52 protein-coding genes and 2 pseudogenes are annotated in these 52717 nt (G+C 34.0%); 39 read left to right on the forward strand and 15 right to left on the reverse strand.

Translation table 11 applies throughout. From position 1 onward, the window contains the following. Window positions 1–114 precede the first annotated feature (114 nt). From CW357_RS12305 to CW357_RS12330, 6 genes are all read left to right on the forward strand, one after another. Window positions 115–495, forward strand: coding sequence for a GntR family transcriptional regulator (locus CW357_RS12305; RefSeq protein WP_124218210.1), 381 nt, complete (start codon window positions 115–117; stop codon window positions 493–495). A 10-nt stretch (window positions 496–505) separates the two neighbouring features. Then, window positions 506–1600: a DUF1648 domain-containing protein gene (locus CW357_RS12310; protein ID WP_124218211.1), complete on the forward strand. Its 1095-nt coding sequence runs from the start codon at window positions 506–508 to the stop codon at window positions 1598–1600. Window positions 1601–1674: 74 nt separating this feature from the next. Beyond that, on the forward strand, window positions 1675–2352 hold the full coding sequence (locus CW357_RS12315; protein ID WP_299515131.1) for a response regulator transcription factor: 678 nt from the start codon (window positions 1675–1677) through the stop codon (window positions 2350–2352). Beyond that, window positions 2349–3722 carry a HAMP domain-containing sensor histidine kinase gene (locus CW357_RS12320; protein ID WP_124218212.1) on the forward strand — a complete coding sequence of 458 codons (1374 nt, stop codon included), beginning with the start codon at window positions 2349–2351 and terminating at the stop codon, window positions 3720–3722. The genes CW357_RS12315 and CW357_RS12320 overlap by 4 nt, the downstream gene beginning before the upstream one ends. Before the next feature lie 83 nt (window positions 3723–3805). Then, window positions 3806–4201 (forward strand): hypothetical protein, encoded by a 396-nt coding sequence (locus CW357_RS12325; RefSeq protein ID WP_119417212.1) that lies wholly within the window; start codon window positions 3806–3808, stop codon window positions 4199–4201. Between the two features lie 7 nt (window positions 4202–4208). Next, complete coding sequence (locus CW357_RS12330; RefSeq protein WP_164489599.1) at window positions 4209–6335, forward strand: MMPL family transporter; 2127 nt, start codon at window positions 4209–4211, stop codon at window positions 6333–6335. A 75-nt stretch (window positions 6336–6410) separates the two neighbouring features. Here CW357_RS12330 and CW357_RS12335 read toward each other — a convergent pair whose 3' ends face one another. Continuing rightward, on the reverse strand, window positions 6411–7184 hold the full coding sequence (locus CW357_RS12335; protein ID WP_124218214.1) for a FixH family protein: 774 nt from the start codon (window positions 7182–7184) through the stop codon (window positions 6411–6413). Between the two features lie 81 nt (window positions 7185–7265). Beyond that, window positions 7266–8156 (reverse strand): EamA family transporter, encoded by an 891-nt coding sequence (locus CW357_RS12340; protein ID WP_124218215.1) that lies wholly within the window; start codon window positions 8154–8156, stop codon window positions 7266–7268. A 151-nt stretch (window positions 8157–8307) separates the two neighbouring features. On the opposite strand from CW357_RS12340, the gene CW357_RS12345 reads away from it, so the two are divergent. Together CW357_RS12345 and CW357_RS12350 are read left to right on the forward strand one after the other, a co-directional pair. Beyond that, the gene (locus tag CW357_RS12345) at window positions 8308–9000 is read left to right on the forward strand and encodes a Crp/Fnr family transcriptional regulator (protein ID WP_119417207.1); all 693 of its coding nucleotides are present in this window, start codon (window positions 8308–8310) and stop codon (window positions 8998–9000) included. A gap of 63 nt (window positions 9001–9063) precedes the next feature. After that, window positions 9064–9885 carry a hypothetical protein gene (locus tag CW357_RS12350; protein ID WP_119417208.1) on the forward strand — a complete coding sequence of 274 codons (822 nt, stop codon included), beginning with the start codon at window positions 9064–9066 and terminating at the stop codon, window positions 9883–9885. A 166-nt stretch (window positions 9886–10051) separates the two neighbouring features. Here CW357_RS12350 and CW357_RS12355 read toward each other — a convergent pair whose 3' ends face one another. Next, the gene (locus CW357_RS12355) at window positions 10052–10615 is read right to left on the reverse strand and encodes a GNAT family N-acetyltransferase (protein ID WP_119417209.1); all 564 of its coding nucleotides are present in this window, start codon (window positions 10613–10615) and stop codon (window positions 10052–10054) included. A gap of 169 nt (window positions 10616–10784) precedes the next feature. Between CW357_RS12355 and CW357_RS12360 the strand changes: the two genes are divergently transcribed. Next, window positions 10785–11741 (forward strand): carbohydrate kinase family protein, encoded by a 957-nt coding sequence (locus CW357_RS12360; RefSeq protein ID WP_119417210.1) that lies wholly within the window; start codon window positions 10785–10787, stop codon window positions 11739–11741. Next, window positions 11738–12160, forward strand: a complete 423-nt coding sequence (locus CW357_RS12365; RefSeq protein WP_119417211.1) for a protein-tyrosine phosphatase family protein — start codon at window positions 11738–11740, stop codon at window positions 12158–12160. Before CW357_RS12360 ends, CW357_RS12365 begins: the two co-directional genes overlap by 4 nt. Before the next feature lie 138 nt (window positions 12161–12298). Here the strand turns inward: CW357_RS12365 and CW357_RS12370 are convergent, their stop codons facing one another. Then, a complete protein-coding gene (locus CW357_RS12370; protein WP_233548096.1) occupies window positions 12299–13036 on the reverse strand; it encodes a DUF421 domain-containing protein in 738 nt (245 codons plus the stop codon). Window positions 13037–13178: 142 nt separating this feature from the next. Between CW357_RS12370 and CW357_RS12375 the strand changes: the two genes are divergently transcribed. From CW357_RS12375 to CW357_RS12385, 3 genes are all read left to right on the forward strand, one after another. Further along, entirely contained in the window at window positions 13179–14390 is a 1212-nt protein-coding gene (locus tag CW357_RS12375; protein ID WP_124218216.1) for an MFS transporter, read from the forward strand. A 243-nt stretch (window positions 14391–14633) separates the two neighbouring features. After that, window positions 14634–15281: an SIMPL domain-containing protein gene (locus tag CW357_RS12380; protein ID WP_119416293.1), complete on the forward strand. Its 648-nt coding sequence runs from the start codon at window positions 14634–14636 to the stop codon at window positions 15279–15281. Between the two features lie 80 nt (window positions 15282–15361). Continuing rightward, the gene (locus CW357_RS12385) at window positions 15362–16660 is read left to right on the forward strand and encodes a M48 family metallopeptidase (RefSeq protein WP_124218217.1); all 1299 of its coding nucleotides are present in this window, start codon (window positions 15362–15364) and stop codon (window positions 16658–16660) included. Window positions 16661–16711: 51 nt separating this feature from the next. On the opposite strand, the gene CW357_RS12390 is transcribed toward CW357_RS12385, so the two are convergent. Beyond that, complete coding sequence (locus tag CW357_RS12390) at window positions 16712–17386, reverse strand: adenine nucleotide alpha hydrolase family protein (RefSeq protein WP_119416291.1); 675 nt, start codon at window positions 17384–17386, stop codon at window positions 16712–16714. Between the two features lie 283 nt (window positions 17387–17669). On the opposite strand from CW357_RS12390, the gene CW357_RS12395 reads away from it, so the two are divergent. From CW357_RS12395 to CW357_RS12440, 10 genes are all read left to right on the forward strand, one after another. After that, window positions 17670–20075: a Na+/H+ antiporter subunit A gene (locus CW357_RS12395; protein WP_119416290.1), complete on the forward strand. Its 2406-nt coding sequence runs from the start codon at window positions 17670–17672 to the stop codon at window positions 20073–20075. Next, window positions 20065–20490 carry a Na(+)/H(+) antiporter subunit B gene (locus CW357_RS12400; RefSeq protein WP_119416289.1) on the forward strand — a complete coding sequence of 142 codons (426 nt, stop codon included), beginning with the start codon at window positions 20065–20067 and terminating at the stop codon, window positions 20488–20490. The genes CW357_RS12395 and CW357_RS12400 overlap by 11 nt, the downstream gene beginning before the upstream one ends. 2 nt (window positions 20491–20492) lie before the next feature. After that, entirely contained in the window at window positions 20493–20831 is a 339-nt protein-coding gene (locus CW357_RS12405; RefSeq protein WP_119416288.1) for a Na(+)/H(+) antiporter subunit C, read from the forward strand. Then, window positions 20824–22302: a Na+/H+ antiporter subunit D gene (locus CW357_RS12410; protein ID WP_119416287.1), complete on the forward strand. Its 1479-nt coding sequence runs from the start codon at window positions 20824–20826 to the stop codon at window positions 22300–22302. The genes CW357_RS12405 and CW357_RS12410 overlap by 8 nt, the downstream gene beginning before the upstream one ends. 15 nt (window positions 22303–22317) lie before the next feature. Beyond that, a complete protein-coding gene (locus CW357_RS12415; protein ID WP_119416286.1) occupies window positions 22318–22803 on the forward strand; it encodes a Na+/H+ antiporter subunit E in 486 nt (161 codons plus the stop codon). Continuing rightward, on the forward strand, window positions 22800–23084 hold the full coding sequence (locus tag CW357_RS12420; RefSeq protein ID WP_119416285.1) for a Na(+)/H(+) antiporter subunit F1: 285 nt from the start codon (window positions 22800–22802) through the stop codon (window positions 23082–23084). The genes CW357_RS12415 and CW357_RS12420 overlap by 4 nt, the downstream gene beginning before the upstream one ends. Next, window positions 23062–23475 (forward strand): Na+/H+ antiporter subunit G, encoded by a 414-nt coding sequence (locus CW357_RS12425; RefSeq protein WP_119416284.1) that lies wholly within the window; start codon window positions 23062–23064, stop codon window positions 23473–23475. The genes CW357_RS12420 and CW357_RS12425 overlap by 23 nt, the downstream gene beginning before the upstream one ends. Window positions 23476–23734: 259 nt before the next feature. Next, window positions 23735–24361: an NAD(P)-dependent oxidoreductase gene (locus CW357_RS12430; protein WP_119416283.1), complete on the forward strand. Its 627-nt coding sequence runs from the start codon at window positions 23735–23737 to the stop codon at window positions 24359–24361. A gap of 32 nt (window positions 24362–24393) precedes the next feature. Further along, window positions 24394–25074, forward strand: coding sequence for an ankyrin repeat domain-containing protein (locus tag CW357_RS12435; RefSeq protein ID WP_119416282.1), 681 nt, complete (start codon window positions 24394–24396; stop codon window positions 25072–25074). Between the two features lie 236 nt (window positions 25075–25310). After that, window positions 25311–26633, forward strand: a complete 1323-nt coding sequence (locus tag CW357_RS12440) for a hypothetical protein (protein ID WP_119416281.1) — start codon at window positions 25311–25313, stop codon at window positions 26631–26633. Window positions 26634–26762: 129 nt separating this feature from the next. Here the strand turns inward: CW357_RS12440 and CW357_RS12445 are convergent, their stop codons facing one another. Further along, window positions 26763–28073, reverse strand: a complete 1311-nt coding sequence (locus CW357_RS12445; protein WP_124218218.1) for an alanyl-tRNA editing protein — start codon at window positions 28071–28073, stop codon at window positions 26763–26765. Here CW357_RS12445 and CW357_RS12450 point away from each other — a divergent pair. From CW357_RS12450 to CW357_RS12460, 3 genes are all read left to right on the forward strand, one after another. Continuing rightward, the gene (locus CW357_RS12450) at window positions 28058–28348 is read left to right on the forward strand and encodes a DUF6509 family protein (protein ID WP_119416278.1); all 291 of its coding nucleotides are present in this window, start codon (window positions 28058–28060) and stop codon (window positions 28346–28348) included. The genes CW357_RS12445 and CW357_RS12450 overlap by 16 nt on opposite strands. Before the next feature lie 107 nt (window positions 28349–28455). Further along, window positions 28456–29604, forward strand: a complete 1149-nt coding sequence (locus CW357_RS12455; protein WP_119416277.1) for a VanZ family protein — start codon at window positions 28456–28458, stop codon at window positions 29602–29604. A 231-nt stretch (window positions 29605–29835) separates the two neighbouring features. After that, a complete protein-coding gene (locus CW357_RS12460; protein WP_119416276.1) occupies window positions 29836–30486 on the forward strand; it encodes a FusB/FusC family EF-G-binding protein in 651 nt (216 codons plus the stop codon). Between the two features lie 183 nt (window positions 30487–30669). On the opposite strand, the gene CW357_RS12465 is transcribed toward CW357_RS12460, so the two are convergent. From CW357_RS12465 to CW357_RS12480, 4 genes are all read right to left on the reverse strand, one after another. Continuing rightward, entirely contained in the window at window positions 30670–31320 is a 651-nt protein-coding gene (locus CW357_RS12465) for an amino acid ABC transporter permease (protein ID WP_119416275.1), read from the reverse strand. Window positions 31321–31334: 14 nt separating this feature from the next. Beyond that, window positions 31335–31988 (reverse strand): amino acid ABC transporter permease, encoded by a 654-nt coding sequence (locus CW357_RS12470; RefSeq protein ID WP_119416274.1) that lies wholly within the window; start codon window positions 31986–31988, stop codon window positions 31335–31337. Between the two features lie 203 nt (window positions 31989–32191). Beyond that, window positions 32192–32983 (reverse strand): transporter substrate-binding domain-containing protein, encoded by a 792-nt coding sequence (locus CW357_RS12475; protein ID WP_369973802.1) that lies wholly within the window; start codon window positions 32981–32983, stop codon window positions 32192–32194. A 68-nt stretch (window positions 32984–33051) separates the two neighbouring features. After that, the gene (locus CW357_RS12480; RefSeq protein WP_119416272.1) at window positions 33052–33780 is read right to left on the reverse strand and encodes an amino acid ABC transporter ATP-binding protein; all 729 of its coding nucleotides are present in this window, start codon (window positions 33778–33780) and stop codon (window positions 33052–33054) included. A 770-nt stretch (window positions 33781–34550) separates the two neighbouring features. On the opposite strand from CW357_RS12480, the gene CW357_RS12485 reads away from it, so the two are divergent. Next, window positions 34551–35165 (forward strand): PH domain-containing protein, encoded by a 615-nt coding sequence (locus CW357_RS12485; protein ID WP_119416271.1) that lies wholly within the window; start codon window positions 34551–34553, stop codon window positions 35163–35165. 339 nt (window positions 35166–35504) lie between these two features. Here the strand turns inward: CW357_RS12485 and CW357_RS12490 are convergent, their stop codons facing one another. Beyond that, complete coding sequence (locus CW357_RS12490) at window positions 35505–35984, reverse strand: hypothetical protein (protein ID WP_119416270.1); 480 nt, start codon at window positions 35982–35984, stop codon at window positions 35505–35507. 305 nt (window positions 35985–36289) lie between these two features. Between CW357_RS12490 and CW357_RS12495 the strand changes: the two genes are divergently transcribed. From CW357_RS12495 to bioB, 3 genes are all read left to right on the forward strand, one after another. After that, entirely contained in the window at window positions 36290–38176 is a 1887-nt protein-coding gene (locus tag CW357_RS12495; protein WP_158582374.1) for a S8 family peptidase, read from the forward strand. A 222-nt stretch (window positions 38177–38398) separates the two neighbouring features. After that, window positions 38399–38989, forward strand: a complete 591-nt coding sequence (locus tag CW357_RS12500; RefSeq protein ID WP_124218219.1) for a biotin transporter BioY — start codon at window positions 38399–38401, stop codon at window positions 38987–38989. Between the two features lies 1 nt (window position 38990). Next, the gene (gene bioB, locus CW357_RS12505) at window positions 38991–39977 is read left to right on the forward strand and encodes a biotin synthase BioB (RefSeq protein WP_124218220.1); all 987 of its coding nucleotides are present in this window, start codon (window positions 38991–38993) and stop codon (window positions 39975–39977) included. A gap of 234 nt (window positions 39978–40211) precedes the next feature. On the opposite strand, the gene CW357_RS18785 is transcribed toward bioB, so the two are convergent. Both CW357_RS18785 and CW357_RS12515 read right to left on the reverse strand, forming a co-directional pair. Then, entirely contained in the window at window positions 40212–40952 is a 741-nt protein-coding gene (locus tag CW357_RS18785) for a collagen-like protein (RefSeq protein ID WP_305794141.1), read from the reverse strand. A gap of 159 nt (window positions 40953–41111) precedes the next feature. After that, a complete protein-coding gene (locus CW357_RS12515) occupies window positions 41112–42308 on the reverse strand; it encodes a class I SAM-dependent rRNA methyltransferase (RefSeq protein ID WP_124218222.1) in 1197 nt (398 codons plus the stop codon). 383 nt (window positions 42309–42691) lie between these two features. On the opposite strand from CW357_RS12515, the gene solA reads away from it, so the two are divergent. From solA to CW357_RS12530, 3 genes are all read left to right on the forward strand, one after another. Then, window positions 42692–43828: an N-methyl-L-tryptophan oxidase gene (solA, locus tag CW357_RS12520; RefSeq protein WP_124218223.1), complete on the forward strand. Its 1137-nt coding sequence runs from the start codon at window positions 42692–42694 to the stop codon at window positions 43826–43828. Window positions 43829–44146: 318 nt separating this feature from the next. Further along, window positions 44147–44917 carry a C40 family peptidase gene (locus tag CW357_RS12525; RefSeq protein ID WP_241155090.1) on the forward strand — a complete coding sequence of 257 codons (771 nt, stop codon included), beginning with the start codon at window positions 44147–44149 and terminating at the stop codon, window positions 44915–44917. A gap of 134 nt (window positions 44918–45051) precedes the next feature. After that, window positions 45052–45918 carry an SDR family oxidoreductase gene (locus CW357_RS12530; RefSeq protein WP_119416263.1) on the forward strand — a complete coding sequence of 289 codons (867 nt, stop codon included), beginning with the start codon at window positions 45052–45054 and terminating at the stop codon, window positions 45916–45918. A gap of 212 nt (window positions 45919–46130) precedes the next feature. On the opposite strand, the gene CW357_RS12535 is transcribed toward CW357_RS12530, so the two are convergent. Next, a complete protein-coding gene (locus CW357_RS12535; RefSeq protein ID WP_124218224.1) occupies window positions 46131–46322 on the reverse strand; it encodes a hypothetical protein in 192 nt (63 codons plus the stop codon). On the opposite strand from CW357_RS12535, the pseudogene CW357_RS12540 reads away from it, so the two are divergent. The 4 genes and pseudogenes from CW357_RS12540 to CW357_RS12550 all read left to right on the forward strand — a co-directional run. After that, window positions 46321–46647: pseudogene (locus tag CW357_RS12540) on the forward strand (xylose isomerase); the annotation flags it as partial. The gene CW357_RS12535 and the pseudogene CW357_RS12540 overlap by 2 nt on opposite strands. Window positions 46648–46736: 89 nt before the next feature. Further along, window positions 46737–46847 (forward strand): annotated as a pseudogene (locus tag CW357_RS18750) (hypothetical protein); the annotation flags it as partial. 36 nt (window positions 46848–46883) lie between these two features. Further along, entirely contained in the window at window positions 46884–47033 is a 150-nt protein-coding gene (locus tag CW357_RS18300; protein ID WP_164489601.1) for a hypothetical protein, read from the forward strand. Window positions 47034–47067: 34 nt separating this feature from the next. Continuing rightward, window positions 47068–48042, forward strand: a complete 975-nt coding sequence (locus CW357_RS12550; protein ID WP_124218225.1) for a Gfo/Idh/MocA family protein — start codon at window positions 47068–47070, stop codon at window positions 48040–48042. Window positions 48043–48090: 48 nt separating this feature from the next. On the opposite strand, the gene CW357_RS12555 is transcribed toward CW357_RS12550, so the two are convergent. Next, on the reverse strand, window positions 48091–49080 hold the full coding sequence (locus CW357_RS12555) for a C40 family peptidase (RefSeq protein WP_124218226.1): 990 nt from the start codon (window positions 49078–49080) through the stop codon (window positions 48091–48093). Between the two features lie 811 nt (window positions 49081–49891). Here CW357_RS12555 and CW357_RS12560 point away from each other — a divergent pair. Continuing rightward, window positions 49892–51469: a sensor domain-containing diguanylate cyclase gene (locus tag CW357_RS12560; RefSeq protein ID WP_124218227.1), complete on the forward strand. Its 1578-nt coding sequence runs from the start codon at window positions 49892–49894 to the stop codon at window positions 51467–51469. 142 nt (window positions 51470–51611) lie between these two features. Further along, complete coding sequence (locus CW357_RS12565; RefSeq protein ID WP_119416257.1) at window positions 51612–52541, forward strand: AEC family transporter; 930 nt, start codon at window positions 51612–51614, stop codon at window positions 52539–52541. Window positions 52542–52717 lie beyond the last annotated feature (176 nt).

Raw genomic sequence — 52717 nt, forward strand, 5'->3', positions numbered from 1 at the left:
GTCCCCACCCCAACTATTTACAAAGAGCCTAAAAATCCTACTTCATTTATTTTGTTCTACCTTTTATAGAACAATTTTGTTATACTAACTATATAACAGAAATGGAGGCATTTTATGTTTCTTCAAATTGAACCGTATTCTGATATTCCTATTTATACGCAAATATCACAACAAATTATAGAGGGAATCGCTAATAAAGATATTATCCCTGGGGATTCCTTACCTTCAGTACGTTCCTTAGCAGCAGATCTAGGTGTTAATATGCATACTGTTAATAAAAGCTATCATGAATTAGAGAAAAAGGGCTTAATCACCATCATTCCAAAAATAGGTGCTGTAGTAAATGTAACAAGAGAAGAGGGAGGGGTTAAAGGAGAGCAATTAGATTATATGGAGAAAATGCTACGACCTGTTGTTGCAGAGGGTATTGTTTATGGATTAGGTTTAAGTGAATTTGAACTATTAATTAAAAGGCTAATGAAGACATTACAATAGGGGGATTGTTATGGTTGGATATTGGGTTTCGATTGCAATGCTTAGTTTGTTAGGGGCAATTCAAATTTTTATACCATATATGTTAAAGAGTACGATAGTATTTGGTGTTACAATACCAACATCGCAAATAAAACATGCGACAGTAAATCAAACAAAGAAGACATATAGTGTTGCAATGGCTATTATTTGGTTATTAATGATTGTTAGTTATTCCATTTGGGGATTAAGTATAAACCAAAATGGAGAGCTTCAAATTGTTGTTGGAGTATTCACCATGCTTCTTTTTATATTAATTAGTTTGTTATTCTATACGTATTTTCATCGTAAACTGCAGGTAGAAAAGCAGCAAAAGCAATGGGGAGCAGACTTAACTGAAGTTAAAATAGCAAGTACAAATAAGCAAGATGATATGTTGCCACTTTCTTATTTTTGGAGTTTAGCTTTAGTATCAGTGATACTTATTATTTACACATATTATCAATACCCTTTACTACCTCAGCAAGTCCCCACGCATTGGGGTCCAAGTGGAGAGGCTGATGCTTTTACTGAGAAAAATTATTTTTCTGTAATATCTCTGCCTTTAATTATGCTAGTTACACAAATTTTGTTTGCTACAATATCAGAGGGGACAAAACGTTCAGGAGTTAAGATTAGTGCACTTAATATGCAAAAGTCTGCTTATAATCAGGGTAAAAAAAGACAGTATACTAGTAAGTTTTTGTTTTTAACGGCTTTTTTGATAACCTTATTATTCAGCTTTTTACAGTTGACGACGATACATCATGCCGCCATTGGAAAGAATTTTATGTTGGCTATATTTATAGGCTTTATCGTGCTGACTTTTATGGGGAGTACTATTTTCTCGATTAAATTTAGTAAGTTAAATAAAGAAATTGCCCCCTCCAATATGTCTAATGGTTTGACAGATTTAGATGATGATCGTTATTGGAAGGGTGGATTAGTTTATTTCAATAAAGAGGACCCATCTTTATTTGTAGAAAAAAGATTTGGAATTGGTTGGACGATTAACTTTGCAAGGCCAATGGGCTATATTATACTATTTGGACCAATTCTTATTATTTTTTTCATAGCGTATTTTTTATAAAACTGAGCGAGTGGCTATAGTCCATCTCGCTCTTTCGTTATAATGGAGAAAAAACTAGAAATGAGGCAATGAGAGTGTCAAAAATTTTAATTGTGGATGATGATAAGAATATTTTAGATTTAGTACGTATCCATTTGACACAAGCGGGCTATCAGGTACTAAAAGCAGAAAATGCAGTTCAAGCACTCGGAGTATTAGAAATGGAGATTCCTGATTTAGCAGTAGTAGATGTAATGATGCCAGGAATGAATGGTTATGAGTTAACAAAACGTATAAGAGATCAATTAGATATTCCCGTTTTGCTATTAACTGCAAAAGGAGAACTGGAAGATAAAGAAAAGGGCTTTTTGTCTGGTTCAGATGATTATATGGTAAAACCATTTGAGCCTAAAGAGTTATTATTCCGTATTGCAGCCATTTTACGACGCTACGATAAACCAAGTGAGACAATTCTTCGAGTTGGTTCGATGACGATAAATAGAAAAAGTTATGAAGTATCTGTAGGACAAAGTATATTATTGATGCCGCTCAAAGAATTTGAAGTTTTAGCATTGCTTGCTACTCGTCCGAATCAGGTGTTTGAAAGAGCAGATATTATGGAGAAGATATGGGGCTATGATTACGATGGGGATGAACAAACATTAAATACACATATCAAGCGAATTCGTGAAAGGTTGGCTAAGTTTGCTACAGGTGTAGAAATTGTAACAGTTCGTGGAGTCGGTTATAAGTTAGAGGTGCAGGGCCAATGAAGTCTTTGTATAGTAAGTTTTTACTTGCAACTATTCTCATTATGATTTTCAGCTCATTAGCAGGATTTTTACTTACGAACACGTATTATCATCAAGTTACGAAGTCAAAGAATGATGCTAAAAATGTAACAATTGCACAATCTGTTATCCAACATATTAATGAGGTGCAGGACCTTAATTTAGACCATTATCTACAAACACTTGGGGATGTAGGATATCAAATTTATCTAGTTAATGAAAATGGTGATTCAAAATTTTATGGAGGAGATTATCGAGTAAAGGATTTAACGGACTCTACTGTTCAACAAGTGTTGAATGGGGAGATTTATCATGGTATGCGAGATTTCCCGAAAGAAACATTTGTAACAGGATTCTTTGCTAATCATTTGTCCAATACAGTAGGGGTTTCATTTCAATATCATCATAAACGCTATGCAATGTTTTTAAGACCAGATATAAAGTTACTTTTCAATGAAGTACATACAATTATGGGTGGATGGACAATATTTATGGGGTTAATTAGTCTAGCAGCCATGTTGTTATTTGCAAAGCTTTTGATCAAACCAATTACAGAGTTGACGGAAGCAACAAAGCGCATTGCTAATGAACGATTTGATACGCCCTTAAAAATTGAGAGTAAAGATGAAATTGGTCAGCTCGCAACAAGTTTTAATACAATGATGGGGCAATTACAAGAAAATGATCAAATACGAAAGGAATTTATTAGTAATGTTTCTCATGACTTTCAGTCGCCGTTATTAAATATTCAAGGATATGCAGGATTATTGGTATCAGAAAATATTACTGATGAGGAACGCAGGGATTATGTTTCTATCATTCAATCTGAAACACATCGATTATCGACATTAACGAAACAGTTATTATTATTAACTTCTCTTGACCAATCTTCACGTAAAATGGAGAGAAAAATATATGCACTTGATGAGCAGATGAAAAGGACGATTCAAAAATATCGATGGTGGTTGGAAGAAGAAGGCATTAATCTATCTATGACACTTGAACCTACACTGATTAATGCTGATGCAGGCTTATTAGAAAATGTCTGGGAAAATTTATTGACCAATGCGATTAAATATAACAAGGAAAATGGAGATATTCAAGTAGTATTAACATCAACCGATCAAGAAGTTACTGTTCAAATTCAAGATACAGGTATTGGCATGAGCGATACAACAAAAGAACAATCATTTCAACGTTTTTTCCGTGCAGATGATTCTCGTACAAAGGATGGGACAGGTCTTGGCTTAGCAATTGTTGAGCAAATTGTTAAAATTCATGGAGGCAACATCCAGGTGGAAACTCAATTAGGGATAGGAACAGTTTTCACCATAATCCTTCCAAAATTGTAATGTGAAGTTCATATAGAGTTCATATAGACAGTTTATATTTACACCATAGAAAGAAATTCTGAAATCTATGGAGGTAGAACATGCTGGAAAGAAAATGGGGTATACGATTAATCCGTTTGGCTGCCATTTTTGGCTTAGTCGGCGCATATTTAGGGTCACATATGGCTGGATCAGGGAGCTATCAATTTCGTCCAATTCATGCACATATTTTAGTAGTTGGTTGGCTTTCTGTATTTGCATGGGGGATTTTCTACAGTCTCTTTAAGATTAAATCAGCTAAATTAGTCGTTGTACATGGTTGGACAGCAATAATTGGTTCAATTGGCTTGACTATGGGCATGTGGTTTAACACATTAAAGCCATTTGGTATTAATGATACATTTGCGTTAGTTTTTTATATAGTAGGCGGTACTGTTTTGTTAATAAGCTTTGGGCTATTTATCCTTACAACATTTATGATTGATTCTAATAGAAAGTAGGATAATGATGAAAATTTTTAAAGAGAAAAAAAGATGGTTTGCTATTCTATTGATTTGGATTATCGCTGCTGCAGCGTTGTCCGGGATGGCACCTCATGCAAAAGAAGTAACATCACCAAATAAAAACTCAGGTCTTCCTGAAACAGATGCATCAATCCAAGCTGAAAAAGCTTTAAAAGAATATTTTCCTTCATCTGAGGGTGTTCCCTTGTTTGTCGTTGTTCATGACAAGGATGGATTGAAGGAACAAGATGTAAATAAGGCAATGATGAATATTGAAAAGGTTATGACAAATGCAAATAAAGATTTTACCGTTGTGCCTCTTTCAAAAATGCCGGAACAAGCACGTGCTTCCTTCTTCTCAAAGGATAATACCACATTCTTTTTACCAGTATTATTCCCTAAAGGTATGGAAAACAAGGTTGTAAAAGCAACAATGGATGACTTAAAAAAACAAGTTGCTAAAGAACAACCATCTAATTTAAAAACCTATTTTACGGGTCCTGCTGGTATCGTAGCAGATACGTATGAGATGTTCTCTAAGGCAGATGTGGTATTAATATTAGGTACAGTTGCTTTAATATTTGTTATTTTAATTGTTATTTACCGTTCACCGTTGCTTTCATTTATTCCTTTAATCGGTGCGGGTATAGCCTATTCTGTTGTAGATCGCTTATTAGGATTGATGGGGAAAGCAGATTGGTTTGCAATTGATAGTCAATCGTTATCTATTATGATGATTCTATTATTTGCAGTTATCACTGATTACTCATTATTATTATTTTCACGTTTCCGTGAAGAGCTTGAAAAAGGCTTACATGTCAATGAAGCAATGAAAAACGCATTGAACTTTGTAAAAGAGCCAATCGTATTTAGTGGCGGTACAGTATTTCTAAGTATGCTAACATTATTCTTTGCTGTATACGAATCATACCGTGGTTTTGCACCAGTATTTGCAGTAGCAGTTGCTTTAATGCTTGTTGCGGGTTTAACTTTAATGCCAGCTTTGTTTGCGATTGCAGGTGAGAAATCATTCTGGCCATCTAATCCACGTAAGCGCGCTATAAAACGTGCAGGTAAAGAAAACTTTTGGCACAAGCTTGGTCACTTTGTTACTGAAAAACCATGGCTTGCGATGATGCCGATTATTGTTATCTTAGTGATTTTTGCCTCTATGATTAGACATGTAAATTATTCATTTAACTTATTGGACTCTTTCCCAAAAGAAATGTCCTCTATTCAAGGGTATAACGTATTAAATGATGCATTTTCTGCAGGGGAAATTGCTCCAAGTACAGTCATTATAAAAGCAAAAGATGATTTAACTAATAAACAATTAACGTCATTAGTAGATAAATTGAATGATCAAAAGAGCGTGAATAAGGCTGAAATTCAAGGAAATCCATATGCTGATAATCATCAAAATGTAGCAAAGATTAATCTTGTTTTAAACAATAACCCTTATACAGAAAAAGCCTTTGATGATCTTGAAAAGTTAAGAAAAGATTCAAATCAGATTTTACATGATAGTCATATTAATGACGCAAATATGCTAATAGCTGGTGAAACGGCTCAAAATGCAGATATTCGTGCAGCAAGTCATGGTGATGAAATACGCATCATTATTTTAATGACAGTATTAATCATGGTAATGCTTGGCATACAAACTCGTTTGCTTTTAGCGCCAGTATATATGATGGCAACTATTCTATTATCATATGGAGCGGCACTTGGATTTACTGTATTCTTCTTCCAAGACTTACTTGGCCATTCCGGAATCAGTTATCGTATTCCACTTTACACATTTGTATTTTTAGTAGCGCTTGGTGTGGATTATTCTATTATGTTAATCTCGCGAATTCGTGAAGAGAAAGTACATTTACCGATTAAAGATGCTGTACGTGAGGGAGTAGGTAAAACAGGGGGCGTTATTTCTTCTGCAGGTTTGATCTTAGCAGCGACATTTGCCGTGTTAATCACACAACCGGTTATGGAGCTTCGGGCATTCGGTTTTGCAGTAGCAGTTGGGGTGCTTGTCGATACATTCCTTGTGCGTCCAATCGTCATTCCGGCTTTAATCGTTATTCTGGGCAAGTTTAGTTTTTGGCCAAAAAAATTAAAACATGATGCATAGTTTAAAAAGTATAGAAAGGCCTGTATGGATAAATTTCTCCATACAGGCTTTATTTGATTGATTTAGTAAAAAATTTTACTTTACGAGAAAGTTTTTCACTTCATGACTATGAAGGCCATCATCATTTTCAACATGCAATTTTAATTGATATTTTCCAGCTTGGCTGAAGGTATATTTTGCTTCATATGTACCTTTGGATGTTTCATTTAAAGTAATCCAAGTTGGTTTACCATCGTCAAATTGAGGAAGGATTTGGTAGTGTACGCTTGCACCTGATAATACTTTATCATCATGTTTTAAAGATACATTAAGCTTTACTTCCGAATCTTTTTTTACCGAATGCTTGTGGTTGTAAGTAATCGCTACATCATGATGGTGTTCATGTTCCTCTGTAGTAGATTTAACAGAAGTATTTTGAGTCGCATGTTCTGATTTTGTAGGGGCATTGTCTACTTCTATTTCAGTGTTTGGCATTACATGGTTGCCGTCCTTTGCAGAGACGTGAGCAGTAATATTATACTTTCCAGCATCTTGTACTTTATAAGTGGCAACATATGAATTATCCATAAGTTTAGCTGCTATCATTTTGTCGAAATTAGTTTTGCTATTTTCAATTTCAAATGCCACATCTTTTGCATCTGTAAATGCTTTACTTTCTTTAGTCACAGTTACTTTCAGTACAACTTTGTCTCCAACTTTAGCCGTATCTGGAACCGTTAATGTGGCTTTTAAAGGTGCTTCTTCTTTTTTACTATCATTTGTTGCATGGTTATTGTGATCATTATTATTACAAGCTACAAGAGCTATTGAAGTAGTCAATGCTATAAATAACATAATCATTTTTTTCATATTAAAAAAACTCCCTTCTTATGACAATAATCATTGTAACAAAAGGATAAAGGGAGTTTGCGAAATAAGTGTGAAATTCTGCTATTTAGTTGAATTTTTTTGTAAAATTGTCGGTAATACCATACCAAATAACACCAATATAATACCACCTACTTGAAGCATTGTTAGTTTTTCGTGAAGAACTATGACAGAGGCAATAATGGCTACTGGTAGTTCAGTTGCACTTAAAATAGACGCTACTCCTCCACCGACTTTAGGAACAGAAATGGTGAAGAGTAGGATTGGTAATATAATACCAAAGAAGCCTAGGGCGAGACCGAAGTATAATAGCTCAGAGGCAAATAGTTTCCCATTAATTATTATTTCTGGTGTTTGGAAAATGCATACTATTAGCATGGCGAAGAATGCCATAATCGTCATACGACCAATCTTCGATACTCCCTCAACTGGTTTGGAATTGAATTGCATGAAGCAAGCAAAACTAAGAGCTGATGCAAAACCAAATAACCACCCACGTATATCGAGTCCACTTAAATCTGCATCTAAGATACCTGCTGCAAGAATTGTTCCAGCTACTAAGAAGACAAGAGATAATAACTCAATACGTGTAGGACGTCTACGATGGATGATGCAATCTAAAAAGAGGCCAATCCATGTAAATTGAAATAGCATAACAACTGCTAGTGAAGCAGGCAAATAGTGAACAGCCTGTCCATATACAATTCCTGTATTTCCAGTAAGTAAACCGGAAATCATAATTATTAAAAAGCCTTTACCAGTAAGCTTTGGTAAAGTGCGTTGTGTAATAATAAATAGCAAGAATGCTAGTAAAAAACCAATCACATATTGACTTGTAACGGCTTCGTTCGTTTCAAAGCTTCGACCCATCGCAACTTTTATAATTGTTGATAAAATCCCATATGAGCTTGATCCAATCACGATAAGCAATGGGTATATGAAATTTTTGTTCATAAGTTGACACTCCAGTTGTAAAAAATCTCAAAGAAGAATTATATCACAAAAAATTCATTTGTTCGCTAAAACATAATTGTCCTTTGCTTTTATCATCATAACAAGGACATTTATAATGAAAAAGGACATATGTCCGAAAGGAAGATTATAGATGAAAATTATCGAAGACACGTCACTACTTCATAGAAAATTAATTGAATATAAGTTTCAGCAGATTTTTGGAGATGTTGATGCACGACCATTTTCACTTCTAAGCTACAAAGAAGGGGAAATCATATTGCACGAGGGAGTTGAGTTGCAATCTTTACTTTACTTAGTTGAGGGGAAGATAAAAGCAACATCAAGTGTAGAAACTGGAAAGTCCCTATTATTACGTTTTAGTAGACCTCTAGCTATAATAGGAGATTTGGAATTGGTTCGGCATGTGCCGGTCCAATCGCAAATTACAGCTGTCACAGATTGTTTTTGCATCTCGTTACCATTCGATTATATATATAACTTTGAAATGAATAACCCACTATTTTTACAGGATCTTTTAAAACATTTAAGTTATAAATTACAAACGAGTACTACAGCTTCTCGGGTTAATTTATTAGCCTCAGTAGAAAACCGTTTTGCGAGCTATTTATTGTCTATAACTGCACCTAATAATGAGTTTGGTTTAGAATTAAAAACAACAAATATAAGTGAAATTGCAGATTTACTCGGAACAACACATCGTCATCTAAATCGTGTTATTCGAGATTTATGTGAACGTAAAATTATTAAAAAGGATCGTAAAGTTATACGGATATTAAATGAGATGCAATTAAAAGAACTTTCACAAGGTATTCGATATGAATAACGATAGTATTATTCTATCTTTTATATTAAAATTAAGCATAATAATATTAAAGGTAGGTAAAAAATGAGAAAAAATATCATATCGTTATTAACTCTAGTTTTTTCTATTGCATTTGTTTTTGGAAACGAACTTGATGCATCAGCAGCTACGTCACTATCTAAACCTGTCATTACGGTAAAGGCAACAGGTACAACAAAGATCAAAATTTCTTATAAGAAGGTAAAAGGTGCAACTTCATATCGCATTTACCGTGCAACTTCAAAAAACGGTAAGTATAAACGCATCATTTCAACGAAAAGTACATCCTATACAAATAGTAAGTTAAAATCTTCTTTTAGATATTACTATAAAGTTCGTGCTTTAAAAAAATCAGGAAAGAAAACTTATTATAGTAAATATTCAACTGTGAAATCTACAAAAACACTTATTCCATATGCAAAATACGCAGGTTCATATAAAGTAGGGAAAGATATCTCTGCTGGAGAGTACATGATTTTTGGTAAAGATGTATACTATGAAATTTCAAAACAACCATCCAATTTCGATGCGATTTTGACAAATGATTTTGTGTACAATCAAGCGTATGTCCGTTTATCAGTTGGACAATACTTTAAGCTATCTGATTACGGTACAGGAGCGTACTTTATCCCTTCTTCAAAAGTAAAGCATACACTTGCTACATCTGTTAAAAAGCCAGGTATGTATAAAATAGGCGCAGATCTAAAAGCTGGTACTCACAAAATCTCATTTGGTAGCTATTATGAAGTCATCAATAATTCTTCAATTTTAGATATGGAAGCTCTTGAGTATAATGGAGAAATTAATGGAACAGAGTATGTAAAAGTGAAAAACGGACAGTTTTTAAAGATTAATCCATCTTATTAAATAAGTATTTGTGGATATATGTTAAATATCTTTACAAATTGCTAGAATTATAAAAAAGATCACTATAAAAATGTAATAAAGATGACTTCAATATATTCGTGAAGTCATCTTTTTTGAGTGGAAAAATGGAGAGGCTATTCGTCTCCGTCTTTATTGAACTAAATAACTAAATACCTTTTACCATATGATCAAATTCTTCTCCAATAATCATCCAGGGTTCTGAGAATACAAATCCCATTTTCTCATATAAATGTCGAGCACGTACTTTTTGCTTTTCAACACTCAAGGATACTTTTTGGTAACCTTTTTCTTTAGCAATATGATCAGCGTATTGTAATAGTGTAGTGCCAACTCCATGTCCACGGTATTGCTTTGCGGTGCAAATTGTATCAATGTAGAATTCATCTTCACGGGCTTCAACTTCAATAGTTTGAACTCGAGCACCTTTAGCAGCTAACCATGTTTCTAAGTTTTTATCTAAAAGGGGTGCTTCATCACCGCCATAAACCACCATAATTCCAGCAACTCCACCATTTATTTCAGCAATATATGTGTTTTTATAAGAGTGTCTGTTATCTGTACGTGTAAATAGCTCTTCTAGTGAATTGAGAATAGCTTTTGGTTCATCTTCACCTGTAAGACGATTCGCAATTTCATCAATAGCTTCTACGATTAAAGGTGCAACAAATGGTGCGTCAGCTAACTTAGCTTCTCTTACATTAATATCCATATTTATCAATCTCCTTCAGGATAAGTATAGCAGAGGGCATAAAGTTCTGCTGGAAATAGGATTTTTTTCATTTCTTATGATGTAATACCTAAATTATTTCATAAGTTACTTTTGCGTTGTCAGACTTCATGGTACGATAGAAGGAAGATATGTGTGAAGGAGTTTGTAAATGTTAGAGTCCAAAAAAGAATTCGTTCTCGTCTACGGGGATGCATTTGTTGATTTTATAGCTAATGATACTACGAATACAACGTTTACCAAGTTTTTAGGTGGGGCAACAGTGAATGTTGCTGCAGGTATTAGTCGAATAGGTGCACCTGCTGCACTGATTACTTTAACCGGAGATGACGAAACATCTGAATTTGTCCGTCATGAACTAGACAATGAAGGCGTTATTATGGATTATGCCAAAATTATTCCAGAAAAACGTGTTAGTGGAGTTCATGTTCATTTAACTGAGAGACATGAGCGTATTTTTACAAATTATATTGATGATACACCGGATCTTCAAGTAGAAAGTGGGCATTTGCAAGAAGAAGCTTTCCAACGTGCTTCTATTTTTAATTTTTGCTCTAATACAATGTTCCATCCAACTGCTTTAGAAACTACCAAAAAAGCGGTTGCTCTTGCCAAAAAACATCAAGTATTAGTTGCGATGGATGCTAATATTCGCCCCTTACGATGGGAAAGCCCACAAATTTGTCATGATACAATTGCTACTTTCTTAAAAGATGCTGATTTATTAAAATTAGCAGATGAAGAATTATTCTTTTTAACACAATCCAATACATTAGAAGAGGGCATTCATGCTTTAAAGAGATTTGATATTCCATTAATCATGGTGACAGTTGGCGATAAAGGTGCATATGTAATCTTTAATGATGAGATGAAACATGTACCTTCTATTAAAATAGAATGTGTTGATACAACTGGTGCGGGGGATGCTTTTATGGCAGGTATACTTCGCCAAGTTCACTTATATGGCATGCCAAAAACAATGGACGAAGCTTTTAACTATGTACGTTTTGCTAACCAATTGGGTGCATGTGCTGCAACAAAAGCAGGTGCGATAACAGCAATGCCTCATTATGAAGAAATTAAAGAATTACTTCACGAAGGAGAATGAAATCGGTGAAAAACTATCAGGAATTAGTTAATAACCAGATTTTCTTTGGAGGAGCTGCTGACGTAGAAGAAGCAATTGCCAATGAACAGATTGATATTGTAATAGATCTACGAGTTGCAGAGCCAGAAAAAGTGGGATATACAAGAGTCCACGCTCCAATTGCTGATAAAGAGGTAGATATAGTTCCATCAATTCAAAATGCAGTTAATGAAGTGATGAAAGCATATCATGATGGGAAGAAGGTCTTTTTCCATTGTGGGAGTGGAAGCGGCAGAGCAGGTACGATAGCTACGGCAACATTATTAGAATTAGGACAAGCAAAAACGGTGGAAGCGGCAGAGCAAAAAGCAAAGGCTATCCGTTCAAAAGTTAATGTCCGTGAACCCCTGAAAAAAGCATTAAAAGAAATTTACGAATAAATCAATGAAAGAGTAGCTCCTAATTAGGAGCTACTCTTTAGTTTTGTATTAATAATATATTTCCTGGGGAATTTTAGTGCTTTTTGGCGAATGGTGTTTAATGTTCATGAGAGAATAACTTTGAGAAGATGCAAAAGATTAATTTTGTTTTGTTTTATCGTTGTTAGAGGCTTTATTTTCATCTCTTGTACAAATATATAGGGATCCATCTGGTTGTAGCTGTGCATAAAAGACATCTTCAACCTTTTGAATATTCTTCTTCTTGAGTTTCTTCATTAATGCCTCTTCAGTTAAATTCATTTCCTCCATTGATTTCCATATAATTTTCCCATCTCCTATTAGTTCTATTGGAATGTGAGGTGGAATGGATACGTCTGCTTTTACGTCTTGTTTGGTAGCTGATTGTTCTGCTGGTTTCTTTAATATACTTAATTGTCCATTTGTCTCTAATATCGCATAATGTATATCCTGAATGGAATAGACAGATTGTTCCCGAAGCATCATGACTAAATCATCCATGTGGAGTTTAGAAGTTTTTAAAGCTTGTACTGAAAGTTCACCATTTTTAATGATAACCGTTGGGCTTCCGTCTACGATATTCCTCATGAAAGACCATTTTAGGGTAATCACACTGGCGAAATATGTTAAAGCTGACCACCAAATGAGAGAAATGATTCCATCAAGAAATGGCGTTTCTTTTACGGAAGCAATTTGAGCAGCAGTGGACCCAATTGTAATACCGGTAATATAGTGGAAATAGGTTAGCTGACTTAATTGTTTTTTTCCGAGTAGACGGGCAAGAATGAGCAATACTATAAAAGAAAGTGTTGTTCGTAGCATCATTTCCCAAAAATTTATTTCTAAAAAGTCACCCATTATTTTCACCTCTCTTTTTATCGCACTTAGTATGAACATGAAAGAAAGGAATATTCTTTTAAAAAGATATTTGAATTTTGGAAAAATTGTTATAATAAATGAATATATTTCACCAAGATATAAAGGAAGTGTAAAGCTTATTATGGCAACGACATTAGTAAGAACGAAAAATCTCACAACGCCTATTTATCCTGTGATGGTTGCAATTGGTATTTGCCATTTATTTAATGATACATTGCAAGCTGTTATACCAGCGATGTTCCCGGTATTGGAAAAGGAGATTGGTTTAACGTTTACGCAACTCGGTCTTATAACATTTGTATTGAATATGGTATCTTCAGTTTTGCAGCCGGTAGTAGGGTTTTTTAGTGACCGTAATCCTAAGCCATATGCTTTACCATTGGGAATGAGTTGTACATTCATCGGACTAGCAGGAATAGCTATTGCACCGAATTACTGGATTATTCTTTTATCGGTTATCTTTTTAGGGCTGGGCTCCGCTATTTTTCATCCGGAAGGTTCAAAAGTAAGTTTTATGGCTGCTGGTTCAAAGCGTGGATTGTCTCAATCTATCTACCAAGTTGGCGGAAATTCAGGACAGGCATTAGCACCATTAATCAGTGCTTTTGTGCTTGTACCATTTGGTCAAATAGGGGCGGCGTGGTTTTTGATTGTAGCAGCTATCGGGATTGTTCTGCTATCTCGAATATCTAGTTGGTATAAAAACCAATTAGAAGAGGAGCGTTTGACGAATAAGAAAAAGACATTGATTTCAAACTTGCCCAATTTAACAAAAAGGCAAGTCGGAATAGCACTAGGCTTATTAATGGCTGTTATTTTTGTTCGCTCGTTTTATGTAACGAACATGACTAACTTTTATATTTTCTATTTAATGGATAAATATCAGTTAACGATTCAAAATGGTCAAATGCTTATTTTTATATTTCTCGGAATTGGTGCTGTTGGAACATTTTTTGGAGGTCCAATGGCAGATCGTATAGGTAGAAAAAGTGTAATATTGCTATCATTTTTGGTTCCTATGCCATTAGCGTTGCTTTTACCATACCTTCCTTTGTGGATAGTTGTTGTATTTTTAGTGGTTATTGGATTTTTCATCATGTTGAGTTTTTCTGTAACAGTTATTTATGCGCAAGAACTTGTGCCCAGTAAAGTAGGGACAATGGCGGGCCTAACGGTGGGACTTGCGTTTGGCATGGGAGCAATTGGTTCAGTAGTAATTGGTATGATGATGGATTCGATGGGGATTTTTAATACAATGATATTCATATCTGTGTTACCTTTATTAGCAATTGTCGCATTTTGGCTTCCAACAGATCATAAAATAACAACATAGTTAGATAAAAAATACGGTGAAATCCTGTTTTCATCAAATTTTGTAGGTTCCAATAAAAGGGATACATTTTTTATCAATTTTGCAATACGCTAATCGAGTAAAGTACGAACGTTGCGTCTTGTCAATTCACTGTGTAAAGTCTGCTAGCAGGAAAGTCAATTTACTCGATAGGTTCCACGTGACAAGTTTTCAAAAGAAATAGCATAGGATAAGCATTATGAACAATATGGAAGGCGGAATGCTGTGTATTATCATAACATGCATCAAAAATCACCCGGAGTATCACGTATTATTTCAGTAACGGGGCATGGAAATGTATCTGCAACACCTGATTTTGTTCAACTACAAGTAGAGATAGTAACAAAAGGAAAAGAGGTAAGTAAGGCAACAGAAGATAATGCTGAAATAACGAGCCGCGTGATTGAATCTATATTGGCATTAGGAGTAGCGCGAGAGGATATTCAAACAGCTTCGTATATGATTTCACCCAAGTATGATTACATCGAAGGGAAACAACTTTTTAGGGGATATGAAGTAACAAATGCGATTAGCGTAAAAGTTCGAAATATAAGTCAAGTAGGTATGCTGATTGATACGGCGGTAAAAAATGGGGCCAATAGTATGTCTGGGTTACAATTTAAACTAGAAAATCCGGACTTTTATTATCAACGAGCTTTAATAATAGCCTATGATAATGCACAGATGAAAGCAAATACAATAGCAGAAACTATGCACTTACATATGCCTCCACAACCTGTAGAAATCGTAGAAGAAAGTATGGCAGAGCCAGTTTTATTCAAAACAGCTATGGCCAATCAAAACGTAACAACTCCGATTGAAACGGGGCTTATTACGATTAGCGCTGTATTAAGAGTAAAATTCCGATATTAAACATTGTTATAAGTTAGTTCTATATTTTTTTCTTAAGATTACACTATTCTATAGGATAGACTAATAAGGGTGGAGATGAAATGGCAAAAAAAATTGGCATAATAACGCTCATATTATCTGGAGTTTATGCCGTAGGAATGTACTTTTATATATTTCATAGTGGAAATGGTGAGATTCCAAATTCTTTAAAAGGAACGGTTGCCGATCCAGCGGTTTTTATGTCCAGTCATGAGCTATTGTTAAGTGAAGACTATTCAAAAATAAGGAACTTTCTTTTCTTCGTTGTAACACCACTTGAATGGTTGATTTATTTATTTATTTTACTTTTAGGATTGTCCCGCTTGTTTGAAAAAAAGGCAACTTCAAAAGCAAAATCAACACTTTTCCAGACAATAATTTATGTATTTTGGTTATCTTTGCTACTGTATATTGTAATGTGGCCAATGGATTATTATCGGTATCAATTGAGTAAAGAATATGGAATTAGCACACAAACTGTCTCTTCTTGGGTAAAAGATGGTTTAATCGATTTTGGAGTCAATTATATGATGTCTGTTATCATGATGTCGGTTATTTATTGGCTTATACGAAAGAGTACGAAAAGATGGTGGCTGTATACATGGCTGCTATCCATACCATTCTCTATTTTTTTAATGTTTGTACAGCCTGTCATTATTGATCCGCTTTATAATGACTTTTATCCTTTACAAAATAAAGAATTAGAAGCTAAAATTCTGGCGTTAGCTGATCAGGCGAATATTCCATCAGACCATGTATATGAAGTCAATATGGCTGAAAAAACAAATGCTTTAAATGCATATGTTACTGGTGTTGGAAGTAATTCACGAATTGTACTATGGGATACAACATTGAATCGGTTGACAGATAAAGAAATCTTATTTATCATGGCGCATGAAATGGGGCACTATGTTGAAAAGCATATCTACTTTGGGATAGCTGGCTATATATTATTAACATTTGTCGGTCTTTGGCTCACTTCTAAAATTATGGACTGGATTATTCTGCGATATGGTCAAGCGTTAAAGATAAAGAAGATAGGTGATGTAAGTTCAATACCACTATTTTTACTCGTTACTTCGTTTTTAATGTTTGCATCGAGCCCTCTGTCGAATTATGTTTCTAGATATCAGGAATCACGAGCTGATGAATATGCCATTAAACTAACAGAAGATCATGCAGCGGCTGTCTCATCATTCCAAAAATTAACAAAAGCAGGATTGAGTGAGGTTAATCCACCATTACTTGTGAAATGGTTCCGCTATACACATCCTCCAATGCTTGAAAGAATCAATACGGTTTATGAAAAAAATCCAAATATAGAACAAGAGAAAAAAGAAGAGCGGAAAAAGGGGAAATAGATAGTGAAAACTGTTCATGGGAATTATGATACTCATGAACAGTTTTTTTAGTTATTTTGCTGTACATTTGGGAATCACATTTTTGTCTATCGCAAAGCTCTCAATTATTTGTATTTCATGCATTTTTCCTTCATGCATAAATTTGAAAATACCATTGTCAAAGTCGGTACCAATCTCTTTGAAGAATATACCCGTATGACAGATTTCTTTTGGACATGTAAATACTACTTTGTATTGTTTTTCTTCACGTACAAGATAACCTCTTACACCCTTTTCATAAACTGTGTCTTCTTCATTATGGATAAAACGTTCAACAGATACAACGTGCATATCAACAAATGGGATTTCCCTTAAGAGTAAGTTCATAAAAGACCCCTTTGTAATTTCCTCCCATCGACTTTGGGCTGTTTGACCAATAATAACTTGTGTAATATTAAGGTTATTCGCAACCTCAGCTATGACCGATTGAATAGGCCTTTTTTCATTATCACGAATGATAAATTCTTCTACTTTGTATTCTTCACAAAGTTCTTTCCATTGTTCGATGTATGCGAGTTTTTCGGCATCTAAATCATCATAAGGAAGTGAGTCAACAGTTAAAATATAAAAAGGACAGTCTAGCATCTGAGCAATTTTATGTCCCCTTTTTATCAACCTTTCACCATTTGGTCCATAATAGACACATACTAAAATACTTTCATCCATACGTCCATGCAAATGTTTCACGTTTCTTTCCACCTTCTTTTTAACAATTTTATGACTATTAATAAATAAAAATAAGAAAATATGAGTTTTATAGGGCTTAAAAATATGAATTTAGAGAAAATAATGTATAATTTAAGTATGCGTAGTTTTATGCAACCCCCTTATTAAAGGTACTCCATGCTCCACGTCTTTTATTTTTTGCGTTATTTAGCTACTTATTATGATGGGACCACTAAATTTCGTCAAGCATATACTTATTTGTATTATATTCCCACATCTATTTTGAAGATAGGAGGAAGGTTTATTGACAATACATGTAGCAATTATATTGCCGTTTTTGATGGCGTTTATTATTTCGATAATAAATAAGAAATTCACAAAAATACATATTGGTTGGCTCGCTTTGACAGTTCCAATCATCGTCTTCATCATACTTGCTAGACTAATTCCAATCATAGCAAGTGGCAACCCTTATACGCATACTTATCAGTGGATTCCATCTTTAGACATCAATTTTACGACGTACCTAGATGGTCTTAGTATGATTTTTGGTCTTTTAATCTCTGGAATAGGGAGTTTGGTTGTTCTATACTCCATTTTCTATTTATCTTCAAAAGAATCCCTACAACATTTTTACTGCTATTTACTTCTTTTTATGGGCGCTATGCTAGGCGTCGTATTTTCAGATAATCTCATGGTATTGTATGCATTTTGGGAATTAACAAGTGTGTCCTCTTTTCTATTAATCTCATTCTGGCATCATAGAAAAGCATCTCGTGCGGGTGCTCAAAAATCAATGTTAATCACTGTTACAGGTGGAGTGTCGATGTTAGTTGGATTTATTATGCTGCATATGATGACAGATTCTTATAGTGTGCATGAAATCATCCATCAAATAGAGCATATTTCTGAACATGAATTATTTATTCCAGCGATGATACTTATTCTTTTAGGTGCATTTACAAAATCAGCACAATTTCCGTTTCATATATGGCTACCTGATGCGATGGAAGCACCAACACCAGTTAGTGCATATTTACATTCAGCGACTATGGTAAAGGCAGGGATTTATCTTGTTGCACGTTTGTCCCCAATTTTCGGTGGAGAAATGCTATGGTTTTGGATTGTAACGACGGTAGGACTAATAACTCTATTCTGGGGATCATTTAATGCTGTGAAACAGACTGACTTAAAAGCTTTATTAGCATTTTCAACAGTTAGTCAGTTAGGGCTTATTATGAGTTTGGTCGGTATGGGTTCTGTTGCATATGCACTCGATTTTGAAGCGGATACGGTTATTTATACGCAGGCAACTTTCGCAGCTTTATTCCATTTGATCAACCATTCTACATTTAAAGGTGCGTTATTTATGATGGTAGGGATTGTGGACCATGAAGTTGGTACAAGGGATATTCGACGATTAGGCGGATTAATGTCCATTATGCCACTAACATTTACTGTAGCTGTTATTGGCAGTCTTTCCATGGCAGGAATGCCACCATTTAATGGTTTTTTAAGTAAGGAGCTGTTTTTCGCTGCTGTACTCCATATAAAAGATCTGAATCTATTTTCTATAAGTAGTGTCGGAATTCTATTTCCTGTTATTGCTTGGATAGCTAGTGTGTTTACGTTTATCTACTGTATGATAATCATTTTTAAAGCTTTTTTAGGAAGACCGTTAATTCAGAAAGTAGAGAGGCCTGTTCATGAGGCTCCTTTTCCTTTACTTGTCGCTCCATTTATTCTTTGCATAATGGTAATTAGTCTATTCTTTTTTCCAAATACATTAGGAAAGTATATTTTAAAGCCAGCGATGGTAAGTATTTATCCTAATTTAGCACCAGCTCAAAAACTAACACCTGAAATTCATGCTTGGCATGGTATTAATACAGAAATACTAATGACCATTGCAGTCATTTTGATAGGAACGATATTGTATCGTTTGTTAGGAAAATGGATGGGGATATATCGTTTTTATCCACCAAATTGGTCTTTGAATGCGTTATATGTCAACGTTATTTCTGGTTCTGAAAGTCTAAGTAATAAAGTGACAAATAGCTATATGACAGGATTGCTAAGGCACTATGCTTTTTATATTTATAGTTTCTTTATTTTTTCGGTTGGGGTTTTCTTTTTCTATAGTGGTGCCTTTTCATTTAGCACAGAGAATAACGCATCTATTGAGTGGTATGAATGGATTTTGATTGGTGTGATGTTATTAGCTGCTATTTCCATACTATTTGTGAAATCACGCATCACCGCTGTTATTTTAAATGGTGTATTAGGTTTTGGCGTTACTTTCTTTTTTGTCTTATTTAGGGCACCTGACTTAGCTTTAACACAACTTGTTGTGGAGTCTGTTACGACCGTATTGTTCTTACTTTGTTTTTATTACTTACCGGAGTGGAGTACAGAGAAATTATCAATCTCTACGAAAATATCGAATAGTATTATTTCAATTACTGTAGGAGCATTAGTAGTGGTTATTTCATTGGCAGTACTAAACTTTGATAAGTTTGAGAGAATATCTAAATACTTTGAAGATGCATACAATCTAGCTGGTGGTGCAAATATTGTGAACACCATATTAGGTGATTTTCGTGGGTTTGATACTATGTTAGAAGTGGTTGTCCTCTTTATAGCTGGACTTGGTGTATATACATTGATCAAGTTTAAAGCGAAAAAAGGAGGGACCGATTTTGAAGACTAACGATGTCATTTTAAAAACAGTAACAAAAGTTGTTGTATTTATCATTTTAACGATGGCCGTCTATTTATTTTTTTCAGGTCATTATTCTCCTGGAGGGGGATTTATCGGAGGACTAGTATTAGCTTCAGCTATCGTTTTGATGTATTTAGCAGCAGGTATAGAAATAGTTCATAAAGGGATGCCTTTTGATTTTAAGATCATTGCTGCTATCGGTGTATTATTGGCAACTGGAACTGGATTTGCTTCTGTATTATTTGGTCAAGACTTTCTAACTCAAGCTGCGATAGCAGTACATTTTCCGCTTATAGGTGAAAAAGAGTTGGCAAGTGTAGTGCTGTTTGAAGCGGGCGTTACGTTAACGGTAGTTGGTGTTGTAGTAACAATCATTTTGAATATTAGTGAAGGTGGTGAGTAGTGATGGAGACAATGATGATTTTATTAATCGGTGTACTAGTTTCAGTTGCTACTTATTTAATTCTTTCAAAAAATGTGATTCGAGTTATTTTAGGGACTGCAATATTGTCTCATGCAGTTCATTTACTTATTTTAACGATTGCAGGCGTTAAAAAAGGTAATGTACCTCTTTTAAAAGAAGCAGAAAGTCCCTATACAGATGCTCTTCCACAAGCATTAATTTTAACAGCCATTGTAATTAGCTTTGCTGTGACAGCATTTGTGTTAGTTCTTGCCTTTAGAATTTATCAAACAAGTAAATCTGATGATTTTGAAAGTTTAAGGGGGCAAAAGTATGAATAATTTAGTTGTTATGCCTCTCGTTGTCCCTATTATGATAGGAATTGTTCTAGTATTTCTTAAAAATCATATCCGAGTACAAAGAGCTCTTAGTTTGATAACAATGCTGTCCCTTATTTTCATCAGTATTGTTCTATTGGAGAATATTCAAGCAAGTGGCATTATGCGTTTGGATTTTGGTGGTTGGCTACCGCCTTATGGTATTTCATTTGTTGCTGATTCCTTTGCCATTTTACTTGTTTTAATCGCTAGTATTGTTACATTAATTTGTTTAATATATGCCTATTCATCTATAGGGGAAAGACATGAGAAGATGTATTTTTACCCATTTGTTCTTTTTATGATTGCAGGGGTAAATGGTTCGTTTATGACAGGAGACATCTTTAATCTGTTTGTTTGTTTTGAAGTAATGTTATTAGCGTCTTATGCATTAATCGCACTAGGTGGTAACAAGAAACAACTTAGAGAGTCTTTAAAGTATGTCCTGATTAATGTCCTCGCTTCATGGTTTTTCCTTGTAGCACTAGCCTTTTTATATGGCACCTTAGGAACACTCAATATGGCTCATCTTTCTGTTCGCGTTGCTGAGGAGGGACAGGATGCACTTCTTACAACCATTAGTTTGCTATTTTTAGTTGTTTTTGCTTTAAAGGCTGGCTTATTATTATTCTTTTGGTTGCCAGGTTCATATAGTGTGCCACCAACTGCAGTTGCAGCATTGTTTGGAGCGTTATTAACGAAGGTGGGTATTTATGCTTTGATTCGAATGTTTACATTGGTTTTCTATCATAAGCCAGAAGTGACACATATATTAATCGAAGGAATGTCTGTAGTTACCATAATAGCAGGGTGTTTAGGAGCAATTGCGTATAAAGATTTAAGACAGGTTGTTGCTTACAATGTTGTTATTGGTGTTGGATTCGTTTTAATGGGTCTTGGGGTAGCAACAGATTCTTCGTTACAAGGTTCGATCTATTATTTAATGCATGACATGATTGCGAAGGCTATGCTATTTCTTATTGTTGGTACGATGATTAACTTAACAGGTGAGAAAAGATTTGATCGGATGAGTGGGCTAATTAGACATTATCCGTTATTCGGTTGGCTCTTTTTTATCGTTATGATATCGCTTGCTGGTATTCCACCATTCAGTGGATTTGTCGGGAAAATATTGATAGGACAAGGATTAATAGAAGCAGAATCCTATGTTGTGTTAGCCATTGCATTTTTTTCTAGTGTTGTTGTGTTGTACTCATTATTGCGTGTGTTTCTACAAGCAATATTTGGCGAAACTTCTGTTAGTATTGGTGACGAAAAACCTCTTCCAAAGGGGCAATTAATACCTATTTTGTTACTTGCATGTTGCACATTTGGATTAGGATTTGGTGCAGAGGGTTTTTCAAGTTTTGTGGAGGATGCTACTAAAACTATTGTAAATCCGGAAATCTATATTCAGGCAGTATTAGAAAAATAGAGAAGAGGTGAACGTGTGCCAACACAGTTTCTATTAAATATTTTTATAGCAGTACTTTGGATGCTTTTAAAGGATGAAAATGAAGCACATTTTACAACGTTCTTTACCGGATTTTTAATTGGAATTTTGATTTTATATTTAATGCACCGATTTTTCGGTATGCAGTTTTATTTAAAGAGGATTTTTGCTGTTGGAAAATTAGTATCGATATTTGTATGGGAATTAATCTTATCTAGCTTGCTTGTGCTACGCCAAATATGTAGCCCAAAACTTAATATTACACCTGGTATTTTTACTTATAAAACTGCTTTGCAAGGTGAGGGTGAAATTACAACATTAGCTCTTCTTTTAACATTGACTCCTGGCTCTGTCGTAATGGAAGTTTCACCAAATGGAAGGAAATTTTATATTCACGCTATGGACATTGAAAAATCGAAAGGTTCTGTACTCCGCTCGATAGAAAACTTTGAAAAGGTCATTATGGAGGTGACCCGAAAATGACAGAGAAAATCTTGATCTTATCTTTAGTGTTATTTTCAATCACGATTATAGTTGCCCTTTTTAGAATTATTAGAGGCCCTTCTATGCCTGATCGCGTTGTGGCGCTAGACATGATTGGCGTTACATTATTATCGATGATTGCAATTGTATCAATTCTACTTAAAACAAAAGCCTTTTTAGAAGTTATTTTAATATTAGGGATTTTATCATTTATCGGTACCATTGCCTTTTCAAAGTATTTGGAGAGGGGGAAAATTATTGAGCGTAAATCCGATTCTTGAATGGACAGGTGTTTTGCTGATTTTAGTTGGAAGTTTGATGAGTGTTGTAAGTGCGTTCGGAATTATTCGTTTACCAGATATTTATACTCGATCACATGCAGCAACAAAAAGTTCGACATTAGCTGTCCTACTATCCTTACTAGGAGCCTTTCTGTATTTTTGGGCGCATGATGGATTTTTTAGCATTCGAATTTTGCTAGGTATTCTTTTTGTTTTTTTAACAGCGCCAGTCGCAGGGCATCTTATATGCAGAGCAGCTTATCGTTCAGGAGTAAAGCTAGCAGAGGGGTCTGGTGATGATGAATTGCATCATGTGCTGTTTCCAGATAAAAAAGACGATGATAGTAGTAATCGTTCATCAACCATTACAAAAGAAGAGTCTCTTCTATAAGGGGAGGCTTATTTTTATAGCAGATTACTTCATAGTAAAAGACTTGCCTCAGTCGCTATTTTGTATAAAAGTACTTAGAAATTAAAATGAATGGACGATATTTTAAAGGTATAGGGACCTAACAATTTCTAGACATAAGAGTATAAAAATTTACATATATATTTCATCGCTTTTTATGTGCAAAAATCATTTTATTTGTAAGGAAAATGCTAAATGATAAAATAATGATTAGAATAAAGCTGGAAGGGGAAATTATAAAATGAGACTGGCTGTTTTGGGTGCAACGGGAAGAGTCGGTGGAGAAATTGTCCGAATGGCACTACAAGATGGACACAAAGTTACCGCTCTTGTCCGCACTCCTCGCACTCCGTCAAAACTAGAAGAACATAACCATTTAGCCATTTTGCAAGGAAATGCTTTGAGTATAGAAGATGTTGAGCAGACCATTATTGATGCAGATATCGTGATTAGTGCTTTAAATGCAAATGGTACAACCACATTATCTGAAAGTATTCCACATATTATTTTGTCCATGAAGAAACATGATATAAAAAGAATCGTCACTATAGGCACGGCAGGTATTTTAGATAGCCGTATAGAATCTGGAAAGTTTCGTTTTCAAACAAGTGAATCTAAACAGAAAAAGACATTTGCTGCAGAAGAGCATGCAAAGATTTTTCAAATGCTAAAGAAATCAGATTTAGACTGGACAATTGTTTGTCCAACATATTTACCGGATGGGGAAGAAACCGGAAAATATAGAATAGAAAAAAATCAGCTACCTCTTAATGGACAAAAAATTACAGTAGGTGATACTGCGAGATTTGCCTATGAAGAATGTTTTAAAAAACAATTTTTACACACAAGAGTAGGAATTGCATATTAGTGAACGAAAGCAAATGGGAATGAGGAAAACACATGAAAAAAAGACATAAAGCTGCAATGGTCGCATTGTCTTTAGGATTTGCCTTAGTTAAATTTACAAAAGATAAAGATACTAAACAAACATTATTGAATGCTGTTCATCAACAAGATGTATATGCGGTAAAAAAGCTAATTCGTTCCGGAGCAGATTTAGATCAAAGAAATGAAAGAGGACGAACTCCACTGATGATTGCTACATATAATAATGATGTGGAAATTGCTAAAATTCTTATTGCAACAGGTGCCGATGTGAATATTCAAGATGATATGCATAATACACCATTTCTATATGCCGCTGCAGAAGGTTATTTGGATATTCTTAAATTATCGACAAAAGCGGGTGCTAATCCAACCAGTACTGATCGATATGGAAACACAGCGCTAATACCAGCAGCTGAACATGGTGATATTCATGTTTTGCGTTGGTTATTAAATGAGACAACAATAGATGTTAATCACATTAATAACTTAGGATGGACAGCGTTACTAGAAGCAGTTATCTTAGGTGATGGCAGTAAGAAATATCAAGAATGTGTCCAATTATTATTGCAACATAAAGCAAATCCAAATATTGCAGACAAAGATGATGTCACACCACTTGAACATGCAGAAAAATTAGGATTTAAAGAAATCGAATACTTATTAAAAAATTCAGTTACTAAAAATATTTATTGATGATAAGAAAAAATATAAATGCCTCTTCAACAAGCTTATCTTAGTTGAAGTAGGCATTTTTTATTTAGCTGATATGTGGTTATATGTATGCAGAATAGTGAAAATATCGTGAAAATTGCTAGTTTTTTAATTTGAATGTATAAAATTCTCTAGTTTAATACAATAATTATTGATAGAATATCCATAATGATTAATAGATTTGGTCTGTAACATTACAAAGGGGGCCCTTACAAATTATGAGGGAACATGATCATTGGCCTTTATCTCCACTGTCTATCGATAAATTGAGTATCGAAAATGAAAGAACGAATTCAAATAGTAATTTAAATTTTGAAATAATAGAAAAACTAAAAGAACAATATAAAAAATATATTGAAAAGAAAAAACCTCAGCATTTCTCCGCAAATAAGTGGATGAAGGTTCAAGCACTCACTCAAAGTGAAATTGAAACGAATGGATTACCAAAGGATATATTTTGGAAGATGGTTGAATTTAATGTGAGTGCGCGAGGTGGTGTTTCTTTTGAAAGAATTGCCGCTATTAGCGAACATATTAACTATCTAGCATCTGAATATATTACGTATAAAGCAAGGATTGAACGTGATTTTGATGGTGAAGAAAAAACAACGCATCTTGAAAAACTAAATAAGATTTTTGGGCGTGGATTTGATCGCCTTTCAAATGCTTACGTAGATACAGTAGGTACGTTCTTTGAACTAAATGAAATTGATGGAGAAAAAGAATTACTTCGTCAATCAATTCGAGCTTTATATGAACGTAAGATTCAGCAATATGATCAGTTTATCAATATTAATCCAGATTATGCCTATATTCAAGGGACAAAAGATGAATGGTTGGAAAGAGATTCTTACTTTATGGGTGATATTCTACGTTTAGCCGTTTCAAAAATTTATACACAATGTATATACTTGCCTGAAGGATTATACACAACGCTAGATCTCGCAGCTGCAGGAGCTTTTTATCAATCAGCGTTTAGATGGCTCATTAACCAAAAATCAACGGCAATTAGCGAAGAACAGTTAGGGATAGAGCTAGGCTATTTAGGCATGAAATTAGAAATTTTGTTGCGTAAGGATGGATTATCTCCAAAGTTGAAAGAAAAACTTATAAAAGTATATCAGTCCTTTACTAAGTATAAGATTGAAGATATTAATAAACGACAAGAAGAGGCTAAGCATTATCCTTATTCACGCCAAAATACAAAGTATGCAAAGTTAGATGAAAATGTTGTTTTATATTGGGCGAATAGAATGCGTAGCCAAATACAAGAAGAGAATATTGAAATAATCTTTTTAGATGTAATACCGAGCGCTTTTGAAGAATTTCAAAAGAAGGTAGAAGCAGGAAGTTTGCTCGAACGTTATCAGGAACAAAATGATTGGGATGAATTTTATTTGGATGCAGAGTCTATTACGTATCCTGCAGGAAAACCTGATGTCTTCCACTTCTACACGATGATCGAAGATTGGAATCTTTTTATCACAAACATAATATCTGAGCCGTCCATGATTTTCTCACCAGGTAGTATAACTGACTAATCTAGGAGACAACGTTTCTATTTGAACTGTGAGTGCACAAAGTGTATTCACAGTTTTTTAGTATAATTGTACATGTACATACACTAATATCTGTGGGATGAAGAAATTCCCACAGATGAGAGGTTCACTTTACATTAATATTCTTATCATTTCTTCTAATAGTTCTTCAGCTGAAATAGTAGGTTCACCGCCACCTTGTACAAAGCTATCACTACCGCCACCTTTACCCTTGATGATTGGAAGAATCGTATTGGTGATTCTTTTCATACTATCAGTTGGCGCTGATTGTCCTTTTGCTGCCACGAATTGTACCCTATCTGTTTGCTCTGAAACGAATAACACTGTACTTTTTTCATCTGCTGCAACGATTGCGCGCGCCAATTGTTGAAGTTCTTGCACGGAGCGAGAAGTGAATATCTTATGGATTAGGTGATTAGATGCTAGATGTAATAATTCTTTAGCCTCGAAGGATAAAATTCTTGCATGTGCATCTGCTAATGACTTTTCAAGTGACTTTTGCGTTTGCAAAAGCTTTGTTACTGCTCGAGCTGCTTCTTCTTCTGGTGCATTCACGAGGCGAGCTGTTTCAGATAATTCTTTTTTTCGCCAATGAAGTTCTTGAAGTACACGACTACCACAGACAAAATGTACACGAGTCTTTTTCTTTTGTTTTTCAGTTGCTATTATTTTAATTGCTTGAACTTGTCCAGTCGAAGTTGGGTGAGTACCTCCGCAGCCGTTGTAATCATAATCAGGGATAATAACAAGGCGAATTTCCCCTGTGACTGCTACAGCTTTTCGTAACGTATAGTTTGCAAGTTCGTCTTGGGTTACCCATTTTGTTTTCATGGGGCGGTTTTCTAAAATGATTTCGTTCGCTCTTTTTTCAACAAAGGCAAGTTCCTGGTCAGATAGATTAGGTACATCAATATCGATTGTTACAGTTTCAGTTCCAAGGTGAAAGCTTACTGTTGGATAGTTTAAGATCTCAACAAAAGCCGCTGTTAAAATATGTTGCCCAGCATGTTGTTGCATATGATCAAAGCGACGTTTCCAATCTAATACGCCATGTACTTTTTTAGTACCCTCTGGTAATAGTTCATCTACATAATGTCGAATCTCATCATCAATTCTTTCTACATCAATGACTTTAACATTATTTAACATACCTGTATCATGAGGCTGCCCACCACCAGTCGGATAGAAAGCAGTATTATCTAAAACAATATATTTTCGTCCATCTACATCTATTTGTTGTGATTGAATAGTTGCGTCAAATTCTTTCATCATCACATCTTGATAATAGAAAAGCTCTTGCATCTTCCAACACTCCTTATCTTTTTGCTCATTTTCATCATAAAACTTTACTAATTGCCAATTTCCTATATTATAAAGTAATGAAAGATGTAAAAGGAGCGATATTATTGGATATTTTAGCATATACAATGGAGGAAATCTTAGATCCGACTCATATAATTGAAGGTCAGCGTTATGAATTTGTTTTGGATATTAATGTTGATGATGAGGATGAACTTTATACAGAAGGTGGCCTTGAAATCCGCGTTATTATTGCCAAAAAAGATGAAGAAATTTCATTAGCTAATTACTTTATCACAGCTAAAGCAGATGAAAAACTATTAGACTTTGCATTGGAAGACGATGAAGAAGAATTGATTTTAAACTTTTGTAAAGATCGTATTGCAGCCGGAGAATAAAAATCAAACGGCTATATGCTTTAGTGAATAGACATTCGGGAATACTCAAGTGTAGGATTTCTGGATGTCTATTTCCGTTCAAATGTTTGTTAAGGGAGATGTAAGAAATGGATACGTATATCCAACCAATTTATGCAGCAATCATTGTGTTTGTTTTGTTGGCAGTTGTCATTTGGATTCCGTGGCTTATTTATACATATCGAAAATATGGATTTATGCCATTATCTACGACAATCATTTCATTTTCATTTGTTTTCTATTTTTTATCAGCCTTATTTCTCGTTCTTTTACCATTGCCAGCAATTCGTGATACTTGTTCGATGCAAGAGCCAGGAACACAACATTATTCATTCGTCCCATTTCGTTTTGTATCGGAAATTTTCGACAGTGGTAATATCGTTTGGTCTAAACCCGGGACGTACATGAACTTATTTACACAATCCGCTTTTTATCAAGCATTTTTCAACTTTTTGTTGTTAATGCCATTAGGCGTTTATTTGCGCTATTTTTTAAAGGAAAAGAAAAAATGGGGGAAAGCGTTAGGGATTACATTCCTTGTAACATTATTTTATGAAATAACACAGGTAACCGGCATTTATGGTTATTATAATTGTGCTTATAGAATTTTTGATGTGGACGATTTAATACTAAATACATTAGGTGGGATTGTTGGCTTTTTCATTGCTCCTGCAGTGTTAGCATTTTTCCCGTCAAAAGAAAGAATACATGAAAAAGCAGATCGCTTATTAAAATTAGATGAAGTCAAACCGATGGCTGTATTACTAGCAATGATTGTTGATTTGTTTGTCTCAGACTTATTGGCACAAACATTCTTGGATATTACGAGTACAAATGATATCAATGAATTTCTTATTCGGTCTGTCTCTTACTTTTTCTTCTTCTTTGTTATACCAATGATATGGAATGGTCGAACGATAGGAACATATATACTGCGTTTCCGATATGATAGTAAAATTAGTAAGATGACTACAATAAGCCGTCTTTTTAAACGATTTGCTGCAATATATGTGACATTTTTTGTAACATTCGTGGTGAATGTCTTAAATCAATCACAAATCTCAATGGCATCACCTTATTATCATGTATCGGTATTCCTTCCACTAGGGATAAACTTATTGTATTTCATCTTAACAATTGTTCTATTTATCCATATAATGTTGGTTGTATTCGGAAAAGGAAAACGTCGATTTTATTTTGATGAGGCATCTGACTTGTACACGACCAGAAAAAATTAGTTCGATAGTTCTTACAAATATTGTATTTTGTATTAGTTGGTGCTACTATAAAAGCAGTTCTTTTTAAAGGAGGAATCTAAATGTCTGCATTATTTTGTAATGCATACTCTAATGCACGAAACTTCATGGTCAAGGAAATCTCCATCGAAGTTTTATAGAATATTCATGTTGGATCATTTCTTTAGGCCATAAAACCAAAAACAAAAAGCCTAAAAAATTGGAGTGATTTCAATGGAAAAACAAACAATTCAACCTTTCTTATCCGTAGCAAATTATCATTTAATCGAACAACAGATGAATAAGCTTCTAAATGCTTATAATACAACAAAGGATCGCAATGTATTACTTGCTGTTAAAGGGCTTGTTGAAACAGAAATTGAAAAAAATATTCAACCATCCGATGTTCAATTAACTGTAATTGAGCAATTATATAAGATGACAGATCGAACACAAGCTGAATTATATTTGGAGAGCTTAAAACCTTTTGTCATACCTTTTAAAAAAGTAACGACCAGTAATTTAAAGAGTCTTTTTAAAAAGGAAAAGAAATTAAAATTACCCAACATAGAATCTATTGATTTTCGTCATATATGTTATTTTACGTGGCACGATGCCAGCACACATCGAAAATATATCGTTGTTGAACAACAAGGCAAGCTAAAGGCTATTAAAGGCCAGGTAGAAGCAAATACGATTAAAGGAATTTGTGCAATATGTCATCATCATTCCGATGTTAGTTTGTTCACAACAACGAAAAAGGGGAAAGCTATCGATACGTTTAAAAAGCATAGTAATTATATTTGTTCGGACAGTGAAAGTTGTAATCGGAATATTGCCGATTATACAAGAGTCAATGACTTTTTTGAGCGAGTAACAGAGTGATATGCTTTAGCGTTTTAGAACAAGTAAAATTAGTATTAATAAGCGCTTGATCTCCGAAAATAAAAAAACAGGGCCCATGAAATGTTTTTCATGGGCCCTGTTCTTTTTATTTAGAATTATGTTAGGTTTTTGAAAAAGGAAAAGGCGGTTCCTATTATAGCTCCTAGGTAGATTAGACATAAATCATGAAGTTTTTAACTCTAATCTTCTTGCTACAATGGATAGAACGTAATTGACAACCCAGTACATTAATGCTGCAAGTATGAAAATAGGAATGATAAAGTTGACATTTTGTGCATTAATCACTTGTGCATTATGCATCAGTTCCGGTAGAGCGATAACCACTGCTAATGATGTATCTTTTAATAGTGATATAAATTGACTGACAATTGGTGGGACCATTCTTCGTAATGCTTGCGGTAAAACAATATGCCATAATGTTTGAACATAAGTCAAACCCGAAGAACGTCCAGCTTCAATTTGCCCTTTATCAATAGAGTTCAAGCCACTACGAATAATTTCTGAAATCATTGCAGCCTCAAAAATTGTTAGTGCCACAATAGCAGCCATTTCAATACTCATCTCAATACCGATTTCCGGTAAAGCAAAAAAGGTAAAGAAGATAATTAAAAGTAGCGGCAAGTTTCGAATTACTTCAACGATGACAGCGAACACTTGAGAAACCACAGGTATTTTCGTATAGCGAATCACACCAACAATTGCTGCAATAACAAAACTAGCAATAATTGATATAACAGCAATTTTTAAAGTAATTAGAAAACCATCGAACAAGAACTTTAAATGATCTGGAGTATAAGCACCAGTAAAATCCATAGACTCGCCCTCCTTTAATTGCTCTTTGCAAGGCGTTTTTCTAAATAGTTAACACCAGTGCTAAGAGGTATAGTTAGAACTAGATAAAATAATGCAACGAAAATGTAAACATCGAACGTAACAAAAGTTCTAGTAGAGATTAAATCAGCTTGATACATTAAATCCCCGGCAGCTAGAATTGTTAAAATAGATGAGTTTTTAACAAGATTGATAAATTGGTTACCAAGAGGTGGAATAACAATTTTAATCGCTTGTGGTAAAACAACAAGATTCATCGTTTGAATATATGTTAAACCTGAGGATCTAGCTGCCTCTGTTTGCCCTTTAGGTACAGATAAAATACCAGCTCGGACAGCTTCTGCTATAAAAGCAGATGTGTAAATAATAAGTGCTAACGTTCCCGCTTTAAAACCATCTAATTGTATACCAATTGTAGGTAGGGCCGTAAATAAGAAAAATGCAATAATTAATAACGGAATATTACGGAAAAACTCAACATAAATCGTTCCAATCCAATTTAAAGGTTTAAAAGGCGCGATTCGAAAGACAGCTAAGATCGTTCCAAATACAAAACTTCCAATAAGGCCAATTACACTTATATAAATCGTGTTTATAAAGCCTTCTATGTACATATCCCAATTTTCGGTCAAAATTGAAAAGTCGAGCATTCTGGTCACTCCTTACTCAATACGTGTAGTTTAAATTCTAAGCAGTAATACCAAGAAGGAACGGGCAGTAACAACCTAATATCTAATTACATCCATTAGAATAGGTGACTGCCCGTTAAAATTTTCATGGCCATATTTATGCGTCTTTTATAGAGCCATTAGTAAAGATTCTTTAATAAGTAAAACTTTATGAATGAATAGGATTAGTTACTTGTTTTAATCCACTTTTTATAAAGTTCATCGTATTTACCGTTACTTTGTAACTCTTTTAATGCATCATTAATCGCTTTAACTAACTCTGGGCTATCTTTTTTCACAGCAATACCATAAGGTTCATCCGTGAAGATGTCCCCAACCACTTGATAGTTCGGATCTTCGTCTACCATACCGTAAAGAATGGCGTTATCTGTTGTTAACGTATCACCTTGTTTCGCTTTTAAAGCGGTAAAAGCTTCAGCATAGTTTTCAAATTCTAAAACTGTTGCATCGGGTGCTTTTTCGCGAATATTAACAGCTGAAGTCGAACCCTTTACAGCAAGAACCTTTGTCCCTTTTTTAATATCTTTAATACTTTTAATTGGACTCCCTTTTTTAACAAGTAGAGCTTGACCCGCTTTGAAATAGACATCAGAAAAGTCTACTTCTTGTTTACGCTCTTCAGTTATTGTCATCGTAGCAACAATAGCGTCAATATCGCCTTTTTGTAACATAGGTATACGCGTCTTTGAAGTTACTTCTTTAAACTCCGCTTTGGATTCATCACCTAAAATAATCTTTGTGATTTCTTTAGCGATATCAATATCGAATCCTTCAATATTACCAGTTTTAGGATCCTTTAAACCAAATAAGCGGGTATCATTCTTTACACCAAATACAATTTTATCTTTTTCTTTAATGGCTTCTAGTGAATTTTTACTTTCTTTTGAACCACTACCACTGCCTGATTCAGAATCATCCTTAGTACCACAAGCTGCTAACATAAGAACTGAAAGCATTGCTAAAAGTAACACTGTTAATAAACTTTTTTTCTTTTTGAACATCCATTTCTCCCCCTCAATTTACATTAATGATTTAAAATCCGACTAAGGAATAACTTAGCGCGTTCTTCCTTTGGTTCTTGGTAGAACGTTGTCGGATTTGCATCCTCAAGTATTTGACCCTTATCGACAAAAATAATGCGATCGGCCACTTCTTTTGCAAAGCCCATTTCGTGTGTGACAACAACCATTGTCATGCCTTCTTTCGCTAAATGTTTCATAACATCTAGAACTTCCCCAATCATCTCTGGGTCGAGTGCAGATGTAGGTTCATCAAAAAGCATAATTTCTGGATGCATCGCAAGTCCTCGGGCAATAGCGACACGTTGTTGCTGACCACCTGAAAGTTGTGATGGATAAGCATCTGCTTTTTCTGGGATTCCTACTTTTTCTAAATAGGCTAATGCTGTTTTTTTTGCTTCTTCTTTTGATTGGCCAAGTGCCTTAACAGGTGCCAACATAATATTTTCTAGTACCGTTTTATGTGGATAAAGGTAAAAGTGTTGAAATACCATACCAATTTTACGACGTAGTTTGTTAATATCTGTTTTTTTATCGTGTAATTCGACACCATTAATCGTTAATGACCCATCAGAGATTGTTTCTAAACGATTCATACAACGAAGAAGTGTACTTTTACCAGAACCAGATGGTCCAATGATGACTACAACCTCACCTTTGTTAATAGTGAGATTAATATCTTTTAATACTTGGAAATCTCCGTAATACTTATTCACATTTTTAAACTCAATCATGGTGAATCCCCCTAACAAACGAAGACAGAATATTTCGATATTTTTTGGTAGTTCACGAACATATTACGAAAGTCCATCCACCTTTTACAGTATTTGTGTTTCTATAATCATAGCGTATTGTATATTTATAGCGCAAGGAAATTATATAAAAATATTTAAAAAATTGATATATTTTACTTTTTAGTAAAATGTGTAGTTTGGAGAATTATTGATAAATTAAGTGATTTATAGCAATTTTTAGAATAGATAAGAAGATATAAAATGTTTACGTAAAAGTACTATTAGCAAATTAGTGTATAACTATTAAAACTTAGAAAGATGATTTTTTCTTTTTTAGCAAATATAGAGGTGAATGTGTGTATAAATATACACTTGAACGAATATAATCAGCTTTAGAGATGTAAATATTTTTGAAGTGTAAGAGAAAGAGGGAATGATCCTGTGCATAACTAAAATAATCTTGTGAATAAAATCTAGTCCATACCTTGAAATTTGACTTTACAGTGAGGAAGAGAGAAATATTCTGTCAAGAAGTTATACTTTATACACAGATGACTAAAAACTTATGCACAAACTGTTCGTAACAAGTGATTAAAAATAAGTTAATCACTTGTTATCCACAATTTTTGAGGAGCTCTATACATTATCGAATTCTATATTGTGAATAATCTAACCGATAAATGAATAAGCTGAAAGTGTTTGATTTCTGAATCTTTTTTTCATGGGAGACGTAGATTTAGGTAAGAAACAATTATGAGGAGGAAAGTTTTATGTTAAAAAAATTAGCATCTGATGCCTTAGGATTATCTGATATTGGAATCGTCGTACCGAAAGAGGAATTTGATAAAACTGAATCTGATGATTTTGTTATGCATGAATCAGGAGAAGTTGTTTACTTCTTGATCAAAACAAAGTCAGATGAATATTGCTTTACAAACCAAGCACTCATCCATGTTGATGGAGATTCCGCTCTTAGTAAAAAACGTCTATTAAAACGTTATGATTATGAGCATAGTACAATTTCTGATGTAATGTTAGAAACGGCAGGTACTATAGATCTTGATATTGAAATTAAGTTCACCATTGATAACATACCTATGTCAATTGATATTCATAAAAAGTTTGATACCGAAATAAAAGATCTATATAAAGCATTGCATGCAATTTCAGTAGAGATGCTTCATAATAAGAAAAACCTTGAAATAGCGCAAAATAGCTTAAGTTACGCTGCGCAATCTATTGGAAAAATAGAAGCTAAAGATGTGACACCTGCACAATCTTTTGAACAGATTACAAAATTCGCAAACGATTGGGTTTTAAAAAACAAAGAACAATATTTGAGAAAAGATTATAGTGATGTATTTGAATTATATATTAATGAATAGCAGAAGAGATTGCCTTACCCGTAGAAAGTATTTGCCGCAGTAAGGACCAGTTAAAAAAACAAAGCATCAAAAATTTTACGATTATAAAATTTTTGATGCTTTTTATTTGCCAAAAAAGTTTTTTCTATAGCACTCAATATCTTTCTATAAAAAAAGAGCCTTCAGCTACCTGCTGAAGACCCAAAATTAGGTTTATACTCACACGAAGTTCGATATTTTATCTTTAAATAAAATACCGAACTTTTAGGATTCTAACATACTATTAAATAACGTTCAAGCTTTTTAATAATATTGACAAAACTTTAGGGGAAATTAACATTTAACCCATTGGATTTCAATTTACCTGGTGGTTTCACTCTTTGGTTTTTCATAACTAAATACAGCTACAATGATATAAAGCATTAAGAAAAGAATGATAGATCCACTCCAAGTAACATTAATTCGATTAAAGCCTGCAACAATAAATTTTTTGAAAATCATAACACTTACTGCGTATTGAGCAATAGAACTAATCGTATCGATAAATTTGGTTAATTTCAAATTAAAACTTGCGATGATAAAAAGACAAACGAAATCTAATAAAACAATCATAGAAAAAATTAATAATATAAACCAACCAAAATAGAAAAAGTTTTGATAGCCTTTTTCAAAGATTTCGATATTAGCTAGATTAAACTTAGCCATTATAGTATACAAGCCATAAAATCCGAAGTAAGGAACAGTTATAGCCAAAGTAAGGATAATACTAATAAGTGCTATAAGCAGTAGCAAAGCTGGCCATCCGGAAACGTGAACTTTAATTTTTTTATTTCTAAACATGGAAACTCCTTCTTCACCTATATGATAGGTTTCAATTTGTTCTTAATTAAGTAAAAGCCCAATATATCACATTATAGAACAGAAGAGACAACATTGCACCTGACAGTGTAACTCTATAGATTAACTGAAAATCTACATTTACTGTTACAAAAATTTAATAGGTTTGTAAGATAACCATTTTCATACTACATGTTACTATAAAAATATCAAAAAATTTCTCGAAAAATGTTGGAAATACACATAAAAAATAGTAATCAGGATCAGGTGAAGTTATGCGGAAATATCTGAAATGGTGGCTTCTTTGTATGTTAGCAGTGAGCATTGTAATGTTTAATGCACATGATACTTCAGCCTCAGAAATTAAGTATAAAGATGTAATGGTCGTATATAGTAATGATGCAGGAAAAGAACAGATTATGAAACTAGCATCATCTATTGAAAATCATTTTGAACAATTGAAAGTTGTGCAGGGGAATTTTACCTCAGATACTCTTATACGTTTAAAACAGTCCAAAGGTATTCAGGTGATTGAAAAAAATCCAACCACTTTAAAGACACAAGGTACAGCTTTAAGCAGTATTAAACCATTAGTCAATTTGCGTATGATGGGAATTCAAAATGCATGGAAACAAAATGTCACAGGAGAAGGTATAAGAGTAGCAATTTTTGATACAGGTGTTGCAGATATTCCTGCATTGGCAAACGTCAAAAAATACTCATTTGTTGAAGATGACGATTCGACCCAAGAAGACGAAAGCCTACCGACGGATTTTGATGGGCACGGTACTGCTGTAGCAGGTCTAATTGGGGGTCAAGTTAGTAAGCGTTTAGTTGATGGTTACTTGGTTGGTGTGGCACCAGATGTAGATATGTATAGTGTGAAGGTCTTTGATAATGATGGTGCTAAAATGGAGACAATTCTCAAGGCTGTTGAATGGGCTATTGAAAATCATATTGATATGATCAATATGTCCCTTGGTACTCCAAAGGATGACCAAATTTTGTATCAAGCTATAAAAAGAGCATATGAATCAGGCATTACGATGGTAGCTGCAGCTGGAAATGAAGGTAATCTTCAGCCAGTACAATACCCAGCAAATTATAAAGAAGTGATTGCGGTATCTTCGATAGATAGTAATAGAAGTATTTGGCGTAAATCTAATACTGGAAATCAGGTAGAATATACTGCACCTGGAGTTGATATAAATGTACTTACTCCAAATGACTCCATTGTGAAAATGACAGGTACTTCTATGGCTGCTCCACATGTTACTGGTATGATCGCGTTGCTTAAACAAAAATACCCAACATATACAACTAGTGAGTTGAGATCCGTTCTTAGAAATTATGCAATTGACTTGGGAGATACAGGAAGGGATTCTCTATATGGATATGGTTTACTAAACACAACTATTAAGAGCCCAAGTAATGTTAGTAAACTATCTGCATCAAGTATTAAAAAAACTTCAGCAATATTGCATTATGAAATGGCTAAAAATACAATAGTTCCAGTGAAAAAATATAGAGTAGAGGTAACTGGAAAGAAAGCAGTCACAACAACAAATAACAACTATACATTAAAAGGATTAAAACAAGGTACTACCTATAAAGCAAAAGTAACAACCATTAGTCCTCTTGGAAAAGAATCCACTGGAAAAACAGTATCATTTACAACAGTAAAGGAATCGGCATCTAAAATTTATGTAAGCAAAAATAAAACGAAGATTAATAATATCATCAAAAAGATTCGGTCAGGGAAAAAACTCAATTTTAAAAAAGAATTTTTGCCAGCATACGTAGTTTATAATGATTTAACGGCTTCACAAAAAAAGTATGTGAAAAAATACCGCTATAAACTTAACTTAACTGCAATTTCTACAACCAATAAGTCAAAATACGTAAAAGCAACAAATCTATCGAATATGAAAAAGAAGAAATATACGACGATTACCTTTAAAACAGCTATTAAATCTTCATCACTGAAGGTAAGTCATATTTATATCAATCATTCAGGAAATAGTATAGCCAGCTTCAAACTATCGAAAAGTAAAAACGGCAAAACGATTAAACTATCGACTAAAAAAAATCTAGCAACAGGTAAATATGTAATACTTATTAATCGAAAAGGTTTAAAGACATTAAAGGGGAGAACATTTAAAAACTCAGTTGCAGTGAAATTTACTGTGAAGTAAATCAATGTGAGATATACATATTTAAGTTAAGAGAATAGTAGCTTATAGAGAATTAGACCATCTACCATGCATTTAATTGCTTAGTAGGTGGTTTTTTTAAGACATTATGTATTCAATATAATTTTATTATTTAATTTTCTAATTATTTTTAAAAATAGTGTTCCAAATTCGTTGGAATGTGTTAACCTATATTTAAAATAAGTTAACAAAAGGGTGAGGTAAATGACAACAAATATTTCTAGAACAAAGAGCAAGCTCTCAACATTAGATATTGTCTATTGTGGATTGTTTGCCACTTTAATGATGATAGGGGCAAATATTACTTCTTTTGCACCGTTTTTAGTTGTTGGTGGGGTGCCAATTACTCTTCAACCATTATTTGCAATATTAGCAGGTCTTGTTTTAGGTAGTCGCTTAGGTGCTATATCAATAACGGTATATACATTACTCGGTTTAGTGGGAGCACCTGTTTTTGCAAAATTTAGCGGTGGTTTTTCTTCTATATTAAGCCCTACTTTCGGATTTATTATTACATTTATATTATCAGCATATGTTGCCGGAAAAATGGTAGATGTTCGTCGTACAAAATCTATGTATATTGCAGCAGCTCTTGTAGGTATTGCAATTAATTATTTGCTAGGAACAAATTGGATGTATTATGCATATAAACTTTGGGCATCTGCTCCAGAAGGATTTACTTACAAAATGGCATGGTTATGGATGATTCCACCACTTCCAAAAGATATTATATTAGCTATATTTGCAGGGATATTTGGATTCCGCTTGAAAAAAATCGTAAAGGTGGGTCATTAATATGAATTATGTGAAAATGGCCCAAGACGTTATTGAAGGCTACCAAATTACAGATAAAGAGGCATTAGAAATTTTAGAATGTTCAGATCTTGATTTATTAAAAGTACTTGATGCATCTTATCAGATTCGTCATCATTATTTTGGTAATAAAGTAAAACTAAATATGATTATCAATACAAAATCAGGATTATGTCCTGAAAACTGTGGATACTGTTCACAATCAATCGTTTCTAAAGCACCAGTCGAAAAATACCCAATGATGAAGAAAGAAGAAATCATGGCAGGAGCAGATCGAGCTGCTGCATTAAACGTAGGCACATATTGCATTGTTGCAAGCGGTAGAGGACCAGCGAACCGAGAAATTGATATTGTCGTTGATTCTGTAAAGGCAATTAAAGAAAAGCATAAAGAAATGACTATCTGTGCGTGTCTTGGGATCTTAAAGCCAGAGCAAGCAGAAAAACTAAAAGAAGCTGGTGTAGATCGTTACAATCACAATATTAATACTTCAGCTAGAAATCATGCTAATATCACAACATCACATACGTATGATGATCGCGTTCAAACAGTTGAACGTGCAAAAGCAGCGGGCATTTCGCCATGCTCTGGCGTAATTGTAGGCATGAAAGAAACAAAACAAGATGTTATTGATATGGCTCGAAGCTTGCATGCTCTGGATGCAGATTCTATTCCAGTTAATTTTTTAAACGCAATTGATGGTACACCACTTGAAGGAACACATGAACTAAACCCTAGATATTGTTTAAAAGTACTTGCACTTTTCAGATTTATAAATCCAACAAAAGAGATAAGAGTATCCGGTGGTCGAGAGGTTAACTTAGGATCACTTCAACCACTAAGTCTATATCCAGCAAATTCTATATTCTTAGGTGACTATCTTACAACTGATGGACAACCAGGTGAGGAAGATAAGAAGATGCTTGAAGAAATGGGATTTGAAATTGATCTAAATCCGCTTAAAGTATAAAAGTGCAAAGTATTGCAATATTAGCCCAAAGGAATTGATTATTTAGATGATGGGATTATTTTAAGAGATTTGTTTATAAATCTATCTTTTCTGGATGAAGATTCGAATTAGATTCAATGGGAAAAATAGATAACTACTTATATTAAAAGAAGTCACTATTAATGCAAAAATAGTGACTTTTTAATGCTTAAAATAGCCAAATGCGAAAACTAAAAGTTTCAAAGCTTAGTCGGATTAGGACTCTGAAATCTTGACTATAGTCATAGATGCAGAAACGGAATCACTACAAGAAATAATTGTTTCTTCATTTTTACTTTTTAGCTTTAATTTTAATGTAGAGTTAGCGGGGATGTTAACAATGACAGGCATTGTAAAGCCATCATTTTGTGAAAACAGTGTTGAAGGGGTGAGTTCATGACCATTTAATTCTAATACAAAAGCACTTGTACCTTTAAAATTAACAAAAGCGTTTATGAGGTAGAATCCTGGTGTAGTGACCTTGATACTAGTAGGGTGATTAGAATTTATGTTAATGCCTGAAGAACCAAGGATACTTTTCCACCTAACATATGGGCAATTCTTTGATAAGATTTGCTTCTTATTTCGTCGAATATAAGCAAATGGAGAGTTTGACGAAGAACCAGTAGCGCCAGTAGCGCCAGTAGCGCCGTTACGCCCGGTAGCACCAGTAGCACCAGTAGCACCAGTAGCACCAGTAGCACCAGTAGCACCAGTAGCGCCAGTAGCGCCAGTAGCGCCAGTAGCGCCGTTACGCCCGGTAGCACCAGTAGCTCCACTACCCCTGAATCCCCTTGGTCCTCTTTCACCTCTTGGTCCAGTAGCACCGGTAGGCCCTGGTAATCCATCCTCGCCTCTTGGCCCTCTGGATCCTCTTGGCCCTTTATTTGTAGTTTCGTTAGAATTACTACAATTACATAAATATCTGTGACAACTAGAACATTTTTTCTTTTCCAAAATCAATTCACCTCCAATCTTAGTATCATATTCAAACGGAAAATATCTATATGAGACAACTATCTATATCTAAAATAAATAATAGATTAGGTGAATAAAATAAATTAAAAAGCCGACACATCAAGTGAATTGATGTGTCGGCTTAATTTTAGGGAGTATTTAGCTTAGTTTTTTGATGAACACGACTTTTAAATAATTAAATTCTGGAAAATCGCGATTTGCTCTAAAGTCTTTAGGGAGTCCATATTGATCAATAATTTTATATTTAGTTTTAGTTTCTTTAAACGCTTTATCTATAAAGGTTTTAAATTTTTTCATACCAAAGCTTGCGTTATTAGTAGAAGCTACAATCACACCATTTTTTTCAGTAATCGCAATAGTATCTGCCAATAGTTTTGGATAATCCTTTGCCGTAGAGAAAGTAGCCTTTTTTGTACGTGCAAAGCTTGGTGGATCTAGTACAACTAAGTCAAATTTCAGATCATGTTTTTCCGCATATTTAAAGTAATGGAAAACATCCATAACTTTAATATCTTGAGCTTCATAGTCAATTCCGTTAACGCTGAATTGTTCAATTGTTTTAGCTAGACTACGTTTAGCTAAATCTACACTTGTTGTTTTTGTAGCACCACCTAATGCTGCTGCTACTGAAAAGGCACCAGTGTAAGAAAACGTGTTAAGCATATTCATATCTTTTGCATAATGATCTCTAATTGCACGTCTAACATCACGTTGGTCAAGGAAGATACCTGTCATGGCACCATCGTTTAGATCAACCGCAAAGTTCATGCCGTTCTCTTTGACGATAATAGGGAAGTCGCCTTCTGTTCCCATTACAAAATCATCCTGGTCGATATATTGTCCTTTTGTGTCAAAACGTTTCTTCTCATAAATTGCTTTATATTCAACAAGTTCGTTAAGTGCTTTGTAAATATATTCTTTAAATGAATAAATGCCTTCACTATACCAACTTACCATATAATATCCATCAAAGTAGTCAATCGCTAAGCCGCCGATACCATCGCCTTCGCCATTGAAAACACGAAAAGCAGTTGTTTGGCTATTTTGGTAAAAATCTTCACGATGAGATAAGGCAACTTTCACTTTCTTTGTAAAGAAAGCTTGGTCGATTAATTCATGTTCTTTAGTTGTTAATATCCAGCCAATCCCTTTGTTTTGATGACCATAGTAACCTGTTCCGATATAACGGTTATGTTGATCAACTAAGCGAATTAGTTCACCTTCTGATTCTAATAATTCTTTGTTTTGGATTGCGTCTTTTAAGATAAGTGAATAGCCACGGTTTAAATCCATAGTATATTTAGGGTCCACTCGTAATGTAATCATATTTGTCATCGTGTCATCCTTAATGTTTTACACCATTATCGCATTTTTTTAGAGAAATAAGAAGCAAAGTGAAATGAATTATATGATATTTATTCTGCAATTTACAATGACCTTAAGCATATTATATTGTATAGGCTCTGGTAGAGATTACATTCCTTATTAAAATTCATTGATGCAAGCAACATAAAAAGACAATCAAAATCGCCTTTGTCTTTTAGAGTATCCAACTGACCAAGGTGGATATTTCTTTTTGGAGCCTAGTTGCTATCTATAAAGGGGCGTATACGGATGGAATCCTATATGCCCCTATATTTTGAATTTGAAAATAAGTTGATAATATATTCTAAAAAGTTATAATTTTTATAATAATTAAATCACTAGGGAGTCTTTTCATGGGAAAATATGATGTAATTGTAATTGGTGCAGGATCTATGGGAATGGCAGCTGGATATTTTCTTTCAAAAAGTGGAAAGAAAACATTGTTACTTGATGCATTTAATCCGCCACATGACCATGGTAGTCATCATGGAGAAACAAGAATTATTCGCTATGCGTATGGTGAAGGTCACGAGTATGTTCCTTTCGCATTACGTGCAAGAGATTTATGGAAAGAACTTGCTCAAAATGTACATAAAGAGCTCTTATTGGAAACAGGCGTTATTAATGTAGGGGAAAAAGATGATCTATTTATAAAGAATGTTATTTCAAGCGCCGAGAAGTTTAATTTACCTTTAGAGGTTTTATCTGCAGATAAAGTACATAAAAAATGGTCAGGGCTAAAGATTCCAGAAGATTTTGTTGGATGTTTTGAACCGACTTCAGGGGTCTTAAAAGTGGAGGAATGTGTGTCAGCTTTTCGTGAAATGGCGATGAGAGAGGGAGCAGAAATTCGAACAAATAGTAAAGTAACGAAAGTCGATGCCAAAGAAAATGAGGTAACAATTACTATTGCTGATGGGACGAGGTTTACTGCGAATGCCGCCATTTTTTCTGTGGGAGCTTGGGCACGAGAGTTATTAAAGCAATTAGATCTCGAATTACCATTAAATCCAATTCGCAAAACATTTGCTTGGTACGATGTAGAAGAAGATTTATATAGTTCAAATAATTTTCCAGCCTTTGCTTTTAAATTACCCGATAGTTGTTATTATGGCTTTCCAAGTATTGATGGAACAGGATTGAAGGTTGGAAGACATGATACTGGGGAGTCAATTGACCCTAATAAGGACAAGCTTCCTTTTGGCGAGGTTAGTGGGGAAAAGGAAGATTTGGAAAACATCCTTGATAAGTTTATGCCTCATCAACAACATACATTAAAACACGGAAAAACTTGTATGTATACAATGACGCCTGATGAAGATTTCATTATTGATCTTCATCCAAAATATAAAAATATTGCAATTGCAGCTGGTTTTTCAGGCCATGGGTTTAAATTTGCAAGTGCTGTTGGGGAAACTCTAAGTAATCTTATTTTAAAAGGGAAAACAGATTTAGACATTAAGCCATTTTCGTTACAACGCTTTTTATAGTAGAAAATGAATTGAATTTTTACTACGACGAACCAATGTTAGCTTTCATTGGTTCTTTTTTTATGCTATTTCCATCCAAATAATAGAAGTGACTATCGATTAAAGGGAAAATATTCCATATTCATTACTGAAATATTAAAAATAATGTAATTACCAAATACTTTGTATTATTTGTAATAAAAAGTAATGACTTTGTAAATGAAATCGCATTGTTTCTTCATCAGAATTTCAATAAGATTAATACATAAGTTAATAAGAATTTTATGAAATACATCGAATATATCAAAAAAAAGCTAAAAACGGAGGTAAATAATCTTTATGAATATAAATAAAAAAAGGTTTTTGAAAGTAATTACAGCTAGCACGTTAACCCTGTCATTAGGACTTGGAACAGTATTAGGAGCAGCTCCTGAAGAACAAGCCCAAGCTAAAGCGAAAACAACAAACATAGAAAAAACTTCAACTATTACAACTGTGTCTAGTTCAAAGGCTGTTAAAATTTCAGGTAAATATAAAACTAAAGCAGCGCTTAATATGAGAAAAGGTGCTTCAACAAAATACAAACGAATTATGACACTAAAAAAAGGTGCAGTTGTATCAGCTACATATAAGAAAACAGTAAATAGTAAAAAGTGGTACAAAGTAAAATACAAAGGCAAATCAGGATGGGTTTCCGCTTCATACGTTAAAAAGTACAAAAAAACAAAAAAAGTTTCTAGTGCAGTAGCAGGAAGTAAAGTTATTAGTGTTGGTAAACAATATTTAGGTGTACCCTATGTTTGGGGAGGCATGTCTCCGTCAGGATTTGACTGTTCAGGCTTTACAGCATATGTTTACAAAAAAGCAGGTTACGGTACATTACCTCATAGCAGTCGTACACAGTATTCTGTCACAAAACGAGTAAGCAAACCGGATGTTGGGGATTTGATCTTCTTTGGTGCAACACCTGGGAGTGGTTCAATTACACATGTAGGTATTTATGCAGGGAATAATCTAGTATTACATGCGGCAGGAAACAAAGTTCAAATTCAAAGTGTTGCAAAAGGAAGTTACTGGGCTCCACGTATTATTGGTTACGGCTCACTATAATTATATATTAAATAACGCTGATAAAAGAAAGTCACACACATCTAAATTCAGATGGAAGTGTGACTTTTTTTATGTTTAAGTTTATCTCGAGTTGGCTATTGCTGAATGTAGTAAAAATTAAGGAGGAACACCAAATGAATATCAATCAACAACAAAAGGGTGGCCAACCTGCTCAAACACAGGATAAACAGCCAGGTAAAGAAAGCCTTATGAATCCTTCTCCCATTCAGCCATTCGATTATGTGGGGAGTGGCAAACTTAAAAATAAGGTAGCTATTATTACAGGTGGTGACTCAGGCATTGGACGTGCAATAGCAATTGCTTTTGCTAAGGAAGGTGCACATATAGTTATCAATTATTTAGACGAACACGATGATGCAAGTGAAACGAAGAAATTTGTTGAGCAGGAATCGGTAAAATGTCTGCTCATACCAGGAGATATTTCGCAAGAAGCAACAAGCCAAAAAATTATTGATCAAACAATTACAGAGTTCAATAAAATCGATATTGTAGTAAACAATGCAGCGGTTCAATATCCAGTGCAAAACTTAACGGATATAACTACAGAACAATGGCATAAAACATTTTCGACAAATATAGATTCAGTGTTTTTTCTCAGTAAGTATGCGATGCCCCATTTAAAAGAAGGGAGTTCCATTATTTCAACAACTTCAATCAATGCCTATAAAGGAAACAAACAGCTTATTGACTATACAGCAACAAAAGGAGCAATAGTAGGATTTACAAGAAGCCTTGCTGAAAATTTAGTAGGGAAGGGGATTCGTGTCAATATGGTAGCACCCGGTCCTATTTGGACCCCACTGATTCCATCTTCTTTTGATGCACAAAAAGTAGCAAAATTTGGAGCTGATAATCCCATGATGCGAACTGGCCAACCACGTGAATTAGTAGGAGCTTATGTACTACTCGCATCAGATGAAGGGACATATATTACTGGACAGTGCATCCATGTAAATGGAGGAGAACTCATGAGTTCATAATAGCGGATAGATGGCTAATCTATGAGTAAATGGGATGTATAATATCAAAACATAATGAAAAAATCTCTAGTAGTTATAACTTACCTTTTACTAGAGATTTTTAGTTTCTATATAAGCTTTTAGAGCGGTGTTATGCAAGACAATCAATTCTATAATGCAAATGAACGAAAAAAAGCATAGTAGTTTTTAACGGCGATTGACTAAAAAATATATTACTCAACAACCATAGAGTGAATGCTTAAAAAACCGTCGATTGCAAACGCTGCAGCTCCTATTGCTGCTGAATATGTTGCTAAATCAGAGAAAACAATTTGCGCAAGTGATTCATTAAACCATTTATTATTATTATTATTGGAAACAGTTTCTTGAATAGGGCGTTCAATATATTTTCTTGCAGTAGCCAACGCAAAAGTTCGAAGAGGATCATTTGAACCGGACGATTTATTTTAGGGACACATTGCAGGAATGGATAGTTTTGCAATCGGTTTAAAAGTAGTCCAAAAGTTAAAAGATGATAGAGTAATAGAGGATTTTATCAATCAGCGATACAACAGTTATTCGTCGGGTATTGGTCAAAAAATTATCTCAGGGGAAACTTCATTAAAAGAACTAGAAAATTATGCATTAGATTTAGAAAATATCCAAAACACATCAGGAAGAACAGAATTACTTAAATCTACGATCAACCAATATTTATTAACTGTCCTTTCAGAAAAGGTTAATGCCTAATTTTAATCGAATCCATACAGCAAAATAGTTGTTAAAGGGGTATTCAGTCTATTTTAAGCATACCTTTTTAATGAAAGGGGTATTTTCTTATGAAATATGTAATTGGTATAGATTTAGGCACCAGTGCAGTTAAAGTTCTTTTAATGAACCAAAATGGAAAAACGATAGCAGAGGCATCAGAAAATTATCCATTTATACAAGTAGCTAATGAATAAGGTCCGGGAGTTGGCTCAGCTATGATTGCAGCAATTGACTTAGGTTGGTATAGCTCTATAGAAGAGTATGCTGAGCATTTTGTGAAAGTAGAGGCTTATACTGAGCTGTATCAAATTTATCGTCAGATATATACACAAATAAAACAGTTGAATCAGAGTTTAGAAATTTAGATGATGAAGATGACTGTTAAAGGGGGACTAAATAATGGTGAAAGTACGTTGGGGAGTATTAAGTACTGCTAATATCGCAAGAACTGAGGTTATTCCAGCAATTAAACGTGCAGAAAATGCAGAGCTAGTTGGTATAGCAAGTCGTGATGAAAGGGTTTATCGCGTAGCGAAAGAACTTGACATACCAAGGGCATTTGTTTCTTATGAAGAACTCTTAAAGGATGATGAAATTGATGCAGTTTATATTCCACTTCCAAATCACTTACACAAAGAATGGGTTGAAAAGGCAGCTCTTTATGGAAAGCATGTCCTATGTGAAAAACCTGTTGCTTTAAATGTTGCTGAAACGGTTGATATGGTAAACAGTTGTGCTAAAAGCAATGTGAAATTTATGGAGGCTTTTATGTACCAATTTCATCCTCAACATGAACGAGTAAGGGAGCTAATAAGTGAAGGGGCAATTGGTGAAGTTAAGTTATTCAAATCTAGCCATTCTTTCCATTTAGTAAACAGGGTAGGAGATATTCGTATGGATGCAGAGATGGGGGGAGGTAGTATTTATGATATTGGGTGCTACTCTATTCATGCTGCAAGATTTATTCTAAAAGCAGAACCAGAGAGTATACAAGGATTCGCGAATATAGATTCATCAGCAAAAGTAGATACCTCAGCCTATATTTATATGGTAATGGATAATAAAGTACCCGTTTTAATTGATTGTAGTTTTGATATGTTGGATCGAAACGAATATGAAATAATTGGGACAAAAGGGAAAATATCAGTACCATTTGCATTCAGACCTGATCGAAATGGTGGCGTAGGAGAGATTATTTTAAACTCTGGAAATAGGAAAGTAACTGAAAAAGTTCCTGGTGATATTTATAAACTTGAAATTGAACATTTTACACAATGTATTTTACAAGATACGGATCCCCTTAACTCTAGCATGGACTCTATTAATAATATGAAAGCTATCGAAGATTGTTATAAATCAATTAATAACGGGTAATCACGCTCAGGTTTATACTGAGCGTGTGATTTAAAGAATTTTTTAGAATTACAAATGTCTATATCCAGCAAAATGTTTTTTCCAATAAGATGAACTTACAGAGCTAATTTGAACCTTCGAGCCGCTTGCACTAATAAATTTACCACTACCCATATAAAGTCCAATGTGGGAGATGCCAGATTTGTAAGTGTTTTTGAAAAACACTAAGTCTCCTATTTTAGGTGAACTTGTTGCAGTAGAAATAGAATAATAGCCTGCTGCACTTGTACGATAAACAGATAAACCAGCATTTTTGTATGCATAGTATACTAAGCCACTACAATCAAAACCACTTTTTGAAGATCCCCCAAACGCATAGCGTATACCTAGAACCGTCTTTGCAATACTCACGGCTTTTTGTAGTTTTGTGTTAGCAGAGGATGTAGTGACACTAGTGCTTACCTTTTTAGTAGTGCCTTTAATCTTGAGCTTTTGACCAACATTAATCTTTGTAGATTTAAGATTATTCCAGCTCATAATAGTCTTATATGAAACCCCGTATTTTTTCCCGATTTTAGAAAGAGTATCACCAGCTTTTACTTTATAAGTTGTAGAAGAGGTACTACTTGTTTTTGTAGATGTTTTTTTACTTGAAGATGAACTAGCCTTAATCTTGAGTTTTTGACCAACCTTAATGTTTGTAGATTTAAGATTATTCCAGCTCATAATAGTCTTATAAGAAACCCCATATTTTTTGGCGATCTTAGAGAGTGTATCACCAGCTTTTACTTTGTAAGTCGTAGAAGATGTCACTTTGCTAGAAGAACTTGAACTAGTTTTAATTTTAAGTTTTTGACCAACTTTAATTTTCGTCGTTTTAAGATTATTCCAGTTCATAATCGTCTTATATGAAACATGGTATTTTGACCCGATTTTTGATAAGGTATCTCCGGACGTAACCTTATATGTAGTAGTTGCTGCAGAAGCAGTGAATGGACCTATTGTCGAAAAAAGCATAATTGAACTTAGCCCTACTGCCGATATTTTTAGTTTTTTCACTAGTATTAGTTCCTCCTTTTATTTTTCACATATGTTAATAGTATAAAAGGAAGTAACATCAATAATATGTTATTTTCATCAAATTTATATTACAAAAACCAGTTCATTTTACAATTTGGTAAAATTGTTACCTGAAAACAGTTAATATTAAATATAGATTGCATAAAAAAAACACCAAACCATTGAGGGGTGGCGTGGCGTTTTTTCTATCAAAAGGAGAGTCTTGACATGTGAGCAAAACAATCATTCAAAATTGCCTCACTCTCTAACACTCTGTGCTAGCCATTAGATAGAGGGAGGGTCTAATCCCAACTATTCTAATTGGATAATATTATAAAATGTTAGAATCATATTTGCAACAAAAAATAATTTGAAAATAGTGAAAAATCAAAAAAGTAAAGTGGGCAATCCATTGGAATGAATGATATATAAATTTATAACTGAAATTATCGAGTGAACCGCTAAATTTTTACAGTGTAAATCCTTATTTATAAATTTTTTACTGTGCAATCGCACAATTTTTGCATATAGAAAGAGAATGACTGGAATATTAGTTTTATATTATTTAGAATATTTAGATATATAAAAGAGATAGATAGCACACCAAGAGGGGGATTTTATGCTAATGAGAATTTTAAAGTTTTTGGGGTTTATAACAGATGATACAGATGAAGATTATGATGACACGATACATAGAAACTAAAAAATAGCTAAGCTGTGTCCAATTTTTCTTCTAGTTTAGTATTTTTCAATATCTTTCAACAATTCTTTTAAGTATTTGTTAAAATAAAAGAAAAAAGTGAGAACAAATATGAAAAAGTATCCGTTAAAACTGCAACATTTAATTATTGGGGTTGTGGCTTTGGCATTTATACTGACCATTTCAAGTAGCCTTTGGAGCAGTTATCGTATGAATAAACAGACTTTAATAAATAACACACTTGAAACAAATCGTGTATATGCAGAAAAGCTAGCGACTACTGCTACGAATTATTTAGATGAAACGCTTCAAACATTAACATTAAGTTCAAATACAATTGCAAAAAAGATGGATAATGAAGAGATACTTCTTGAAGAAGCTGAGCGTTTACGAATGCAGACCAATACCTTTAATTCAATATCAATTGTAAATGCGAAAGGAAAAGTACTCGCCACATCTCCACAGACAATTGATATTAAAGGGAAAACATTAACTTCTAATGCTATTAAAAAGGCCATTAAAGAACAAAGGCCGATGATATCTGATCCATATAGAGCTATGACCAATCGTGAAATTGTCTACATATCAGCACCCATCTTCAATAACTCAGGAAAATATTTGGGACTAGTAGGTGGTACAATTTATTTGGAAGAGCAGAATATTCTACATGAGTTATTGGGGAAGCATTATTATGATGATGGTTCATACGTTTATGTAATAGATTCTAATGGGAAAATTATCTATCACCAAGATCAATCACTTATTAATACAGTGGTAAAGGATAATGCAGGTGTCCAAAAGATAATAGCCAGCCATGAAAGTGGCGCACAAAGAGTTATAAACTCAAACGGACAAGACATGCTTGCGGGGTATGCAACAGTTGACAAGGCAGGTTGGGGAGTGATATCTCAAAGACCAACAGAAAAAGCACTAGAGCCATCAGAAAACATGATGAAAGAGATGCTTATTACAGCCTTGCCTTTATTATTAATTTCCCTACTTATTGTGATTTGGGCAGCATTGAAAATATCTAAGCCGTTGCAAAGATTAGCTGAGTTAACTGAAAGTAGTATGGAGAAAAATGAGGAAAAGAATCTTTCAGCAGTTCCAGCGTGGTATTACGAAGTTAAACAATTGAAAAATGCACTAATTAAGAGCTTGAACTTTCTACATAAACAAGTCGATTATTTTATGGATCAATCGACTACAGATCCATTAACCAGGTTATCAAATCGTCGAACATTAGATGTTAAAATGGATGAATTGATCACTTCCAATACATCATTTTCTATTATTCTAATGGATATAGATCATTTCAAATTGGTTAATGATACCTATGGTCATGGTATAGGTGATGAGGTTCTACAATATTTAGCCCTTAGTATGAAAGCAGTCACTCGTTCAACCGATTTGTGTTGTCGTTATGGTGGAGAAGAATTTATCATTCTACTACCAAATACAACTATGCAGGGTGCTTTTGAAATTGCAGAATTTTTACGTATGAAGCTTGAAAATACATCAAGTCCTACGGGGAATGCTATTACTGTTTCTGCTGGAATAGCAGAATTCCCTACAACAGAGACTACTTCTGCAAAATTGATCGAGATTGCTGATCAATGTTTATATGAGGCAAAAAACAAAGGTAGAAATCAAGTTATTATCTCCCGTTCTTTGAACCCAACTGTTTAAGTTAGTTGGGTTTTATCTATTATGTAAATAGTTCTCATTTTCTCGTAGCGAGTAGTTATATTGTTGTAAAACTGTTTGTTTTTAAAACTAAAAAATGATTTATAAAACTAAATCAAATTGAGAGAAGGATAAAATTGAGAAGATGAGTTATTTAGGTTTAGTTTTCTTTCAAGTAGTTGCTCCTATTTTAGTGTTACTCGTTGTTGGTGGGATTATGCAACGTAAGTTTCAATTCAACTTAAAAGCTTTATCAAATTTAATCACGTACTGTTTAATGCCATCAGCAGTTTTTGTGAATATCTATGAAACAAATGTTAATCCAGTTGTTGTAGGGAAAATTTTAATCTATTTATTTGCATATAGTATTTCTTTAATGGTTTTAAGTACAACCATTAGTAAGATCTTGAAGCTAGAAAAAAGGAAATCAGCTATTTTTAAAAATAGTATTGTGCTTATTAACTCTGGAAATTATGGCATCCCAGTGAGTCAAATGGTATTCCATGCACAACCATTAGGTACTGCCATCCAAATCATTACGGTAATTTTTCAAAACTTAACAACGTATACTTATGGTTTGTATAATCTAATTTCAACGACAAAATCAGGTTGGGAAATTGCAAGAAGCATAGTGAAACTTCCAATTGTTCATGGGCTAATATTAGGGATTGTTTTAAAGATAGCAAATATTCAATTGCCAGAGTTTTTATCTATTTCAATTGGACATATGGCAGATGCATTTGTTGCTATTGCATTACTAACATTAGGAGCACAGTTGTCTAAAATACATGTCAGTACAATGTTTAACAAAATGTTATATATGAGTTGTATTGGAAGATTACTCATGGGACCATTAGTTGCCTTTGCTTGGATTTCAATTTTTGGTTTTCATGGAGTAGTGGCTCAATCACTGTTAATTGCTAGTTCATTTCCTACATCAAGAAATAGTTCTACTCTGGCTTTAGAATATGATGTAGAATCAGAACTTGCTGCACAGACAGTTTTATTTACGACAATTGTTAGTTGCATAACCGTTACAATAGTGATTTATGTGGCAAAACTTTTATATGCATAAACTTTCAATGTGAATTTTAAAAAGAAACTATTTGAGTTAATTTCATAATTCCAATCCCTTGTCTCCCAAGGGGTTCAAAACAATAAAAATAGGGCACCTCCCCAATTTGGTATAATTTAAGTGACCAAACCAAAATTATCCCTGAGGTGAATGCCCTATGACTATTGTAAAACAAA

The organism is Rummeliibacillus sp. TYF005, from assembly GCF_003844195.1.
GTDB lineage: Bacteria > Bacillota > Bacilli > Bacillales_A > Planococcaceae > Rummeliibacillus.

What these genes read in the sequence shown, in the direction of transcription:
- CW357_RS12305 (WP_124218210.1), top strand. Translation starts at nt 115, where the DNA reads ATGTTTCTTCAAATTGAACCGTATTCTGATATTCCTATTTATACGCAA.
- CW357_RS12310 (WP_124218211.1), top strand. Translation starts at nt 506, where the DNA reads ATGGTTGGATATTGGGTTTCGATTGCAATGCTTAGTTTGTTAGGGGCA.
- CW357_RS12320 (WP_124218212.1), top strand. Translation starts at nt 2,349, where the DNA reads ATGAAGTCTTTGTATAGTAAGTTTTTACTTGCAACTATTCTCATTATG.
- CW357_RS12330 (WP_164489599.1), top strand. Translation starts at nt 4,209, where the DNA reads ATGAAAATTTTTAAAGAGAAAAAAAGATGGTTTGCTATTCTATTGATT.
- CW357_RS12335 (WP_124218214.1), bottom strand. Translation starts at nt 7,184, where the DNA reads ATGAAAAAAATGATTATGTTATTTATAGCATTGACTACTTCAATAGCT.
- CW357_RS12340 (WP_124218215.1), bottom strand. Translation starts at nt 8,156, where the DNA reads ATGAACAAAAATTTCATATACCCATTGCTTATCGTGATTGGATCAAGC.
- CW357_RS12345 (WP_119417207.1), top strand. Translation starts at nt 8,308, where the DNA reads ATGAAAATTATCGAAGACACGTCACTACTTCATAGAAAATTAATTGAA.
- CW357_RS12350 (WP_119417208.1), top strand. Translation starts at nt 9,064, where the DNA reads ATGAGAAAAAATATCATATCGTTATTAACTCTAGTTTTTTCTATTGCA.
- CW357_RS12355 (WP_119417209.1), bottom strand. Translation starts at nt 10,615, where the DNA reads ATGGATATTAATGTAAGAGAAGCTAAGTTAGCTGACGCACCATTTGTT.
- CW357_RS12360 (WP_119417210.1), top strand. Translation starts at nt 10,785, where the DNA reads ATGTTAGAGTCCAAAAAAGAATTCGTTCTCGTCTACGGGGATGCATTT.
- CW357_RS12365 (WP_119417211.1), top strand. Translation starts at nt 11,738, where the DNA reads ATGAAATCGGTGAAAAACTATCAGGAATTAGTTAATAACCAGATTTTC.
- CW357_RS12370 (WP_233548096.1), bottom strand. Translation starts at nt 13,036, where the DNA reads ATGGGTGACTTTTTAGAAATAAATTTTTGGGAAATGATGCTACGAACA.
- CW357_RS12375 (WP_124218216.1), top strand. Translation starts at nt 13,179, where the DNA reads ATGGCAACGACATTAGTAAGAACGAAAAATCTCACAACGCCTATTTAT.
- CW357_RS12385 (WP_124218217.1), top strand. Translation starts at nt 15,362, where the DNA reads ATGGCAAAAAAAATTGGCATAATAACGCTCATATTATCTGGAGTTTAT.
- CW357_RS12405 (WP_119416288.1), top strand. Translation starts at nt 20,493, where the DNA reads ATGGAGACAATGATGATTTTATTAATCGGTGTACTAGTTTCAGTTGCT.
- CW357_RS12410 (WP_119416287.1), top strand. Translation starts at nt 20,824, where the DNA reads ATGAATAATTTAGTTGTTATGCCTCTCGTTGTCCCTATTATGATAGGA.
- CW357_RS12420 (WP_119416285.1), top strand. Translation starts at nt 22,800, where the DNA reads ATGACAGAGAAAATCTTGATCTTATCTTTAGTGTTATTTTCAATCACG.
- CW357_RS12430 (WP_119416283.1), top strand. Translation starts at nt 23,735, where the DNA reads ATGAGACTGGCTGTTTTGGGTGCAACGGGAAGAGTCGGTGGAGAAATT.
- CW357_RS12435 (WP_119416282.1), top strand. Translation starts at nt 24,394, where the DNA reads ATGAAAAAAAGACATAAAGCTGCAATGGTCGCATTGTCTTTAGGATTT.
- CW357_RS12440 (WP_119416281.1), top strand. Translation starts at nt 25,311, where the DNA reads ATGAGGGAACATGATCATTGGCCTTTATCTCCACTGTCTATCGATAAA.
- CW357_RS12445 (WP_124218218.1), bottom strand. Translation starts at nt 28,073, where the DNA reads ATGCTAAAATATCCAATAATATCGCTCCTTTTACATCTTTCATTACTT.
- CW357_RS12455 (WP_119416277.1), top strand. Translation starts at nt 28,456, where the DNA reads ATGGATACGTATATCCAACCAATTTATGCAGCAATCATTGTGTTTGTT.
- CW357_RS12460 (WP_119416276.1), top strand. Translation starts at nt 29,836, where the DNA reads ATGGAAAAACAAACAATTCAACCTTTCTTATCCGTAGCAAATTATCAT.
- CW357_RS12465 (WP_119416275.1), bottom strand. Translation starts at nt 31,320, where the DNA reads ATGGATTTTACTGGTGCTTATACTCCAGATCATTTAAAGTTCTTGTTC.
- CW357_RS12470 (WP_119416274.1), bottom strand. Translation starts at nt 31,988, where the DNA reads ATGCTCGACTTTTCAATTTTGACCGAAAATTGGGATATGTACATAGAA.
- CW357_RS12475 (WP_369973802.1), bottom strand. Translation starts at nt 32,983, where the DNA reads ATGCTTTCAGTTCTTATGTTAGCAGCTTGTGGTACTAAGGATGATTCT.
- CW357_RS12480 (WP_119416272.1), bottom strand. Translation starts at nt 33,780, where the DNA reads ATGATTGAGTTTAAAAATGTGAATAAGTATTACGGAGATTTCCAAGTA.
- CW357_RS12485 (WP_119416271.1), top strand. Translation starts at nt 34,551, where the DNA reads ATGTTAAAAAAATTAGCATCTGATGCCTTAGGATTATCTGATATTGGA.
- CW357_RS12490 (WP_119416270.1), bottom strand. Translation starts at nt 35,984, where the DNA reads ATGTTTAGAAATAAAAAAATTAAAGTTCACGTTTCCGGATGGCCAGCT.
- CW357_RS12495 (WP_158582374.1), top strand. Translation starts at nt 36,290, where the DNA reads ATGTTAGCAGTGAGCATTGTAATGTTTAATGCACATGATACTTCAGCC.
- CW357_RS12500 (WP_124218219.1), top strand. Translation starts at nt 38,399, where the DNA reads ATGACAACAAATATTTCTAGAACAAAGAGCAAGCTCTCAACATTAGAT.
- bioB (WP_124218220.1), top strand. Translation starts at nt 38,991, where the DNA reads ATGAATTATGTGAAAATGGCCCAAGACGTTATTGAAGGCTACCAAATT.
- CW357_RS12515 (WP_124218222.1), bottom strand. Translation starts at nt 42,308, where the DNA reads ATGACAAATATGATTACATTACGAGTGGACCCTAAATATACTATGGAT.
- solA (WP_124218223.1), top strand. Translation starts at nt 42,692, where the DNA reads ATGGGAAAATATGATGTAATTGTAATTGGTGCAGGATCTATGGGAATG.
- CW357_RS12525 (WP_241155090.1), top strand. Translation starts at nt 44,147, where the DNA reads ATGAATATAAATAAAAAAAGGTTTTTGAAAGTAATTACAGCTAGCACG.
- CW357_RS12530 (WP_119416263.1), top strand. Translation starts at nt 45,052, where the DNA reads ATGAATATCAATCAACAACAAAAGGGTGGCCAACCTGCTCAAACACAG.
- CW357_RS18300 (WP_164489601.1), top strand. Translation starts at nt 46,884, where the DNA reads ATGATTGCAGCAATTGACTTAGGTTGGTATAGCTCTATAGAAGAGTAT.
- CW357_RS12550 (WP_124218225.1), top strand. Translation starts at nt 47,068, where the DNA reads ATGGTGAAAGTACGTTGGGGAGTATTAAGTACTGCTAATATCGCAAGA.
- CW357_RS12560 (WP_124218227.1), top strand. Translation starts at nt 49,892, where the DNA reads ATGAAAAAGTATCCGTTAAAACTGCAACATTTAATTATTGGGGTTGTG.
- CW357_RS12565 (WP_119416257.1), top strand. Translation starts at nt 51,612, where the DNA reads ATGAGTTATTTAGGTTTAGTTTTCTTTCAAGTAGTTGCTCCTATTTTA.